A 52478-nucleotide genomic window follows, 5' to 3' on the forward strand; every position below is an offset into this window, starting at 1 on the left:
CCCGCCTTGGCGCATGTCTTGAGACAGGTGAGGCGACAGTAATGCCCACGCTGAAATTGCGTCGGACCAACAAGGCGGACCAGGTAAGAGCACAGGATTGACTGGCCCGAAACAGATGTGGGAGCGGCCTTGTGCCGCGATGCGCCGCGCGGGCGGCGCTCGATCTGACAGGCGCTGCAAGGGTTGTGGCGGACACCTGGTATCCGCCTAGTCGGCAACATGCACGCCCAATCCATCCCGGCCAGGCGCAAGCTCTGGCCGCAGGGGCAACGCCGGAATCACATAATCCCCACCGTTCTGCCGCCGGAACGGGATGGGCGCATCACGCCACAAATCATCGTCTCGCCCGATGGTGGAGGTTTCACGGGGCCCACCGACGACGCCCTGGCCGAGCAGGGCCTGGCACGCAATGTGGTGCTGTCGGTACCGCGCTTCTCGGGGCTTGCGGCGATGCTGGTCGACAGCGACCTGGTGGCCATGCTGCCGCCGCGCCTGGTGGCCGGGAACCCGGCCCTCAGGGTGGTGGAGGCGCCCTTGGTGGTGCCGGGCTTCGAGATGCTGATGCTGTGGCCGGAGCGGGTGCACCGCGATCCTGCGCATCAGTGGTTGCGTGAACAGTTGGCCCGGGCGGTACCGTTGCAGGCGCCTTGAGTTGTTATGCCGGCACCATGGCAAAGCCCACGCCGAAGCGGTTCCAGGCATTGATGGTGGCGATGGCCAGGGTCAGGTTGGCGACCTCCTTGGCACTGAAGTGTTCCAGCAGCGCCTGGTACTCGTCCTGCGGCGCGCCGCTCTCGGCCAGGCGGGTCAGGCTTTCGACCCAGGCCAGGGCCGCCCGCTCGCGCTCGCTGAAGTAGCGGGTCTCGCGCCAGACGCTCAGGGTCTGCAGGCGCGCTTCGGTTTCACCAGCCTTGCGCGCATCGTTGGCGTGCATGTTGACGCAGTAGGCGCAGCCATTGATCTGCGAGGCGCGCAGGCGGATCAGCTCGAGCAGTGAATGCTCAAGGCCCGAGGCGACCAGCGCCTGCTCGAGGCCGATCATGGCCTTGTAGGCTTCCGGCGAGTGTTTGGCCCATTCGATACGGTCATGCATGGTGAGGCTCCAGTTCGACAAGAGGAAAGTGGCACTACCTTAGGGTCTGTACGACATGTGTCTGCGCGAAGGCCAGACAAGGCGAAACGGGGGGAGGAAGCGGAGTGTACTGGAGTACATGAGCATTCCGAGCCCCGTTTTAACGCAGTATGGGCGAGTGCAGATACATGTCGTACAGAGCCTAGCGCCAGGGCGGGCCGCGCCGAATAGCCAATCCCGCGCTTTGCCAGGAGGCCAATCCGTCATTCGGATGGGCACTGACAGGCATCCAATCTCTTCATTTCTGCCAGGGCGGCCGAGGCGGGATAATGGGCAGGTCTTCACCTGAGAACCGTTTCATGTCCGCAGATCGATTCATGCGCGAGGCCCTTGAGCTTGCCCGCGCCAATATCCAGGCCGGTGGCCGCCCCTTCGGCGCCGTGCTGGTCCACCAGGGGCAGGTGGTCGCCCGTGCCGTCAACCAGATCCACAGCACCCAGGACCCCACCAGCCACGCCGAGATGCAGGCCATCCGCCAGGCCGCCCAGGTGCTTGGCCGGGCGCGCCTGGACGGTGCCGAGATCTACGCCAGCGGCCATCCGTGCCCGATGTGCCTGGCCGCCATGCACCTGTGCGGCATCGAGCGCGCCTGGTTCGCCTACGACAACGACGAGGGCGAGCCCTATGGGTTGTCCACCGCCGCAGTGTATGCGCAGATGGCCCGCCCGCCACAGCAGCAGAGCCTGCCCCTGCGCCCGCTGAAACCGGCGGGTGAAAGCGGCCTGTACCTTGAATGGCAGCAGGCCGGCGAAGCATGAGGGGCGCGTTGAACCTGTTGCTGGTGGTGCTGCTGGCGTTGAACCTGCGGCCGATTCTTACCAGCATTGGCCCACTGCTCGAACCGATGCGCCAGAGCACCGGCCTGGGCTACCAGCAGGCGGCGCTGCTGACCGCGTTGCCGGTGCTGTGCATGGGCCTGGTACCGCTTCTGCAACCCTGGCTGCGGCGCTGGCTGAGCGAGCATGGCGGCATGCTGGCGGGACTGGCGGCCATCGCCCTGGCGTGTCTGTGGCGCCTGCAACTGGACAGCGCCTGGGCGCTGATCGTAAGTGCGGTGGTCGCAGGCCTGGGTGTCGCCGTGGTGCAGGGCATGATGCCGGGGCTGGTCAACCGCTGGTTCCCCGGCCGCCTGGCGGCGACCATGGGGCTGTATTCGGCGGCGTTGATGAGCGGCGGTGGCCTGGCGGCGGTGCTTGGCCCATCGATCACCGCGCACTTCGGCCATTGGCAGTTCGGCCTTGGCCTGTGGGCGTTTCCGGCGCTGCTGGCGATCGTGGCGTGGACCGTCCTGCGCCCGCGCCAGGATGCACCCAGCCTGGCCGGTGGCGGGGGCGGCCATTGGTTCGGCAACCGCCGGGCCTGGCTGCTTGCGCTCTATTTCGGGCTGATCAACGGTGGCTATACGAGCATGGTGGCCTGGTTGCCGGCCTATCACCTCGAGCACGGCGGCACGGCCCAGGGCGGCGGCGAGCTGGTTGGCCTGATGACCATCTTCCAGGTCTGCGGTGCCCTGGGCCTGCCGTTGCTGCTGCGGCGTCTGGTTGATCGGCGGCCGGGCCTGTGGCTGGCCTTGCTGATCCAATTGGCGGGCTTCCTTGGCCTGCTGCTGGCGCCAGCCAGCGCCATGGGCCTGTGGGTGGCGCTGATCGGCCTGGGCCTGGGCGCGTGCTTCAGCCTCAGCCTGACGCTGACCCTGGAGCACCTGCGCACGCCCGGCGAAGCCGGCAGCCTGGCGGCTTTCGTCCAGGGCGTAGGTTTCATCGTCACCGGTATCGTGCCGTACGTCACCGGCTGGTTGCGTGATGTCAGCGGCGACTTCCAGGCCTCCTGGACCCTGCTGGCCTGCACCGTGCTGGCGATGCTGCTGGTGACCGTGCGTTTCGCTCCGAAAGGCTATGCCCGGGCCATCGCCCGTGAGGGACGAGTCGCTGAGGCAGCGCTCAACTGAGGCGCTGCAGGGTGTCACCGACCCGGTCCAGCGCCGGGTCGATGTCCAGCAGTTCGATGGCACCGAAACCGAACAGCAGTCCCGGCCTGACCGGCGCTTCGCTGAAGAACGGGGCCAGCGAGTAGAGGCCGACTTCCACCTTGCGCGCCAGGTTGATCAACAGCTCGATATCCACCCCGGGCTTGGCCAGCGCGCTCAGGTGAAAGCCGGCGCTGGCCGGCACCGTGTCGAACCAGGGCGCCAGGTCGCCGCCCAGGCGTGCCAGGATCCGCTCGCGGCGGGCGCTGTACACCTCATGGCAACGACGGATGTGCTTGTTCAGGTGACCTTCGCTGATGAAGCGGGCCAGGGCCCATTGCTGCAAGGTCGGGCTGTGCCAGTCGCTCAGGTGCTTGGCCACGCAGGCGGCCTGCAGCACGGCCGGTGGCAGCACCGCGTAGCCCAGGCGCAACTCCGGCAGCAGGGTCTTGGAGAAGGTTCCGACATAGGCCACCAGGCCATGTCGATCCAGGCGCTGCAAGGCTTCGGCGGCTGGCCCCTGGTAGCGGAACTCGCAGTCGTAGTCGTCCTCGATGATCAGCGCGCCGAGCTCGACAGCCCGCGCCAGCAGCGCCTGGCGCCGCGGCTCGGCCATGGGCATGCCAAGCGGAAACTGGTGCGAGGGTGTCACGTAGATCAGCCGGGTGCCGTCCTCGATCTGCTCGACGCACAGCCCCTGGTCGTCCACCGCCACCGACTGCAGGCGCGCGCCCAGGGCCAGGAACAGTTGGCGCGCCGGTGGGTAGCCCGGGTCCTCCATGGCCACCTTGCAGCCGGGTTCGACCAGTACCCGGGCGATCAGGTCCAGGGCCTGCTGGGCGCCGTTGCATACCAGCACGTCACTTGCGGTGCACTGGATGCCGCGGGTGAAGGCAATCTGGTGGGCGATGGCCTCGCGCAGCTCGGGCAGGCCCTGGGCGGAAAACTGTCGGTCGGGGTGGCGCTGGCTGCGGCGCAGGGCGTAGTTCATGCAACTGCGCCAGTGGTCGTAGGGGAACTGCGCCTTGCTCGAGGCACCGCCGATGAAGTCGTAGCGCGACGGCGCGTCCAGCGCCCGTTGGCCCAATACCGTGGCGCGCTGGCGCCAGCGTTCGAGGGTTTCGGCGGCGGCCAGGGGGATGTTGTCGCTGTCGCTCTGGCGCGGCGTGTGGCGCGGGGTGATGAAGGTGCCGCGACCGACCACGCCACTGAGCAGGTTGTCGTAGGTCAGGCGCGAGTAGGCTTCGGCCACGGTCTTGCGCGAAACCCCCAGCTGCTCGGCCAAAAGGCGCGTGGGTGGCAGTTGGGTGCCGGCCGCCAGGTGGCCGCTGTCGATGCCGGCGCGCAGTTGCTGGTAGAGCTGGTCGGCCAGGCCTTTGCGGCCTTCGAGGCGGATGTGCAGTTCCATCGGGGCAGGGGGTCCGAAGCGCAGGGGGTGTAAAAGCTTCGGGTTTTATCGACAAAGCTGCAAGGGGCCCTACTGACGATCGCGCAGGGAATAATACCCGAGAGCGAGTGGCATACCCTGTGGGAGCGGGTTTACCCGCGAAGCAAGCAACGCGGTGGATGGCACCGGCTTTGCCGGTGTTCGCGGCTAAAGCCGCTCCCACAGGTTCCTGCTAAATCAACAAGTCATGTGCAGTTCCATGAGAGGGACGGCGTGTTCACAGGCGAGCGGTACTGATGGTGATGTAGCCTTTTTCCGGCAATGCGATGCGGATCACCGTCTCGTCCTCGCAGGCCTTGCGTTTCTGTTGGATGCACACGCCATCCACCGCTGCTTCGCGCATGCGCGCGGGGATGGCGCGGCCCTTGGCATCGAAGAAGGCTTCGCTGGCGAGCAGCTCGACACGCTCGATCAGCTGGCGGGTGTGTTCATCGGTGGCGCAGAAGAACCGCACCCCGGACAGGTGCGGGTTGTCGTCGGGGTTGCTGACCTCGTGGGCCAACAGTTGACGCAGGGTGTGGCGCAGTTCGCGGGTAGGGCGATGAGCATTTGTGGGCATGGCATGGCCTCGTCTGGATGGGGTTGGCCGCGCCGGGGCGGCGGTCACGTCTCCAGTCCTGATGATGTTTTGCCGAGGGTGGGGCAACAATCTAGAAGCTTCCGTACTTTCGGTAGGAGGGTTCCGAAATTACAGGCACCAGGTTGAACATCGCCTTGATCCGCGTCAGGTGCGGGGCACAATTTCCGCGGCCTCGACAGCGCCGGGCTCAAGTGCCGCCTCGACGATTTCGATCCAGTGCCGCACCGGCGTGCGACCGGCGCCGCCGAGGTGCAGCTGGCAGCCGATGTTGGCAGTGGCGATGACCAGTGGGTTGTCGCTTTCCAGGGCATTGAGGCGGTTGTCGCGCAGCTGGCGCGCCAGCTGCGGCTGGGTCAGTGAATAGGTGCCGGCCGAGCCGCAGCACAAGTGGCTATCCGGCACCTGGGTGAGATGGAAGCCCAGCCGGGCCAGCAGACCTTCCACCGCGCCGCCAAGCTTGAGGGCGTGCTGCAGGGTGCAGGGGCAGTGGAATGCCAGGCGCTGCTCGGCGCATAGACCCAGATGCTCCAGTGGCTCGGCCTGCAGCACCTGTACCAGGTCACGAGACAGGGCGCTGACCCGAGCGGCCTTGGCGGCGTAGCGTGGGTCTTGTTGAAGCAGGTGGCCATAGTCGCGGACAAAGGCGCCGCAGCCGCTGGCGGTTTGCACGATGGCCTCGGCGCCGGCCTCGATGGCCGGCCACCAGGCGTCGATGTTGCGTCGGGCGCGGTCGAGGCCTCGTGCCTGGGCATCCAGGTGATAGTCCACGGCGCCGCAGCAACCGGCCTGGTGGATCGGCTCGACGCTGATGCCTAGCCGGTCGAGCAGGCGAGTGGCGGCGGCATTGGTGTTGGGTGAAAGGGCCTGCTGCACGCAGCCTTCGAGCAGCAGCACGCGACGGGTGTGGCGCGGCATCGGACGTTGGCCCGGGGTGACGACCTGCGCCGGCAGCTTGTCCTTGAGGCTGGCCGGGAGCAGGGGATACAGGGCCTGCCCGGCGCGCACAAGCGCCTTGAATGCGCCCGGCCTCGGCACCACGGCGCGAAGGCCCGCGCGCAGCAGGCGTTGCCCCGGCGGCCGGGGGACCTGCCGATCGACCACGGCGCGGCCGATGTCGAGCAGGTTGTGGTATTCCACCCCCGACGGGCAGGTGGTCTCACAGTTGCGGCAGCTCAGGCAGCGGTCCAGGTGCGCCTGGGTGCTGGTGCCCGCCGGTTCGCCTTCGAGCACCTGCTTGATCAGGTAGATGCGCCCGCGAGGCCCGTCCAGTTCATCGCCGAGCAGCTGGTAGGTGGGGCAGGTGGCGGTGCAGAACCCGCAGTGCACGCAGGAACGCAGGATGCGTTCGGCCTCGTCGGCGCGGGGCAACTGGCGGGCGGATTCGCTCAGGTGGGTTTGCATGCCGTGGCCTCACAAGTGCGCGTACAGGCGGCCAGGGTTGAACACACCCTGGGGATCGAGTTGGCGTTTCAGCGCCTGGTGATAGCGCAGCATCAGCGGACCGAGCGGGGCGCTGCTGTCGTCGCCGGGCGCGTAGGCGGTGGCGTGACCGCCGGCCTCGGCCGCCAATGCCCGGATGACGGACGTCGGGGCGTCGGACTTGAGCCAGCGCTGGGCGCCACCCCAGTCGATCAACTGCTGTCCCGGCAGTTCGAGTGCACCGCAGGCAATGGGCAGGGACAGCCGCCACAGCGTTGCGGGTGCGGTGAAGAACGCCAGGCGCTGCTCGCGCAGGTCTTGCCAGAAGCCTGTGTCGAACGCTTCACCACCCAGGCGCTCACGGGCCGAGCGCACCGAACCTTCGCCGCCCTCCAGGCGCAGATGCAGCGCCTCGCCGTCATGGCAGGCGGCGCTGACTGGCAGCGCTTGTCGGCCCCATTCGGTGAGTGCGGCGAGTGCCTGCTGCGTGCTCATCTCCAGGCGCAGGCCCAGACATTGGCGCGGTTGCGGCAGCACCTTGAGTGACACTTCGGTGAGCAGCCCCAGGCAGCCGAAGCTGCCCGCCATCAGCCGCGACACGTCGTAGCCGGCGACATTCTTCATCACCTCACCACCAAAGCGCAGGAGCTTGCCGTGGCCGGTGATCAGCCGGGTGCCGAGGACATAGTCACGCACCGACCCGGCCCAGGGCCGGCGTGGCCCCGACAGCCCGGCCGCGACCATGCCGCCCAGCGTCGCCTCGGGGCCCAGGTGCGGTGGCTCGCAGGCCAGCATCTGCCCGGCCTCGTGCAGCGTCGCCTCGACCTCCCGCAGGGGCGTGCCGGCGCGGGCGGTGAGCACCAGCTCGGTGGGGTCGTAGCCGACGATGCCGCGGTGGCCACGGGTGTCGATGACCTGCCCGGTCACCGGGCGACCGAGCATGGCCTTGCTGTTGCCGCCCTGGATGCGCAGCGGGGTGCGCCGGTTCAGCGCCTGGTTGACCTGCTCCAGCAGGTCCTGGCCGAGGTCCCTGTCCATCAGAAACGCTCCAGGTCGGGGAAGGGCAGTTGCCCGTGGTGTACATGCAGCGCGCCGAACTCGGCGCAGCGCTGCAGGGTGGGGATGTTCTTGCCCGGGTTGAGCAGGCCCCGTGGGTCGAAGGCGGCCTTGACCGCGTGGAACAGGGTGATCTCGTCGCTGTTGAACTGCGCGCACATCTGGTTGATCTTCTCCCGTCCTACGCCGTGTTCGCCAGTGATGCTGCCGCCGACGGCCACGCACAGTTCGAGGATCTGCCCGCCGATGGCCTCGGCGCGCTCCAGTTCACCGGGCAGGTTGGCATCGAACAGGATCAGCGGGTGCAGGTTGCCGTCGCCGGCATGGAACACATTGGCCACCCGCAGGCCGTACTGCCGGGAAAGCGCGCTGATGCCCTTGAGCACCCGCGGCAGCTCGCGGCGCGGGATGGTGCCATCCATGCAGTAGTAGTCCGGGGAAATGCGCCCCACCGCCGGGAAGGCATTCTTGCGCCCGGCCCAGAAGCGCACGCGCTCGGCTTCGTCGCAGGCCAGGCGCACCTCGCGGGCGCCGGCCTTGCGCAGCACGGCATCGACCCGGGCGCAGTCGTCCTGCACGTCGGCCTCGACGCCGTCGAGCTCGCACAGCAGGATCGCCGCCGCGTCCAGCGGGTAGCCGGCATGGATGAAGTCCTCGGCGGCGCGAATCGCCAGGTTGTCCATCATCTCGAGCCCAGCCGGGATGATCCCGGCGCCGATGATCTCGGCCACCGCGCCCCCGGCATCCTCGACGCTGTCGAAGCTGGCCAGCAGTACCCGCGCCACCTGCGGCCTGGGCAGCAGCTTGACGGTGACTTCGGTGACGATGCCGAGCATGCCCTCGGAGCCGGTAAACAACGCCAGCAGGTCGAAACCGGGGCTGTCCAGGGCGTCGCTGCCCAGTACCAGGCGTTCGCCTTCGACGGTGAGGATCTCCACCTTGAGCAGGTTGTGCACGGTCAGGCCGTATTTCAGGCAATGCACGCCACCGGCATTTTCGGCGACATTGCCGCCGATCGAGCAGGCGATCTGCGAGGAAGGATCGGGCGCGTAGTACAGCCCATGGGGCGCCGCCGCCTGGGAGATCGCCAGGTTGCGCACGCCAGGCTGGACCCGGGCGAAGCGGCCCTGCGGGTTGACTTCGAGGATGCGGTTGAAGCGCGCCATCACCAGCAGGATGCCCTGGCTCAACGGCAGGGCGCCGCCGGACAGGCCGGTGCCGGCGCCGCGCGCCACCACCGGCACGCCGCGCTGGTGGCAGAGCCGCATTAACGCCTGCACCTGCTCCAGGCGCTCGGGCAGCGCCACCAGCAGCGGCAACGAACGGTAGGCCGAGAGGCCGTCGCACTCGTAGGGCTTGAGGTCTTCGCTGCGGTGCAGGATCTGCAGATCGGGGAGGGCCTCGCGCAGGGCGGCCAGCAGTGCCGGCTTGTCCACGGCCGGTAACGGTCCATCGACACGTTCGTCGTAAAGGATGTTCATGCAGGCTTACTGCGCCAGGTGCCGGATCATCGCCACCGTCAGGTACAAGCGTGGCGCCACGCTGGCGATCTCCATGTACTCGTCGTCGCCATGCAGGCCGGCGCCGACCACACCCAGCGTTTCCAGCACCGCCGGCTTGTCGCTGTCGGGCACGTAGGCGTAGCCGGCGTCGGTGCCGAAGCGCATGGCGATCGGCTGCAACTGCCGGTCGATCTTGCTGTAGAGCTGCCGCGCCGTTTGCGCAAGCTCCGTGGAGGCGTCGTTCCTGGCCAGCGGCGGGCGGCCTTTTTCCACGACCAGCTCGACCTGGGTATCGGCTACAAGCTGTTTCTTGATGATCCGCAGGGCGTCTTCCTGCACCCGCTCGGTCTCGCTCAGGTCGGAGTAGCGCATGTCGGCCTCGGCGCTGGCCTGGGCGGGAATGATATTGGCCTTTTCCCCGGCCTTGGCCAGGGTCCAGTTGACGGTGGTGCCCTTGCCCTTGTCGCCGAGGTCGTTCAACTGCAGCAACTGGTGCGCCAGCTCCACCAGCGCGTTGCGCCCGGCTTCCGGGGCGGAGCCGGCGTGGGAGGCGCGGCCCTTGACCTCGAGCTTGAGGCGGTTGATGCCGTTGGTGGCGACGGTGACCGCGTCCTTGTCCGGCGGCTCGTAGGAGAAGACGAAATCGTGCTTGCGCGCCAGCTCGGCGATCAGTTGCCGCGAGCCGGCCGAGCCCATCTCCTCGTCCGGGTTGAACAGCACGGTGAGGGTGCGGTAGCCCTTGTACTGCTGGTCCTGCAGCAGTTTCAGCGCATGCAGGATCATCGCCACGCCGCCCTTGGCGTCGGCCACGCCGGGGCCGTAGGCGCGTTCCCCGTCGATCCGGAACGGGCGCTTGGCCACGGTGCCGGGGCCGAACACCGTGTCGTAGTGGACCATCAGCAGGAAGTCCTTGTCGCCGCTGCCCTTGAGGGTGCCGACGATATTGTCGCCCACCGAGGGCGTGGCCGGCTGCGTCGTGACCTTGGCGCCGAGGGCCTCCAGTCGTTTCGCCAGTTCGTTGCCGACCTGCTTCAATCCGGGCTCGGTTCCGGTGCCGGTGTCCACTGCCACCAGGGTCTTGAGGGTCTCCAGGTAATGAGGCTGTTCGGCCTGGGCCTGGCTGAACAGTTCCTGGGGCGTCGGGTCGGCGGCCTGGGCGGTGGCACAGGCCAGGGCAAGGGCCAATGAGCAGAATCGCAAGGGCATGGGCAGGGATCTCGTTGTCGTGAACCCTTCAGCGTAGACCCTGCCACCCGATTACCGAGTCATTCGCTCCCGGCGATAACGCTATCGCACAGCCCGGGAGTGCTGGCAATCACGATAAGTCATAGTGATATTCAGCATTCAATAATGTCAGTAATTTATTGATTTATATAAATTTATCTTTTTGCTACTGCATGCTGTACGCACTGCTCGTAATACGTCTGCTTGATCGCCGTCGGCTTCAGCCGAGACCGGCTGTTGTAGGTCTGCTCGGTGATGCCGAAGGCCGTCATGCGCATCCACGGCTTGCTGAACTTGCGCGCCTGCAGCTTCTTGCGCGTGGCGTACAGGGTGACGCCGGAAAGCTTGGCCTGCTGCGCCTCGGCGGCGATCTGCGCGCCCCAGCCGCACACCTGGCGATCGTTCTGGCTCAGTGCCCGGGCCTGGGCGCCGAAGGCGGCGGTGGCCAGCAGGCAGCCGGCCACGGTTGCTAGAATCACTCGCATGTTGCTGTCCTAAGCATCTGAAGGAAAACAAAGTTTGCCTTCGCTTGCGACGCCAGGGGGCCAGCAGTTTGCCGTCAGGCGATGGCCATTTGCAGGCCACCGTGCTGGCGCGTGCGCAGCGACTGCAGGGCCAGGGCCGCGATCCACAGCACGCCGACGCCGTAGTTCAGGCGCTGGTAGAGACCGAACAATTCACCGCTGTGCACGGCCTTGGCCATCAACACCACGGTGACCACCGCCAGCACCGTGCTCAGCAGCGACCACCAGGCCAGCCCCGGGGATCGGGTCAGGCGCATGCCCAGGCTGATCCACAACACGCTGGCGAGGGTCAGCGAAAGGAACATCAGCAGGCCGCCGAGGTTGTGCATCTGTTGCGAGAACGATGGCTCCAGCGGCGCGCAGCCCTGGTCACAGGCAAACCCGCCGGTCACCAGGCTGCCCAGGCCATGCAACAGCACCAGCAGGGCGCTCAGCCGCGCCAGCCTCGAGCGCCGCCAGCGCCGCGCCAGGCCCCAGGCGAACAGTGCGAACAACAGGGCCAGCGGGAAATTGTTGACCCAGGGCGACAGCCCGTGGGTGGGGGCGCCGACCGCGCCGAGCTGGCTCATGGCTTGTTGCAGGTGGTCGTAGCCGGGGTAGGCCAGCGCCGTCAGGGTGACGCCCAGCAGCAGCCAGAGGGGGATGAGCAGGCCGCTGGCGAGCAGCAGGCGGTCGAACGTCTTCATGCAGTGCCTTCCTTGGTGAGTGCAGGACGCAGCCTACCGCGTCGCCGTGGCCAATCGCCAGCCTTAGCGGCCGTTGACCAGCATCACCAGCAGCACGCAGGCCAGCAGCGCCAGGTAGGCCCGGGCATGCAGGCTGTCGGGGATGCGCCCGAGCAGGGGCGCGGCCAGGTGCATGCCGAGCCAGGCGCCGACGGTCATCACCAGGGCCGCGCGCAGGTCGATGAAGCCCAGCAGGCCCGGGCCAAGGTCGAGCTGGCCAGCCGGCAGCAGCGCATAGACCAGCGTGGCCGCCAGGGCCATGGGCAGCGACAGCGGGTTGGCCATGGCCGTGGCGGTGCGCATGCTGGCGCCGCGGCGGCGCATCAGTGGCACGGTCATCACGCTGCCGCCCACCCCGAGCAACGCTGCCAGGGCGCCGATGGGCACGCCGACCAGGCTGGCGCCGGTACTGCCCAGGGGCGCCAGGCGATGTTCGCCAGCGCGGACGAAGCCCGGGCGCAGCCAGGCGTCCATCAGGCTCAGCGCCAGGTAGGCGATGAACAGCCAGCGCAGCCAGGCGCTGGCCAGGTACAGCGCCGCCCAGGCCCCGAGCAGCGCGCCGAGGGCGATGGCCGGCGCCAGTGGTCGCACCAGGTCCCAGCGCAGGCTGCCCGCGCGGTGATGGCGCCAGGTGGCCAGCGCGCTGCTGAAGATCATCACCGTGGCCGAGGTGGCCACGGCGATCTGCATGGCGTGCTGGGCCATGGCGGTCCCCGCGCCATGGCTGGCCAGCAGCAGGGCATAGAACAGCGGCACGGCGAAGAACCCGCCGCCGAAGCCAAACAGCAAGGTGGTGACGCCGGCGCACAGGCCGAACAGGCCAAGCAGGGGATAGAGCATGGTGTGGGCCTCGGGCCAGGGTTGAGGCGGTCAGGGTAGGGGTATGCCTCTTGGCTGGCTTGCGCAACCTGGCCAATAATCGTCGTGTTTCGGCCAGAGCCTCCTTTCATGCGCAATGTTCCCCTGTCCGAGGTCGATGCCACCCCCCGTGCGGTGCTGGCCATCGCCACCGACTATTCGCCCGATACCTTGCTGCCCAGGCATGTCCATCGCCGGGCGCAGTTCCTGTATGGCATGAGCGGGCTGATGGAGGTGCTGACCGATGACGGCGCCTGGGTCATCCCGCCCGGCAGCGGAGTATGGATTCCGCCCGGCAAGCCGCACCAGGTGCGCATGCGTGGCGTGAGTACCCGCAGCCTGTACATCGAACCGACCGCGCTGCCCAGGCCGGGTGGCGTGTGCGAGGCACTACGGGTCGGGCCGCTGCTGCACCAGCTGTTGCTGGCCAGCGCCGAGGTGCCGGCCCTGCATGACGAGGCGGGGCGCGATGGCCTGCTGCTGCGGCTCGTGCTGCATGAGCTGGGCCAGGCCGAGCGTCTGCCGCTGTTCGCGCCGCTGCCGGCCGAGCCGCGTCTGGCGGCCCTGTGCCAGGCGTTCCTGGCGCAGCCGTCGGTCCACACCCGTGGCGACACCTGGGCAGGGCAGCTCAACTGGAGCCCGCGTACCTTCAGCCGGCGCTTTCGCGAGCAGACCGGGCTGTCGTTCGGCCAGTGGCGCCAGCAGGCATGCCTGATGGCCGCGGTGACACGGCTGGCGACCGGCGAGGCGGTGACCACCATCGCCCTGGACCTGGGCTATGAAAGCCCCAGCGCGTTCTCCAGCCTGTACCGGCGAGTCATGGGCCAGCCGCCGTCGGCGGCACGCCAGGGCAGATGAAAACCCCGCTGGACGTATGTGATCGTACAACTGCTTGCGCTATCATCACGCCTGTCTTTCACAACCAGACATACAGGGCATGACAGAGCAGCAGGTACAGGCACGGACCCGGCGCAAGCCGCGCAGTCTGGCCCAGGAACTGGTCACGGTGCTGACCGAACGCATCCGCAGCGGCCAGCTCAAGCGCGGCGACAAGCTGCCCACCGAGTCGCAGATCATGGTCGAGGAGGGGGTCAGCCGCACCGTGGTGCGCGAGGCCATCTCGCGGCTGCAGGCCGCCGGCCAGGTCGAGACCCGCCACGGCATCGGCACTTTCGTGCTGGACGCGCCGAGCACTGGTGGCTTTCGGATCGACCCGGCGACCATCGTCACCTTGCGCGAAGTGCTGGCGGTGCTGGAGTTGCGCATCGCCCTGGAGATCGAAGCCGCGGGCCTTGCCGCCCAGCGTCGCGGCGATGAGGAACTGGCCGGCATGCGCGCGGCGCTGGACGAGCTCAACGAGGGCGCGGCCCACGCCTCGGATGCGGTGTCGGCGGATTTCCAGTTCCACCTGCGCATTGCCCAGGCCAGCGGCAATCACTATTTCGCCGACATCATCAACCACCTGGGTACCAGCATCATCCCGCGCACCCGGCTCAATTCGGCGCGCCTGGCCCATGACGACCAGGCGCACTACATGAGCCGGCTGATGCATGAGCACGAGGCGATCTACGAGGCCATCGCCCGACGCGACAGCGAAGGCGCGAAGATGGCCATGCGCATGCACCTGAGCAACAGCCGCGAGCGCCTGCGCCAGGCCCATGAAGAGGCCGAGGCGCAAGGCATTTGATCTGTACTGGTCCCTTCGCGGGTAAACCCGCTCCCACAGGTTCTTCACAGCGCGCTGGCAAACGCTGATCCCTGTGGGAGCGGGTTTACCCGCGAAGAGGCCGACGCAGGCACGCTAAAAGAGCCCAGGGCTCTCAGACCGCCCCGTCACTCCACTGCCCATTCACCAATCGCCGCAGCCCCAGCGGGTTACCATCGCGCAATGCCTCCGGCAGCAGCGCCTGCGGGTAGTTCTGGTAGCACACCGGGCGCAGGAACCGATCGATGGCCAGGGTGCCGACCGAAGTGCCGCGGGCATCCGAGGTCGCCGGGTAAGGTCCGCCATGGACCATGGCGTCGCACACCTCGACCCCGGTCGGGTAGCCATTGACCAGGATCCGCCCGACCTTCTCCTCCAGCAGCGGCACCAGCCAGGCAAACGCCTCGAAGTCTTGCGGCTCGCCGATCAGCGTGGCGGTCAGCTGGCCGCGCAGACCGAGCAGGGCGGCGCGCAGTTGCTCGCGGTCGCTGACTTCGACGGCCACCGTGGCCGGGCCGAACACTTCTTCCTGCAGCAGCGGGTCGGACTCCAGCAGCAGACGGGCGTCGGCCTTGAACAGCTGGGCAGGGGCCTGGTCGCCCTGTTGCGCCTGACCGGCCAGGTGCTGGATGCCGGCATGGGCGTGCAAGTGTTCCAGGCCGGCGACATAGCTGCGTAGGCCGCCGGCGTTGAGCAGGGTCTGGCCAGCCTGTTGCTCCAGATGCCGGCCCAGGTCATTGAGCAACTGGCTGAAGCCAGGCGACTGCAGGCCGATCAGCATCCCCGGGTTGGTGCAGAACTGCCCGGCGCCCAGGCACACGGAGCCGGCCAGCTCACGGGCGATGGCTTCGCCGCGCTTGGCTAGCGCGCCCGGCAGGATGATCACCGGGTTGATGCTGGACATCTCGGCGAACACCGGGATCGGTTGCGCCCGCTCGGCAGCCATGCGGCACAAAGCGTCGCCGCCCTTGAGCGAGCCGGTGAAGCCGACCGCCTGGATGGCCGGGTGCTTGACCAGCCACTCACCGACACCGCCACCGAACACCATGTTGAACACGCCCTTGGGCATGCCGGTGCGTTCGGCGGCGCGCAGGATGGCGCAGGCCACCAGGTCGGCGGTGGCCATGTGGCCACTGTGAGCCTTGAACACCACCGGGCAACCGGCGGCCAGGGCTGCGGCGGTGTCGCCGCCGGCGGTGGAGAAGGCCAGCGGGAAATTGCTGGCGCCAAATACCGCTACCGGGCCGACGCCGATACGCATCTGGCGGATGTCCACCCGTGGCAGCGGCTGGCGCTCGGGCAGCGCCAGGTCGATGCGCGCACCGAGGAAGTCGCCACGGCGCAGTACCTGGGCGAACAGGCGCATCTGCCCGCTGGTGCGGCCGCGTTCGCCCTGGATACGCGCGGCGGGCAGGGCTGTTTCACGGCAGACGATGGCCACGAAGCTGTCATCGAGTTCGTCCAGTTCGGCGGCGATGGCGTCGAGGAATTCGGCGCGGCGTGCCGGGGGGAGCTGGCGGAATTCGCCGAAGGCGACGGCGGCGGCTTGGGCGGCGCGGTCGACTTCGCCCTCGGTGGCCTGGGCAAAGCTGTAGGGCAGTGCCTCGCCGGTGGTGGCGTCCAGGCTTTGCAGGCGTTGCGGGCCGACGGCACTGCGTTGGCCGGCGATGAAGTTGTGGCCGAGGATATTGGGCATGGGGTGCTCCTGTCGGGGGACGTTGGGGGGCGCTTTGCGCCCCTTTCGCGGCACAAGGCCGCTCCTACAAGGGGGATGCGATCTACTGTAGGAACGGCCTTGTGCCGCGAAAGGGCTGCGCAGCAGCCCCAATATTCATCAGGTAATAGGTGCCGGATTGAACAGGGTGATGTCGTTGTGCAAGCCATGCTGCTCGGCCCAGGTGCGCTTGCGACCGCTGGCCACGTCGAGGTAGTAGTGGAACAGCTCCCAACCAAGCTCCTCGATGCTCGCCCGGCCACTGGCGATGCGCCCGGCGTCGATGTCGATCAGGTCCGGCCAGCGCTGGGCCAGTTCGCTGCGGGTGCATACCTTGACCACCGGTGCCATGGCCAGGCCGTAAGGCGTGCCGCGACCGGTGGTGAACACATGCAGGTTCATCCCGGCGGCCAGCTGCAGGGTGCCGCAGACGAAGTCGCTGGCCGGGGTGGCGCAGAAGATAAGGCCCTTGTGCGTGACCCGTTCGCCCGGGCCGAGCACGCCCTGGATGGCGCCGCTGCCGGACTTGACGATCGAGCCCAGGGATTTCTCGACGATGTTGGACAAGCCACCTTTCTTGTTGCCTGGCGTGGTGTTGGCGCTGCGATCCGCCGCGCCCTGTTGCAGGTAGCGGTCGTACCAGTCCATCTCGCGCACCAGCGCCTCGGCGACTTCCGGCGTTTCGGCGCGGGAGGTGAGCATGTAGATGGCGTCGCGCACCTCGGTGACTTCCGAGAACAGCACGGTGGCTCCGGCGCGCACCAGCAGGTCGGCGGCATGGCCCAGGGCGGGGTTGGCGGTGATGCCGGAAAAGGCGTCGCTGCCGCCGCATTGCATGCCCAGGATCAGCTCGCTGGCCGGCACGGTTTCGCGGCGGCGCTGGTCAAGCTTGCGCAGGCGGGTTTCGGCCAGGGCCATGATCTGCTCGATCATCTCGACGAAGCCCAGCGAGGCGTCCTGCAGGCGGTATAGCCAGGGCTCGCTGAGATCCACGGAAGGGTCGTCCTCGTGCATCACCTGGCCGGCCTGGAGTTTTTCGCAGCCCAGGCTGATGACCAGCGCCTCGCCGCCCAGGTTGGGGTTGCGCGCCAGGTTGCGCACGGTGCGAATCGGGATGTAGGCATCGCGGGCGTTGATCGCCACGCCGCAGCCGTAGCTGTGGGTGAGGGCGACCACATCATCCACGTTGGGGTATTTTGGCAGCAGTTCGCTGCGGATGCGCTTGACCGCGTGGTCGAGCACGCCGGTCACGCACTGCACGGTGGTGGTGATGCCGAGGATGTTGCGGGTGCCGACGGTGCCGTCGGCATTGCGATAGCCTTCGAAGGTGAAGCCTTCGAGGGGCGCCTGGGCGGCGGGCACGGCGTCGCAGCGCGGCAGGCTGTCGAGCTCGGGGGCGGCCGGCATCGCCAGTTGATCTTCCTTGACCCAACTGCCCTGGCGCAGGTCTTCCAGGGCGTGGCCGATGACCTGGCCGTAGCGGCGCACCGCCTCGCCCCGGCGGATATCCACGGTGGCGACCTTGTGGCTCTGCGGCACGCCCTCGACCAGGGTCAGGCCGTCGGCGAAGCGCGCGCCTTCGCCCAGGCCGCCGTCGTTGACCACCACCACGACATTGTCGTCGGGGTGCAGGCGCACGTAGCGGGGCGACTCGGAATGTTCGATCAACTGCATGGTCAGGCCCTTCTTGTCGTTTCTTTCAGGCTTCTTGTACGCCAGCCTGCGCCCGGGCAGGGCGCAGGCGTGTTTCACTCAATGGCGCGAAGTGGCAAGTTCAGCGGTGGGTGCCGCTTCCTGCTTCGGGTCGTCCTTGAGCTCGATGCGCTTGATCGGACCGACGATCACCAGGTAGCTGAACACTGCCACCAGGGCGTTGGTGCCCACGTACACCAGGGCCCACTTGAACGAGCCGGTGGCGCTGATGATGTAGCCGATGACGATCGGCGTGGTGATCGAGGCGATGTTGCCGAAGGTGTTGAACAGCCCACCCGACAGCCCGGCGATCTGCTTGGGCGAGGTGTCGGCGACCACCGCCCAGCCCAGCGCGCCGATGCCCTTGCCGAAGAACGCCAGGGTCATGAAACCGACCACCATCCATTCGGCCTCGACGTAGTTGCAGAAGACCATGGTGGTCGACAGCAGCAGGCCGCAGACGATCGGCAGCTTGCGCGAGAAGGTCAGCGAGTTGCCGCGGCGCAGCAACCAGTCCGACAGCACGCCGCCGAGCACGCCGCCGATGAAGCCGCACACTGCCGGCAGCGAGGCGATGAAGCCGGCCTTGAGGATGGTCATGCCGCGTTCCTGCACCAGGTACACCGGGAACCAGGTGAGGAAGAAGTAGGTGATGGCGTTGATGCAGTACTGGCCCAGGTAGACGCCCAGCAGCATGCGGCTGGTCAGCAGTTGCTTGATGTAGCCCCATTTCGGGCCGTCGTTGCCGCGTTTCTGGTCCATGTCCACCAGGCCGCCGTTCTGTTCGATGTGCTCGAGCTCGGCGGCACCGATGCGCGGGTGCTGGCGCGGGTTGTAGATGGTCTTGAGCCACACCGCCGAGAACACGATGCCCAGCGCGCCCATCACCACGAACACATGTTCCCAGCCGAAGGTGAAGACGATCCAGCCCATGATCGGCGCGAACAGCGCGGTGGCGAAGTACTGCGCCGAGTTGAAGATCGCCGAGGCGGTGCCGCGCTCTTGCGTCGGGAACCAGGCCGCGACGATCCGGGCATTGCCGGGGAACGACGGCGCTTCGGCGAAGCCGACCAGAAAGCGCAGGGTGAACAGCGTGACCACCGCCCAGGCCACCGGCAGGCCGCCGACAAAGCCCTGCAGCAGGGTGAACAGCGACCAGGTGAAGATGCTGAAGGCGTAGACGTTCTTCGAGCCGAAGCGGTCAAGCAGCCAGCCGCCGGGGATCTGCCCGGCCACGTAGGCCCAGCCGAAGGCGGAGAAGATGTAGCCGAGGGTGACCGCGTCGATGCCCAGGTCCTTCTGCAGGCTGGAGCCGGCGATGGCGATGGTGGCGCGGTCGGCGTAGTTGATGGTGGTCACCAGGAACAGCATCAACAGGATCAGGTAGCGCACATGCGTCTTTTTCGTCGCTTGCATGCTGGTTACTCCCACTCGTTATTTTTATACGGGGATCGGTTGTGGGCCGGAGCAGGGTGGCCCTGCTCCGGCGGCGGCATCGGCAGGCCGCAGGGCGTTCGCTTATTGCGGGCCCATCTTGTCCATCAGCGCGGCGAGCATCTCGTACTCCTGCGCGGTCAGGTCGGTCAGCGGCGTGCGCACGGGCCCGGCGTCGTAGCCGGCGATCTTCGCCCCGGCCTTGACGATGCTCACGGCGTAACCGGCCTTGCGGTTGCGGATGTCCAGGTACGGCAGGAAGAAGTCGTCGATCAGCCTGGCCACGGTGGCGTGATCGTCGCGGGCGATGGCGTGGTAGAAGTCCATCGCCGTCTTCGGCACGAAGTTGAACACCGCCGAGGAGTACACCGGCACGCCCAGGGCCTTGTACGCCGCAGCATACACCTCGGCGGTGGGCAGACCACCCAGGTAGCTGAAGCGATCGCCCAGGCGGCGACGAATCGACACCATCAGCTCGATGTCGCCCAGGCCGTCCTTGTAGCCGATCAGGTTCGGGCAGCGCTCGGCCAGGCGTTCCAGCAGGTCGGCGTTCAGCCGGCAGACGTTGCGGTTGTATACCACCACGCCGATATTCACCGCCTTGCACACCGCCTCGACATGGGCGGCGACGCCGTCCTGGCTGGCTTCGGTGAGGTAGTGGGGCAGCAGCAGCAGGCCTTTGGCGCCGAGGCGCTCGGCCTCTTTGGCGTATTCGATGGCCTGGCGGGTCGAGCCGCCGACGCCGGCGAGGATCGGCACCGACGTGGCGCAGGTGTCGACGGCGGTCTTGATCACCTGGCTGTACTCGCTGGCGGCCAGGGAGAAGAACTCGCCGGTGCCGCCGGCGGCGAACAGGGCGCTGGCGCCGTAGGGGGCGAGCCATTCCAGGCGCTTGACGTAGCCGGCCGGGTTGAAGTCGCCGTGGGCGTCGAAGTCGGTGACGGGGAACGACAGCAGGCCGTGGGAGAGGATGGATTGCAGTTCTTGTGGGGTCATTGTTGTAGGCATCCTGTGGCGCTTGGAGGAGGGGGAACCAAGGTGAGAGGTAAGTTATCGTACAACTACAATCATGACTAGTCCCTCGCGGTAGAAATTTTGAATCCATCCCGCCATGACAGCGCCAACCCCTGTAGGAGCGGCCTTGTGCCGCGAAAGGGCCGCACAGCGGCCCCGGAATTTCGGCGTTGAGCCACGATCGCCGGGGCCGCGTTGCGACCCTTTCGCGGCACAAGGCCGCTCCTACAGGGGAACGCGTAAACCTGAGAATTTGGCAGAGGAGTGTTGTCGTATGACTTGTGGAGGAGGAGAAAAAAAGATCGCGGAGACAGGCACAAGCCCGCCGCCCGCTTCCACGGGAAGTGTTCTGGGACCAGCAGAGGGTGACCGGGGAAACGGGGGCGGTATTGCACCGCCCCGCGATCAAAGCTAACGAAGCTTCAGTGGATCAGGCAGCCTGGTGGTGCTTGACCTGGGACTTGCGGACCTGGGCGCGGCAGGCGTCGCCGAAGGCCTGGAACATCTTGATCGAGTCGGGGTTCTTCGCCGCCTGCCACTCCGGGTGCCACTGCACCGCGAACAGGAAGGGCGACAGGCTCGGGGCGTGGATCGCCTCGACCAGGCCGTCTTCGGCATGGGCGATCGGCTCGATGCCGGCACCCAGGTTGCGCAGGCCCTGGCCGTGCAGCGAATTGACGCGGATCTCGTCGGTGCCCAGGGTATCGCGCAGCCAGCTGCCTGGCTTGATCTTCACGCTGTGCACCGCGGCGTACTGGACCTCGACCGGATCTTCCGGGTTTTCCCGGTGGTCGTTGAAGCCGGGCTCGGCGTAGACCTTCTGGTAGATGTCACCGCCCAAAGCCACGTTGATTTCCTGCATGCCGCGGCAGATGCCGAAGATCGGCAGGCCGCGCTTGATCGCGGCCTTGACCAGCGGCATGTCGAACAGGTCGCGGTCTTTGTCCTGGCCCTTGCCGGGGGTCTGGTTTTCCTGGCCGTAGAGGCTCGGGTCGATGTTGCTGCCGGCACCGGTCAGGTAGACGCCGTCGGCCATGTCCAGGTAGGTCTCGAGGTCTTCGACGCCACAGCAGGTGGGCACCAGGACCGGGACGCAACCGGCGAAATCGACCAGCGGGGTGATGTATTTGTGGGTCATGACCTGATAGTCATGGCCTTTGCGCTCTTGGCTGCCCATGGTCATCAGGACGACGGGTTTGCGCAGGGAGGGTTGCTTGTTGCCAATGTTGCTGTTGGACATATGTCACCTTGAGACAGGTCATGCCTGTCGTTGTTGTGCAGGCGCACGGCCGGGGCCTTGAGTGCTGCCTGGAGCCCCGAGCACTGCCGGCTCGCCTTGCAGGCGATGTCGGTCGGGGCCTGACTCCTAGCTTGCCAGAGCCGTTCGATATGTCAAACGAGTGGCGAGGCGCCCAGGCGCCGGTTTCCGGGGGATTGAGATGTTCAAGGCCTTGGCTGGCAAGGGTTTGGCGGGGGTTTAGGTCAATAATATTTAACGATGCAGTTGGCTCATTGCGCCGGTGCAATGATCGCTCGTGCACGTTGGTTTTTCGCCGACAAGCAGGCGTACGGCACAGTCCGGGCCGTGTCTGTCTGCAGGCATGCCTGCAAGGGAAGTTGGACTTGTCGGCGAAAGGGCCGCAGAGCGGCCCCATTACAGCAGGAGGCGTTTCAACCGATCTGCTTGCGCAGTAGCGCCATGGCCCGATCGATCTGTTGCTCGTCGTTGAGCAGGCTGGGCGCAAAGCGGATCACCGGCCCGACGTCGCGGTCCACGGCATCGACCATGACCTTGTTGGCGTTCAGGTAGGCCGCCACGGCATCGGGATCGCGGTCCTTGATGCGCAGGAAGGTGAAGCCGGCGGAGAACTCACGGCTGACCGGGGTCACCAGCTCGATGGCGCGGTGCTCGGCCAGGCGTGCCTTGAGGTAGTCGTTGAGCTGATGGATGCGCGCCTGGACGTCGGCCTTGCCCAGGGCCAGGTGCAGCTTGAAGGCCTCGCCCAGCGCCCAGCGGTGCTCGAAGGCGTGGTAACCGCCCGGGGTCATGATGGTGCCGAAGTCCTCGTTGCGCGAGAAGGTGGCGAAGGTCGGTGTCAGGTGCTGCATCTGCTCCGACGCCGCGCATATGATCCCCGTGCCCCGGGGGCCGAACATCCATTTGTGGGTGCCGGCGATGAACCAGTCGCAGTTGAAGTCGGCGAAGCGCACGTTTTCCACGCCGAAGCCGTGTACGCCATCGACCACGTAGAGAATGCGCTCGGCCTCGTCGCGGTTGCGGTTGTGCTGGCGTACCAGTTCGCCGATGGCGCCCACCGGCAGCTTGACGCCGCTGCCCGAGTGCACCCAGGTCATGCCCAGCACCCGGGTCTCGGGGCGGATGCTGCGGTCGATCAGGCTCAGGACCCGATCAGTGGAGACCTCGCCGGGTTTGTCGAACAGGCGCAGCTTGCGCACCTGGGTGCCGTGCTGGCGCTGGCGGAATGCCAGGCAATTGTGGGTCGAGTAGTGCTCGTGTTCGGTGGTGAGGATTTCCTGGTGCGGCGCCACATGCAGGCCGCCGTAGATCATGCCCAGGCCCTCGGTGGTGCTGCCGGTCAGGGCAACCTGGCGCGGACGCACATCCAGGTAGCGGCCCGCCCATTCGCGGACCTCGTCCTCGCGTTGCCATTCGTACTGGCTTTCCCAGTCCATGCACAGGGCCGGGTTGCGGTCGAGGGTGGCGCGGTGGCGGTCGATCGCTTCCTGCACCGGGCGCGGGTGGGCGGTAATCAGGAAATTGGCGAAGTGCGCGACATCGGGGGCCAGGGGGAACAGTTGGCGCAGTTGGCGCCATTTGTCCGGGCCTTGCAGTGTCGGGGCTGCCGGCTCGGCGGCCAGGGCACCGGGCAGCAAGGGCAGGCTGGCGGCCAGGGCGGCGGCCTGCTTGAGGAAGGCGCGCCGGTCAGTCATGGCGAGCTTCCCGGTTGTTGTCGAGCAGGGCCACCGGGTTGGCGGCTTTCTGCACTTGCCCCCACACACGCAGGAAGTTGCCCGCCCAGAGTTTGGCGATATCGGTTTCGGAATAGCCGCGGGTCAGCAGCTCGGCGGTGACGTTACGGATCTCGCCGACGTTCATGAAGCCGGTGACGCCGCCGCCATCGTTGAAGTCGGAGCTGATGCCGACATGGTCGATACCCATCTTCTTCACGGCGTAGTCGATGGCATCGACGTATTCCTTGAGGCCGGCACGGGGCTCTTCGTCGACGATGGCGTAAAGGCTGCTGGCGTATTCGCCGAAGCGCGCCTCGGGCCAGATGGCGATGATCGGGTCGCCTGGCATCAGCGCGTTGGTCAGGCCTTGCAGCGGTTGCAGGTCGAAGCGCGCGCGCAGGGCCTCGAGTTTTTCCAGGGTCGGCTTGCTCAGCGGCTTGAGGTAGGTGGTGAAGGCCACGACCTGGAGCACGCCGCCGCTGTCCTTGATCAGTTGCATCTCCTTGTCGGAGAGGTTGCGCGGGATGTCCACCAGCGCCCGCGGCGCCGAGTGCGAGGCGACGAACGGGGCGCGACTCAGGCGGGCCACGTCTTCCAGGGCCAGGGTGGACATCTGTGAGACGTCGATGATCACGCCCAGGTCGTTGAGCCGCTTGACCGCCTGCTCGCCCAGTGGCGACAGGCCGCCGAAGGCGTCGGGGGTGTCGTTGAAGAACGGCAGCGGGCGCGAGGAGTCGGCCCAGGCGTTGTTGCCGGTGTAGCTGAAGCCGAACATGCGCATGCCGCGCTTGCTCCACAGGTCGAGCTGCGACAGGTCGTTGCCCAGCGGGTAGGCGTTGAGCATGCTGATGAAGATGGCGAACTTGCCTTCGCCGTTCAGGCCGCGGAAGTCCTCGGGGGTGTAGGCGATGCCGACCTGGTTGGGGAAGTCGCGCACGATCCCGCTGATGATCTTGTAGCGCACTTCCTGCTGGTTGCGGGCCTCGTCGACGAAGCCCGGGGTCGGACGGTGCGGTGCGTTCGGGCCGTTCCACAGCTCGGGCCAGCCGAAGACGGTCAGCGCCGCGCCCGACAACCGGCCCTTGGCCGCCTTGGCCAGGTCGAACTGACCACGGCCGTCCTTGTCAGCCTCGTAGCCGTCGCTGCCGTAGCCCAGCGGCACGGTGACATGGCTGTCGAAGGAGAGCATGTGTTCGTGCAGTTCATTGGCCTGCTGCACGATGGCGCGGGGATAGCCGCTGTCCTGCTTCCAGAAGTAATAGCCGGCGGCGCCACCCAGGGCGGCCACCAGGGCCAGGGGCAGGCCGATGTACAAGGCTTTGCGGGAACGGGTCTTGGTCATTGCCATCTCGTTGCGGGGCTGATCGGGTCGGCCTGTCGGGTCGCCAGGGGCGCCAGGGCATGGCTCGGGTATGTGGTGGACGAATGACGAGGGGGTAAATTTATCGGCGTAAAGCCATCAAGTCTGCCGTGGCGCGGCCGATAGCGCTGGTATTGAAAGGACCCACCACGGAGGATTAGGGAATGGTAGGTATCAACAGTGCGACGATGGGCGTGATCACCAGTGTGGCCAACGCCCAGCCCGCAGAAAAGAAAGAAAAGCCGTTGACGAGCGTCGCGGTGGACCTGTCGGGTGAAACCACCCCGGGCAAGGCCGAGGAGGCCAAGCAGGCCGAGGGCGGTGAGGGCAGCGGCGAGCCGGGGCACATTACCCAGCTGCGCGACATGATCAAGCAATTGCAGAAGCAGCTTGCCGAAGAGCAGAAGCAACTGGCGATGATTGCCGAGCAAGAGATGGACGAAACCTCCAAGCTGGCCATGATCACCGCCAAACAGGCGAGCATCGCCACCCTGAGCGGGCAGATCCTGGCCGCCACGCAACAGTTGCTCGAAGCGTTGACCAAGACTGGCGGCAGCAGCGCCGGTGGCATGATCGCCACCCAGGCCTGAGACCCATACCGGTAAAGCAAGACGCCCCGCATCATGCGGGGCGTCGTCGTTTCAGCGGTGTGTCAGTCCTGCGCCAGGCGCGCGCGGCTCTGGCGCTCGCTCTTGTACTGCATGGCCACCGCCGGCGCCGGCTTGGCGCTGCCGGTCTCCAGCCACTGGCGCATGCGGCTGGCATCGGCGAAGTGGGTGTACTTGCCGTAGGCGTCGAGAATCACCATGGCCACCGGACGGTTGTCCATCTTCGTCAGCAGCACCAGGCAATGCCCCGCTTCGTTGGTGAAGCCGGTCTTGGTCAGGGCGATGTCCCAGTTGCTCTTGTTCACCAGGTGGTCGGTGTTGCGAAAGCCCAGGGTGTAGTTGGGCTTGCGGAACGCCACGGTCTTCTCGCGGGTGGTCGACAGCTCGCTGAGCAGCGGATACTTGCGCGAGGCCATCAACAACTTGGCGAGGTCGTGGGCGGTGGACACGTTCAGGGTCGACAGGCCGGTCGGCTCGACGTAGCGGGTGCGGCTCATGCCAAGGCTGCGGGCCTTGGCGTTCATCGCCTTGATGAAGGCGCCATAGCCACCGGGGTAGTGGTTGGCCAGGGTGTTGGCCGCGCGGTTTTCCGACGACATCAGGGTGATCAGCAACGTCTCGCGACGGTTCAGCTCACTGCCCAGGCGTACCCGCGAGTACACGCCCTTCATCTCCGGGTTGTTGGCGATGGTCATGCCGAGCATTTCGTCCATGGGCAGCTTGGCGTCGAGCACGACCATCGCGGTCATCAGCTTGGTGACCGAGGCGATGGGGCGCACGCGATCGGCGTGGCTGGCATACAGCTCCTTGTTGGTGTTGAGGTCGATCAACAGGGCGCTGCCAGAGGCCAGGTGCAGCTTGCTTGGGTCACGCTGGACCTGGGCCGGGGGTTGTGCAGCAGCGGTCGACGGTAGGGTCGCGGTACCTGTGAGCAACAGCAGCAGGCTGAGGATGGACAGGGAAGTTTTCACGTTGAGGCTCACTAAATGTTGGTATGTCGTTGGCTGTGCAAGGGTTTCCCCCCAAAAAACCGTTGCATTCTGGAGTATGGTCGAACCGCTGTCGAATGCCTTATATCTAAAGGGCGCAACGTGAAGTAAATTTAATCCGGCGTGCTTTGCGCCGCCTCCCTACGTGGTCAACCGGACGACCTGCCATGACGCTCACGATCGATTTCACCGACCAGGCCACCGGCCTGCATCACGATGCGATTCTCAAGCCCCTGCGCGCCTTCAACGACAGCGTGATCGGTTCGCCCGGCGCGGCCACCGTCGCCTGGACGCTGCGCGATCCCGACGATGATGAGGTCGTTGGCGGGCTCTACGCCAGGCTCGGAGGGGGTTGGTTGTTCGTCGAGCTGCTGGTGGTGCCCGAGCGCATGCGCGGGCAGGGCAGCGGACGCGAGCTGATGGCCCAGGCCGAGGCGCTGGCGAGGGAGAAGGGGTGTTGCGGAATCTGGCTGGATACCTTCAGTTTTCAGGCGCCGGACTTCTACCGCAAGCTGGGGTTCGAGGTGTTCGGCGAGCTTGCCGACTTTCCGCCTGGGCATACCCGTTATTTCCTGCATAAACGGTTGGCGTAGCATCTCGCTCCTCACAGTCGGGGCTGCTTTGCAGCCCTTTCGCGGCACAAGGCCGCTCCTACAAGGGTCAACCCACCCGCAACCAGATCGCCGAGGCGTCGTCGCTCATCTTGAACCGCGGGTAGCGCAGGCATGCGGCATCGTCGTGCTCGATGCCGCGCAGTGTCCGTGCCAGGTCATCCAGGCCGTGGCTTTGCAGGCGCTCGATGAAACCTGCCGGGTCATAGGCCCGGTAGGTATCGAACAGCGCCGCGAAGCCATCGCTCATCAGCAGCACATCGTCACCCACGGCGACTGGCGCTCGGCTGTAGAAGGTGCCCTCACGGGACAGCTCGGCATCGACGCCGAGCACGGCCCGGGGCCGTTCGCGGGCGCTGCGGCGGTCGGCCAGCACCGCCGGGGTGCGCACGCCGTGGGCGCCGGTGCCGGGGCCGAGTGCGGCGGCTTCGGCTTGCTCGACCTCGCGATCGGGCTCGGGGGTGAGGAAGCGGATGCCTTGCGCGCTGCGATGCAGCACCACGCAGTCGGCCAGGTGCGCGCAGACCAGTTCTTCACCCTCGATGGCCACTGCGGCAAAGGCGGCGCGCGGCAGTTCCCAGGTGGCCAGGGGCTCGCGCCGGCGATCCTGCCGGTAGGCCTGGGCAATAGTATCGAAAACTGTCTCGCAGACCTGTCGCAGTGGCCCCGAGGCCGTGGCGAAGGCGCGCTGGGCCGTGGCCGAGAGCCACGCCGCGCCGCCGCGCTCGCCGAGCAGGCCGGGGGCGCCGAGGTCGGTGGCGCCGTCGATGACCCAGGCGTGGCAGTCGGCGTTGCCGATACGGTCGTCATTGGGCACATCGGGCTTGCCAGCCAGGCACAAGCTCTGGATCAGGTCGAAATGCATGTCGGGCTCCAGGTCGGTGGGATCACCGACCTTGAGCCCTGCGCCGTCGCGAGTCAAATTTCACGGTCTGGGCGTGCGGTCCCAGCAATGACTGTCCAGGTCGCAGACGCCGAATTGCCGGTCCATCAGCGCCATGCGTCGCAGGTGGGCGTCGAGGATGTCGCGGCCTACTTCGCTGTCGATGATATAGCGGCTGTAGCGCTCGATCAGGCGTTGCTTCCAGGCATCGCGGGTAGCCGCGTCCAGGGTGTCGGGCGCAATGGCCAGGCGTTGCAGGGTGGTGTCGTCGACGCGCTTGAGCTGGTCGCTGAAGGTGGCGATGTAACGGGCGCGCTGTGCTTCCTTGTGACGGGAGGCTTCGGCATCGAAAGTATCGAGATTGCGTTGCCATTGCGCCCAGTAGGCATCCGGCAACTTCAGGTCGCGTTTCTGGCGCAATGCGTCGACGATCTGCGCGTTGCTCTGGCGCGGTGGTGGCTGTCGGTCCTGGCTGGCCAGTGGGTCCTGGGCCAGGATCTGTGTGATCCAGGCCGTGCGGGCTTCGCTATCCGGTTGAATCGGACCGAGCGGCGCTGAGTCGGTGGCGTTCGAGCGTGGCAGGCCATTGCAGCCGGTGAGTGACAGCAACAGCAACAGCGACAGAGCCAGCAGGGCTGGCAGGTTGTGGCGCAACATGAATCTTCCTTGAGTAACTGCACAATCGTGCATCCGATCGGATGCACGAGGGGTATCGGCTCTTGCCTGGCCGACTTGAGCGTTCAGCCGCGATGCTTGGCCAGGCGCATCAGTTTCGAGACCAGGCACTGTTCGCCGCAAATCTTTCAGCGTCTGTAAGATCGAGCGCCGCCCGCGCGGCGCATCGCGGGACAAGCCCGCTCCCACAGTTTGTTTCGGGCCAATTATGCCTGTGAAAGTACCGGCGCCTGCCTTGGTGCATGCCTTGAGTCATGTGGAGCAGCGTTAGCGACCACGCCAAAACCGCGTCGTACCAACAAGGCGGACCAGGTGATGGCACAGGAAAGACAGGCCCGAAACAAATGTGGGAGCGGGCTTGTCCCGCGATGCGCCGCGCGGGCGGCGCTCGATCTCACAGCCGCTGCAAGATTTGCGTAGGACACCTGGTAGCCCCGACGCAGTCAATGACCCACGAGCCAAAGACCTTGAAGGGGCTGAGGTTTGCGGCGATGATCCGCCGCAACCCGTTCACCGACGAGGAGGGTCCGCATGCCTGTTGCCCCGCTTTTGCGCTGCACCGACCTTGACGCCACCCGCCGTCATTACCGCGATGTGCTGCAATTTACCGTCGCCGACACCGCGCAATCGACCCTTACCGTCCAGTTGCACGACTGCCGCCTGCTGTTCACCGAGGACGACCTGTGGCGGCTGCCGCCGGGGTGTGCCGGGACCTTCTATCTGGTGGTCGAGGATGTCGACGGCTATTACGCACAAGTTCGCGAGCTGGCGGATATCGCCTGGCCGTTGCACGACACGGAGTATGGTTCGCGGGAGTTCGGCGTGCGTGATTGCAATGGCTATTACCTGGCCTTCAGCCAGCGGCACGCCGACGTCGCGCAAGCCGCACGGGTTGCCTCGTGATCCTGCGCGGCCGAGCATTGCTGGCGATGTTGCTGCTTGCCGGCCCGGCCTTGGCCATGGACGGCAAGGGCAACTCGAGCGACCACTTCACCGTCGGCTCGAGCCTCGCCACCGCAGCGGTGAGCGGCTCCACCAGCCATCCGACGCGTACCTACCAGGCCGCCCGCGACGATGCGTTGCTGTTCATCGCCAGCGACGGGCGCCTGCGCGGCGCACGGCTGGAGCAGGCCTTGGACGAGTACCGCCAGCTGCATCCGGTGAGCGCGCTGAGCGATCGTGAGCTGGCCCAGGCGTTCGCCTGCCAGGGCTGATGGCTTGAGCCGCTGATCGGTCCGCCCTGGCATGCCAGGACAGGCGGCTAGACTCGTGGGCAACGAGTCCCGCCAGGAGTCCGATCATGACCGCCAAGAACAGCATTTGCCTGTGGTACGACAGCGACGCCGAGGTGGCGGCGAACTTCTACGCCAGCACCTTCCCCGACAGCCGGGTGACCGCCGTGCACAAGGCGCCCGCCGACTACCCCTCGGGCAAGGCGGGCGATGTGATCACGGTGGAGTTCACCGTGATGGGCATCCCGTGCATCGGTCTCAATGGGGGCAAGGCGTTCAGCCACAGCGAGGCCTTTTCGTTCCAGGTGGCGACCGACAGCCAGGAGGAAACGGATCGCTACTGGGACGCCATCGTCGGTAACGGTGGCAGCGAGAGCGTATGCGGCTGGTGCAAGGACAAGTGGGGGCTGTCCTGGCAGATCAGCCCGCGGGTATTGACCCAGGCGGTGGCCAGCCCCGATCGCGCCCTGGCGAAGCGGGCGTTCGAGGCGATGCTGCAGATGGGCAAGATCAACATCGCCGCCATCGAGAAGGCCATCAGGGGCTGAAGGCGAGGCGCCTCAATGCACGGTCTTGCGTTCCCTGATGCACGCCCGTGCCTGTTCCGTCAGGACGTCCAGCCGCTCGTCGCGCAGGCGCTCGGCATCCATCATTGCCGCCTCGCCCTGTTGCTTGAGCAGGTAGGCGTGGATCTGCCGGACTTCGACGGTCTGGTAGATCGGCGCGATGTCCAGCCGCCCGATCAGCGCGCCGCTGGCCTGCCCGGTACTGCTCATCAACACCTGTGGGCCGGTACAGGCGACCACCTGCAGGCCCATGTTCTCGAACCATGGCACCTGCTGGGCGAAAGTGCTCAGCTCGACGCAGGCATAGCATTCACGCACTGCGTCCAGCAGGCCACGGGCGATGCCCTGGCGGCGGTGGTTGGGGGCGACGGCGAGGTAGGCCAGGGCGCAGGCCTGCGGGTTGTCCTGGGCCGGCAGTACCAGGGCGAAGCCGAGCAGTTGGTCCGGTGCCTCGGCATCCAGGGCCAGGGTCAGCTCGACGGCAAGGCCACGGGTGCCGTCCAGCGCCATCAGGTACTGGTGCACTTCCAGGCCGACTCCGTATTGGTAGAGCGGATAGAGCGGATTGTCCGGGCTGATGGCGACGCTGCTGAGCTGGCCGACATGGTCGATCACCAGCTGGCGGATCTGGTTCTGGAAGGATTCGGGCGGCACGCCATCGAGGCGGCGGAGGATGAACATCGCGGGTCGGGCTCCGGCAGGATTGAAACACCCGCCCCGGAACGAGGCGGGTGATCATTCTAGCGCAGCCCGGCCAGCATGAGGTCGAGGTTCTGCACCGCGGCGCCCGAGGCGCCCTTGCCCAGGTTGTCGAACACCGCAGTCAGCAATACCTGGCCATGCTCGGGGTTGGCATACACGGCCAGGCGCAAGTCGTTGCTGTCGTTCAGCGCCTGCGGGTCCAGCGCCTGAGCTGGGCCGTGCTGGTGCAGAGGCATCACCTGCACATGGCGGGCACCCTGGTAATGCCGCTCCAGGCAGGCTTGCAGCTGCTCGGCGCTGATTCCGGGCAGCAGGCGCAGTTGCAGCGGGATGCTCAGCACGATGCCCTGGCGGTAGTCGCCGTAACCCGGCACGAACACCGGCCGCGCGCTCAGCCCCGCATGCTGCTGGATCTCTGGCACATGCTTGTGGGCGAGCTCCAGGCCGTATAGCTGGAGTGTCGGCAGGTAGGCGTCGCTGCGCTGCTCATGCCGCTCGACGGCGGCCCGGCCGCCACCGGAGTAGCCTGAGATGGCATGGATGCTCAGCGGATAGTCCGCCGGCAGCAAGCCTGCCTTGACCAGCGGATGCAGCAGGGCGATGGCGCCGGTGGGGTAGCAGCCGGGGTTGCTTACCCGGGTGGCCCGGGCAATGCGTTCGGCCTGTTGTTCGTTCAGTTCCGGCAGGCCATAGATCCAGCCGGGCGTGGTGCGGTGCGCGGAGCTTGCGTCGATCACCCGCACCGCCGGGTTGTGCAGGGTGGCCACGGCCTCGCGGGCGGCGTCGTCGGGCAGGCAGAGCACGGCGATATCGGCGCTGTTGATCGCCTCGCTGCGCCGCGCCGGGTCCTTGCGCTCGGCTTCGGGCAGGGTGAGCAGGCGCAGGTCCTGGCGGCCGTGCAGGCGGGCATGGATCTGCAGGCCGGTGGTGCCTTGGTCGCCGTCGATGAAGACGAAGGGCTGGTGCATGTCGGTGTTCCAGTGAAGAGAAGGAATGGCGTTATCCTCGTCGTTCGCTGGACGAAAGAAAATTTGAATATCATGATTGCCATGTTCAGTAATCCTGAATCTAAATCGCATGCCCCTGTAGGAGCGGCCTCGTGCCGCGAAAGGGCTGCGAAGCAGCCCCAGGGTTGCCCGTTTGGCGCGAAAGTGCCGGGGCTGCTGTGCAGCCCTTTCGCGGCACAAGGCCGCTCCTACCTGAGATGTGCCAGCCGCTATTACTTCATCCGTGCCGAGACCCCATGCGAGAAATCAGCCTCGACCGCCTGCGCACCCTGGTGGTGATTGCCGACCGTGCCTCCTTTGCCGACGCCGCCCGTCAGCTCAACCTGGCGCCTCCGACCATCAGCCTGCACGTGGCCGAGCTGGAGGCACGCATTGGTGCGCCCTTGCTCACCCGCACCCGCGGCCAGGTGCGCCCCACGGCCATTGGCGAGACCTTGCTGACCCGCGCCCGGCGCCTGCTGGCCGACGCCGACCAGGCCCTGGACGAAGTGCGCCGCCAGGTGCAGGGCCTGACCGGGCGGGTGCGCCTGGGCGCTTCGACTGGCGCCATCGCCCACCTGTTGCCCCAGGCCCTGGAAACACTGCGGGTGGACCATCCGGGAGTCGACGTGCAGGTTCAGGTGCTCACTTCACAGGCCTCCCTGGCGCGACTGCGCGAGGGCACCCTGGACATCGGCCTGGTGGCGCTGCCGCAGGTGGCGGGCAAAGGGGTGAGGATCACACCGTGGCGGCGTGACCCGATCATGGCCTATGTTCCCGCCGACTGGCAGCCGCCTGCCCGGGTCACGCCGGCCTGGCTCGCGGCCCGGGCGCTGATCCTCAACGACAGCTCCACGCAGTTGTCGCGGGTGACCTCGGAGTGGTTTGCCGCGGCGGGGCTGTACCCCGAGCCGCGGATCGAGCTGAACTACAACGATGCGATCAAGAGCCTGGTGGCGGCGGGCTACGGCGCCACCTTGCTGCCGCAGGAAGGGGAGGTGCAGCAGTCGCCGCCGCGCATCGCCCGGCGGCCGTTGCGACCGGGGATGTGGCGCCAACTGGGGATCGCCTGTCGCGAGGGGCAGGTGGAGCGGGCGACGGAACATGTACTGGAGGCGTTGGGGCGGCTGCGTCAATGAAAAATGGCAGTACAGGCTGTCACTTGCCATTCACTGGAGAATGCTAGTGCAGGATCTGCTTGAGAAACGCCTGTGCCCGCGCCGTGCGCGGCTGGCCGAAGAACACCTCGGGTGGGCTGTCCTCGATAATCTTTCCGCCCTCGAGGAACAGCACCCGCTCGGCCACCTGCCGGGCGAAGCCCATCTCGTGGGTGACGCACAGCATGGTCATGCCGGTGCCGGCCAACTGCACCAGCACATCCAGCACCTCGGCCACCATCTCCGGGTCGAGCGCCGAGGTCGGCTCGTCGAACAGCATGATCCTCGGTTTCATGCATAGCGCCCGGGCGATCGCCACCCGCTGCTGCTGGCCACCGGACAGCTGGCTGGGGTACTTGTGCGCCTGGCTCTCGATGCCGACCTTGCTCAAGTAGAAGCGCGCCCGTTCCTCGGCCTCCCGGCGCGACAGGCCGCGCACGCTCATCGGCGCCAGCAGGCAGTTGTCGAGCACGCTCATGTGCGGGAACAGGTTGAAGTGCTGGAACACCATGCCGATCTCGCTGCGCACCTGGTCGGCCTGGCGGCCTTTGCTGGCGAGGTCGGTGCCGGCCACGCGGATGCTGCCCTGCTGGGCGATTTCCAGGCGGTTGATGCAGCGGATCAGCGTCGACTTGCCCGAACCTGACGGGCCGCAGAGCACGATGCGCTCGCCCTCGCGCACCGACAGGTCGATATCGTGCAGCACATGGAAGGCGCCGTAGTGCTTGTTCAGGCCCTCGATGCGGATCAGCTCCGGGCGCGGATCGGGGGCAGGGTGCAGGCTGGCAAGGCTCAGGGGGGCGGTCATCTTGTTGTTCTCCCGCTCAAGGTTCAGTCGAAACGTGCGGCGCTGTAGGGCGCAGGGTCGGTGAAGGGGTGCTCGCCGGTCATCAATTCGGCCAGCAGGCGGCCGCTGACCGGGCCCAGGGTCAGGCCGTGGTGGGCATGGCCGAAGTTGAACCACAGGTGCTTGTGCAGGGGCGCCGGGCCGATCACCGGGCGCATGTCCGGCAGGCAGGGGCGGCGGCCCAGCCACGGCTTGTCGTCCAGGCGCTCGCCCAGGGCCGGGAACAGCCGGCGCGCCAGGGTTTCGCAGCGGCGCAGCTGGATCTCGTTGGCGGCGTCGTCGCTCGCCGCGAACTCGATGCCGGTGGTCAGGCGCACGCCACGGGCCATCGGCGCCAGGACGTAACCGCCCTGGGTGTCGCAGATCGAATGACCCAGCTCGGCGCCATCGCGGGTGGCGTAGTGCATGTGGTAGCCGCGTTTGATGCCCAGCGGAAAGCGGTAGCCCAGCCGCTCGTAGAGGTCGGCCGACTGCGGACCGAGGCAGGCCACCACTTCGTCGGCGGTCACGCTGCCGCGACGTGTGTCCAGCTGCCAGCCGTCCTCGACCTGGCGCAGGCTGCGGGCATCGCCGTGGAGGAACTGCCCGCCGCGCTGGACGAACAGCGCCGCATAGCCACGGGTCAGGCCGCCGGGGTTGCTCACCGTCTTCGGGTCGAGCCAGTGGATGCCGCCGATCACGCCACCGTCCAGTTGCTGTTCGCGGGCCTGCAGTTGTTCGCGTTCGAGGATCTCGTACTGCAGGCCGTAGCGGGCCAGCCCCTTCAGGTCGCGCTTGGCCTGTTCGAACAGCGCGGCATCACGGTACACCTCGATCCAGCCCTTGGCCTGCACCAGCCCTTGCAGGCCGGCGGCCTCGATCAGCGCATCGTGTTCCTCGACGCTGCGCTGCACCAGCGGCAGCATGTCGGCGGCAGCCTTGGCCAGGCGGCCGGGGGCGGACTGGCGCCAGTAGCTGAGCAGCCAGGGCGCGACCTTGGGCAGGTGGGTCAGGCTGTAGCGCACGTCGGGCTGGCGGTTCAGGCCGTAGCGCAGCAGGGCGCTCCATTGGCGCGGGAAGGCGTAGGGGATCACGCTGGAGCGCTCGATCAGCCCGGCGTTGCCATGGCTGGTGCCGCTGCCCGGTTCGTCGCGGTCGACGAGGATCACCTGGCGTCCGCGGGCCTGCAGGTGCAGAGCGGTGCTTACGCCGACGATGCCGGCGCCCAGGACGATGGTCTGGCAATGCATGAAAAGGTTCCTTCAATCAGTTCAGGTGGCGGCCCAGGCGGGCCTCCAGGTGTTTCAGGGTGCGCCGGACCACCTCGACGATCAGCAGGTAGAGCACCGCCGCCCACAGGTAGATCTGGAAGTCGAAGCTGCGCGAGAAGGCCAGCTTGGTCACCCCCATCAGGTCGTAGATGGTCACCAGCGAGGCGATGGCGCTGGCCTTGATCATCATGATCAGCTCGTTGCCCAACGGGCCGATGGCCACCAGCAGCGACTGCGGCAGCACCACCTTGAAGAAGGTGGTCGAGCGCTTGAGGTTGAGGGCCTTGGCCGCCTCGTACTGGCCCGGCGCGACGGCCATCAGGCTGGCGCGGAAGATCTCGGCCTGGTACGCGGCGGTGTTGAGGGTGAAGGCGAGCAGGGCGCAGTACCAGGCCTCGCGGAAGAACCACCACAGCCCCAGGTCCTGCCAGAAGCCCTTGAGCGAACCGAGCCCGTAGTACAGCAAAAACAGCTGGGCCAGCAGCGGCGAGCCGCGAAAGAAATACACGTAGCCCGCAGCCAGGCGTCGCAGAACGAGGTGCTGCGACATCCGCGCCAGGGCCAGGAGCATGCCCAGCAGCGCGCCGAGGGTGAAGGAGATCGCCACCAGCTTGGCGGTGACCAGCAGGCCATCGACGAAGCGCGCGCCGTAGCGCTCCAGCAGGTCGGGATCGAGCACGTAGGCCAGCAGTTGCTCCGGGCTCATGGGCGGGCTCCTTGCAAATGGCGGTTGCTGCGCCGCTCCAGCAGGGTGAAGACCCTGCCCGACAGCGCCGAGAACAGCAGGTAGACCAGGCAGGCGACGCCGTAGAACAGCATCGGCTCCTTGGTCACGCTGACCGCCAGGTTGGTCTGGCGCATCAGGTCGATCAGCGAGATGGTCGAGACCAGCGAGGTGTCCTTGAGCAGGCTCAGCCAGTTGTTCGACAGGCCCGGCAGGGCGATGCGCGTCAGTTGCGGCAACACCACCTTGAAGAATCCGGTGCGCTTGCTAAGGCCCAGGGCCGCGCAGGCTTCCAGTTGGCCCTTGGGCAGGGTCTTGAAGGCCATCAGCCAGATCTCGCTGGAAAACGCGGCGAACACCAGGCTGAAGGCGGCCATCGCGGCGAGGAAGGTGTTGATCAGCACCTCGCCCTGGTAGCCCAGCGCGGCGAGGATCTTCTGCGCGGCGATCTGGCAGCCGTAGTAGATGATCAGCAGGGTCAGCAATTCGGGCAGGCCGCGGAACACCGTGGAGAACGTGGTGGCCCAGGCCCGCGGCAGGCGTTTGCGCGAGCGCGCGGCCAGCGCCACCAGCAGGCCCAGCGGCAGGCCGATGGGCAGGCAGGCCAGGGCCAGCGACACGGTCACCAGAGCGCCGGCCAAGAGCGCCTGGCCCCAGCCGCCGCTGGCGAAGGAGAGCAGGGAGAGTTGATCGAGCATGGGTAACCCCCGGGATACAGACGACCCCGTGGGAGCGGGCTTGCCCCGCGATAGCACCTGGTTGACGCAGGACGCCATCGCGGGGCAAGCCCGCTCCCACGAGATTACTGGTAGATATCGAAGGCGAAGTATTTGCTCGCGATCTTCTGGTACGTGCCATTGGCCACGATCGCCGCCAGGGCCTCGTTCAGCCGCACGCGCAGGGCATCGTCATCCTTGCGCACGGCAATCGCCGCGTCGGCCTTGGTGCCGTCGACGTCGCCGAGGATCTTGCAGCAGTCCTTGCCATTCTTGTTCAGCCATTCGTGCAACGGGAACTTGTCGGCGATCACCCCGTCCAGGCGACCGGCGGCCAGGTCGGCGTTGGCTTCGTCCAGGGTCGGGTACAACTTCACGTCCGCGCCGGCCTTGCCGTACACGTCCTCGGCGTAGATCGCCTGGGTCGAGGCGGACTGGGCACCGACGGTGTAGCCCTTGAAGTCGGTCTGCGCGTCGCTGATCTTGCTGTCCTTGGCGACCGCCACGGTCAGCGGGGTGCGGTAGTAGCGGTCGGTGAAGGCGATCTTGCGGCGGCGCTCCTCGGTGTCGATCATCGAGGCCACCACGGCGTCGTACTTGCGCGCCATCAGCGCCGGGATGATGCCTTCCCAGTCCTGGGCCACCAGGGTGCACTCGACTTTCATCTGCTCGCACAAGGCATGGGTGATGTCGATGTCGAAGCCGTGCAATTTGTTGTCGGCATCGACGTAGTTGAACGGCGGGTAAGCGCCTTCAGTGGCAAAACGCAGGGTCTCGGCACTGGCGCCGGCCGCCAGCAGCAGGGCGCACGCACCCACCACAGCCATGGTTCCTTTCATCTCGCACCTCGGTAGTTGCACTCTTGCTATTGTTGTTTGCCCGCCGGCCACGAGGTGTAGCCGACGAACTCGTTATGTAGAGCGGCAGTTGCTTCCAAGCGTCTTTCAACATCCGGTCCGAGCTTCTTGCAGACCTCGTTGACCATCAGGTGCACCCACGACAGCATGGTCGCGGTGGATTCCCAGAACAGGTTGAATTCGGTGGGGATGCGGAACACCTCGTCGGCGTTGGCATCGGCCCAGTCACAGAAGGTGTCGGTTACCAGGGTCACCGGGATGCCCAGCTCGCGGGCCTTGTGGCACAGCTGCAGGGCGTGGCGGGAATAGCGGCGCGCCTCGAATACCACCAGTGCACAGTCCTGCGGGCGCCCCAGCAGCACCTCGGCGAAATGTCCGGCGCTGCCGTCGACCAGTTGCACGCCGTCGCGCAGGTATTGCAGCAGGTGGCTCATGCACATGGCCACGCCGCGTTCGGTCTGAAAGCCTGCGACGAACACCCGCGGTTTTTCCGCCAGGCGCCGGGCGACCTGCTGCCAGGCTTCGCAGCGGCTGTATTCGTGCACGCGCACCAGCGCGGCCATTTCCAGCTCCAGGCTGCCCGAGCGCTGGTCGTCCTCGGGTTGCTGGCGGAACTCCTGCAGGCGGTCGCCCACCAGCCAGGGGCCGTCGCCGAGGTCGTTCTGCAGGTCCTGCTTGAGCGCCTTGAGGTGCGCGTAGCCCAGCGAGCGGCAGAAGCGGCCGACGCTCGACTCGCTCACACCCAGCTTGGTGGCGATGCTGGCCGAGGTCTGGAACGGCAGTTCGTGGAGGTTGGCGAGCATGTAGCTGGCGATCTGGCGGCCCGAGGCGGCAGCGGTGTGCAGGCTGCTTTCCAGGCGTTGCTTGATCGATTGGCTCATGGTCGGTTCCGGTTGATTTCTGGCGTGGAGGCCAAAATGGCTGTTTTCTGTCATCAAGTCAATATTTGACAGATAGCTGTCATTGGCGGGAAAGTCTGTGCAGTTGCGCTGTAGCGAATCCAATTCCAAGAAAGGAGCTCCAGATGTCTTCACCTTCCACCGGCCCTGTCGTGCGCGTGCCTTTTACCGAGCTGCAGGCGTTGCTGCAGTCGATTTTCGAGCGTCATGGCTGCAGCGCGGCGGTGGCCGCCGTGCTCGCCCACAATTGCGCCAGTGCCCAGCGCGACGGTGCCCACAGCCATGGGGTGTTCCGTATTCCCGGTTATGTCTCGACCCTGGCCAGCGGCTGGGTTGATGGCCGCGCCGAGCCGTTGGTGACCGACCTGGCATCCGGCTATGTACGGGTCGATGCCAAGGGTGGTTTCGCCCAGCCGGCGCTGGCGGCGGCCCGGCCGCTGCTGGTGGAGAAGGCCCGGGCGGCCGGCATCGCGGTGCTGGCGATCCACAACTCGCACCATTTCGCCGCGCTGTGGCCGGATGTCGAGCCGTTCGCCGACGAAGGCCTGGTGGCCTTGAGCGTGGTCAACAGCATGACCTGCGTGGTGCCACACGGTGCGCGCAAGCCGCTGTTCGGCACCAACCCCATTGCTTTTGCCGCGCCTTGCGCCGGGCATGATCCGATCGTCTTCGACATGGCCACCAGCGCCATGGCCCATGGCGATGTGCAGATCGCCGCGCGGGCGGGCGAGCAGTTGCCGCCGGGCATGGGCGTGGATGCCGATGGCCAGCCGACCAGCGACCCCAAGGCGATTCTCGAGGGCGGCGCCTTGCTGCCGTTCGGCGGGCACAAGGGCTCGGCGCTGTCGATGATGGTCGAGCTGCTGGCGGCGGCGCTGACGGGAGGCAATTTCTCCTGGGAGTTCGACTGGTCGGGCCACCCAGGAGCAAAGACCCCCTGGACCGGGCAGTTGATCATCGTGATCGACCCGAGCAAGGCCGAGGGCGAGCGCTTCGCGCTGCGCAGCCGCGAACTGGTGGAGCAGATGCAGGCAGCCGGGTTGACGCGGATGCCGGGCGAACGGCGTTATCGCGAGCGTGAAGTGGCCGGGCGGGAAGGGGTGGCGTTGAGTGAGCGGGAGTGGGGGGAGTTGCGGGGGTTGGCGGGCTGAGTTGACCCTTTGCTGGCTAAGGGGGAGGCGCCAAGTGTTCGACAGGAAAGATCCAGCGCCTGTGAGATCCAGCGCCGCCCGCGCGGCGCATCGCGACGCAAGGCCGCTCCTACATCTGTTTCGGGCCAGTCAATCCTGTGCCATTACCGAGTCCGCCTTGTTGGTATGACGCGGTTTCGGGGTGGGCACCACTGGCGCCTCACCTGTCTCAAGGCATGCACCAAGGCGGGCAACCATGGCCTGACAGGTTCGGTACGTTGCAACAAATGTAGGAGCGGCCTTGCGTCGCGATGCGCCGCGCGGGCGGCGCTCGATCTCACAGGCGCTACATATTCTTCGTCGAATATCTTGAAGCCCACCCCCGGCCTTGCACCCCCGCATCGACTCCTTGCACATCGGTGATGTTCCTGACGCCCCACTGCGGGTATCCTCGCTGGAGCCTTCCCTGAACTGTCCTGATTTCCAAGGAGCTGCACGCTGTGTTCAAACATGTCGATGCCTATGCCGGCGACCCGATCCTCTCGCTGATGGAAACCTTCAAGGCCGACCCGCGCGCCGACAAGGTCAACCTGAGTATCGGCCTGTACTACGACGAAGCCGGCGTGGTGCCGCAGCTGGCGGCGGTGGGCGAGGTGGAGAAGCGCCTGGCCGGCCAGCCCCACGAAGCCTCGCTGTACCTGCCAATGGAAGGCCTGGCCGCTTACCGCCAGGCGATCCAGGCGCTGCTGTTCGGCGCAGATCACCCGGCTGTGGCCGATGGCCGCGTGGCCACCGTGCAGACCGTCGGCGGTTCCGGCGCGCTGAAAGTCGGCGCCGACTTCCTCAAGCGCTACTTCCCGGGCTCCGAGGTATGGGTGAGCAACCCGACCTGGGACAACCACCGGGCGATCTTCGAAGGCGCGGGCTTCAAGGTGCACAGCTACCCGTACTTCGACACCGCCAGCCGTGGCGTCGATTTCGCCGGCATGCTGGCGACCCTGCAGACCCTGCCGGCCAACAGCATCGTCCTGCTGCACCCGTGCTGCCACAACCCCACCGGCGTCGACCTGAACCAGCAGCAGTGGCAGCAGGTGGTCGAGGTGGTCAAGGCGCGCCAGCTGATTCCGTTCCTCGACATCGCCTACCAGGGCTTCGGTGAAGGCCTGGTGGAAGACGCCTACGCCATCCGCGAGATGGCCCGTGCCGGCGTGCCGTGCCTGGTCAGCAACTCGTTCTCGAAGATCTTCTCGCTGTACGGCGAGCGGGTAGGGGGCCTGTCGGTGGTCTGCGACGATGCCGCCACCGCCTCCAGCGTGCTCGGCCAGCTCAAGGCCACCGTGCGCCGCAACTACTCCAGCCCGCCCGCGTTCGGCGCCCAGCTGGTGGCCGGCGTGCTCGGCGACGCTGCGCTCAATGCCCAGTGGGCGGCGGAAGTGGAGGTGATGCGCAAGCGTATCCTCGATATGCGCCAGGGCCTGGTCGACCTGCTCGGCGAGCTGCTGCCGGGCCAGGACTTCCAGTTCTTCCTGCGCCAGCGCGGCATGTTCAGCTACACCGGTTTCAGCGTGGAGCAGGTGCGTCGCCTGCGTGACGAGTTCGGCGTGTACCTGATCGACAGTGGCCGGGTGTGCATGTCCGGGCTGCGTCCGGCCAACCTGCGCCAGGTGGCCGAGGCGTTTGCCGCCGTTCAGCGGTAACCGGCCTGGGGCCGCTCTGCGGCCCTTTCGCGGCACAAGGCCGCTCCTACAGGGAGGTTGCGTTTCTCTGTAGGAGCGGCCTTGTGCCGCGAAAGGGCTGCGAAGCAGCCCCTCCAGCACAACCTGCTTGTAAAGACAAGTGCAACCGTCCCTCGGACGGGGCTTCCCCAAGTGCAACCTTTGCATGCACAATCGCGCCCCTCTTCCCCGGTTGAGTTGGGCGAATCGTCTATTTCGCCATTCTCAGCCTGTTGCAGTCTTGCGAGTGGAGCGTCACCCGGAATGAATGAGCAGGCCCCAAGCGTTGAACAACGCTTTGTAGAATCGACCCCCGCCACCCTCGGCAGCTGGTCGCGTCAAGACACCACCTGGATGCTGGGCCTGTTCGGCACGGCCATCGGCGCCGGAACCCTGTTCCTGCCCATCAACGCCGGCCTTGGCGGTTTCTGGCCGCTGCTGGTCCTGGCCTTGCTGGCCTTCCCCATGACCTACTTCGCCCACCGCGGGCTGACCCGCTTCGTGCTCTCCGGCAGCAAGGGCGGCGACATCACTGAAGTGGTCGAGGAGCATTTCGGCATCACCGCCGGCGCGCTGATCACCGTCCTGTACTTCTTCGCCATCTTCCCGATCCTGCTGATCTACAGCGTGGCGCTGACCAACACCGTCAGCAGCTTCATGGAGCACCAGCTGCACATCGCGCCGCCACCGCGGGCGATCCTGTCGTTCGTGCTGATCCTCGGCCTGCTGGCCATCGTGCGCTGCGGCGAACAGGCCACGGTCAAGGTCATGAGCCTGCTGGTCTACCCGTTCATCGTTGCCCTGGCGCTGCTGGCCCTGTACCTGGTGCCGCACTGGACCGGCGGTATCCTCGACACCGCCACCCAGGTGCCGTCGGGCTCGGCCTTCCTGCACACCGTGTGGCTGGCGATTCCGGTGATGGTGTTCTCGTTCAACCATTCGCCGATCATCTCGGCTTTCGCCGTCGACCAGAAACGCCGCTACAGCGAGCACGCCGATGAGCGCAGCGGCCAGATCCTGCGTCGCGCGCACCTGCTGATGGTGCTGATGGTGCTGTTCTTCGTGTTCAGCTGCGTGCTGACCCTGAGCAGTGCCCAGCTGGCCGAGGCCAAGGCGCAGAACCTGTCGATCCTGTCGTACCTGGCCAACCACTTCGAGCAGCCGGCCATCGCCTTCGCCGCGCCCCTGATCGCCTTCATCGCCATCGCCAAGTCGTTCCTGGGCCACTACATCGGTGCCAGCGAGGGCCTGAAGGGCATGATCGTCAAGTCCGGCATGCGCCCGGGTGCCAAGGCCCTGGACCGCATCGTCGCCGCGCTGATGCTGGTGGTGTGCTGGATCGTCGCCACCCTCAACCCGAGCATCCTCGGCATGATCGAATCCCTCGGCGGCCCGATCATCGCCGTGCTGCTGTTCCTGATGCCGATGTACGCCATCCGTCGCGTGCCATCGATGCGCAAGTACAGCGGCGCGCTGTCCAACCTGTTCGTGGTGGTCGTCGGCCTGGTGGCCCTGACCTCGGTGGTGTACGGCCTGCTGGCCTGAGTCCCGTCACGTAAGAAAAGCGCCCGGGTCGACGCCAGTCACCCGGGCGTTTGTCTACAGGAATTGCCCGAACGTAGGACAATTTCATCTTTGCCCATAGGCACTTGCGTTCCTTCATGGTTAACTCTGAGTCCTTTTCCAACCCCGCATAAGGATTTCCGCCATGGCTCAAGTGACTCTCAAAGGCAACCCGGTTCAGGTCAGCGGTGAACTGCCGAAGCAAGGCGCCGCGGCACCTGCCTTCTCCCTGGTCGCTGGCGACCTGTCGAACAAGTCGCTGGCCGACTTCGCCGGCAAGCGCAAGGTGCTGAACATCTTCCCGAGCGTCGACACCCCGACCTGCGCTACCTCGGTGCGTACCTTCAACAAGAAGGCAGGTGATCTGGCCAACACCGTGGTGCTGTGCATCTCCGCCGACCTGCCGTTCGCCCAGGCGCGCTTCTGCGGCGCCGAAGGCCTGGAGAACGTGAAGAACCTGTCGACCCTGCGTGGCCGCGAGTTCCTGGAAAACTACGGTGTGGCCATTGCCGACGGCCCGCTGGCCGGGCTGGCCGCCCGCGCCGTGGTGGTGCTGGACGAAAACGACAAGGTGCTGCACAGCGAGCTGGTGGGCGAAATCGCCGACGAGCCGAACTACGAGGCGGCGCTGGCTGTCCTGAAGTAAGTGACGCTGGGGCCGCCTTGCGGCCCTTTCGCGGCACAAGGCCGCTCCTACAGAAAACGCTGATTCCTGTAGGAGCGGCCTTGTGCCGCGAAAGGGGCGAAGCCCCCCCAGGGGTTACACCCTGTAACGGCCTGGACCCTGTTCCAGGCCGTTTTCATTTAAAGTTCACCCCTTTGCCAACGTCAGCCGAAGGTAAAGCACTGGTAAAGCCCCTTTGCTAAAGCGATGCCAGTGCTTATCGTTCACGCTCTCCACGCCGTCTTTCTCTGAACAAGGTTCGTTCGACCCATGCAAGCCTCCAATTCCCGTTCCCCTCGTCGCTGGCTGTTCGGCCTGCTGATCCTGCTGCTGGTGGCCCTGCTGGCCTGGTGGCTGTGGCCCGCAGCGACCGTCCACAAGGAGGACGCCGGGCACCGACCGGGCAAGGGCGGGCGACCGGGCTTCGGTGCCTCCACCGAGGCGGTGCCGGTACGGGTCGAACCCGTGCGTGTCGGGGACTTCCCGCTGTACTACAAGGCCCTCGGCACCGTCACCGCGACCAACACGGTCAACGTGCGCAGCCGGGTCGCCGGCGAGCTGGTCAAGGTCCACTTCAAGGAAGGTCAGCAGGTCAAGGCAGGCGACCTGCTCGCCGAGATCGACCCACGTTCCTATCGCATCGCCCTGCAGCAGGCCGAAGGCACCCTGGCGCAGAACCAGGCGCAGCTGAAGAACGCCCAGGTCGACCTGGCTCGCTATAAAGGCCTGTACGCCGAGGACAGCATCGCCAAGCAGACCCTCGACACCGCCGAAGCCCAGGTCGGTCAGTTCCAGGGACTGGTCAAGACCAATCAGGCCCAGGTCAACGACGCTCGCCTTAACCTCGAATTCACCCAGATCCGCGCACCGATCAACGGCCGCGTGGGCCTGCGCCAGCTGGACCTGGGCAACCTGGTGGCGGCCAACGACACCACGGCGCTGGTGGTCATCACCCAGACCCAGCCGATCAGCGTCGCCTTCACCCTGCCGGAAACCCAGCTCGACACCGTCCTGGCCCGCTACCGCAGCGGCGCCAGCCTGCCGGTCGAGGCCTGGGACCGGGGCGATCAGAAGCTGCAGTCCACCGGCGTGCTGGGCAGCCTCGACAACCAGATCGACGTCGCCACCGGCACCCTGAAGTTCAAGGGCACCTTCCAGAACACCGACCATGCGCTGTTCCCCAACCAGTTCGTCAACGTGCGCCTGCTGGCCGACACCCTCAAGCAGGTGGTGATGGCACCGGCCGCGGCGATCCAGTTCGGCAACGACGGCACCTTCGCCTACGTGGTCAACGCCGAGAACACCATCAATGTGCGCAAGCTCAAGGTCGGTGCCAGCGATGGCGAGAACACGGTGATCGTCGAGGGCCTGGCCGCCGGCGAGCGCCTGGTGCTGGAAGGCACCGACCGCCTGCGCGAAGGCACCAAGGTCGATGTGGTCGAGGATAGCTCGCAAGTGCCGACCACCCCTGGCCAGCACCTGCAGGGGCAGGGCGCCAAGGGCTCGGCCCAGGCCGCTGAACCAGGCACCAAGGCGGGCGCATGAACCTTTCGCGCCTGTTCATCCTGCGGCCGGTCGCCACCACGCTGAGCATGCTGGCCATCGTCCTGGCCGGCCTGATCGCCTACAGGCTGCTGCCGGTGGCGGCCTTGCCCCAGGTCGACTACCCGACCATCCGCGTCATGACCCTGTACCCCGGCGCCAGCCCGCAGGTGATGACCAGTGCCGTCACCGCGCCGCTGGAACGCCAGTTCGGGCAGATGCCGGGCCTGGAGCAGATGGCCTCGACCAGCTCCGGCGGCGCCTCGGTACTGACCCTGCGCTTCAACCTCGACATGAACATGGATGTCGCCGAGCAGCAGGTGCAGGCCGCGATCAACGCCGCCAGCAACCTGCTGCCCAGCGACCTGCCGGCGCCGCCGGTGTACAACAAGGTCAACCCGGCCGACACCCCGGTGCTGACCCTGGCCATTTCCTCGAAGACCATGCCGCTGCCCAAGCTCAACGACCTGGTCGACACCCGCGTGGCGCAGAAGATCGCCCAGATCAGCGGCGTCGGCATGGTCAGCATCGCCGGCGGCCAGCGCCAGGCCGTGCGGATCAAGGTCAACGTCGACGCCCTGGCCGCCAACGGCCTGAACCTGGACGACGTGCGTACCTTGATCGGCGCCTCCAACGTCAACCAGCCCAAGGGCAACTTCGACGGCCCGACCCGGGTGTCGATGCTCGACGCCAACGACCAGCTGCGCTCGCCCGAGGAATACGCCAACCTCATCCTCAAGTACAGCAATGGCGCGCCGCTGCGCCTGAAGGACGTCGCCGAGATCGTCGACGGCGCCGAGAACGAACGGCTGGCCGCCTGGGCCAACCAGAACGAGGCGGTGCTGCTGAACATCCAGCGCCAGCCCGGCGCCAACGTCATCGAGGTGGTCGACCGGATCAAGGAACTGCTGCCGTCGATCACCGACAACCTGCCGGCGGGCCTGGATGTCAGCGTGCTTACCGACCGCACCCAGACCATCCGCGCCGCCGTGCGCGATGTGCAGCACGAGTTGCTGTTCGCCATCGCCCTGGTGGTGATGGTCACCTTCGTCTTCCTGCGCCGCTTCAGCGCCACCATCATCCCCTCCATCGCCGTGCCGCTGTCACTGATCGGCACCTTCGGGGTGATGTACCTGGCGGGTTTTTCGGTCAACAACCTCACCTTGATGGCCCTGACCATCGCCACCGGTTTCGTGGTGGACGATGCCATCGTCATGCTGGAGAACATCTCCCGGCACATCGAGGAGGGCGAAACACCCATGCAGGCCGCGCTCAAGGGCGCCAAGCAGATTGGTTTCACCTTGATCTCGCTGACTTTCTCGCTGATCGCCGTGCTGATTCCGCTGCTGTTCATGGCCGATGTGGTCGGGCGGCTGTTCCGCGAGTTCGCCATCACCCTGGCGGTGGCCATCCTGATTTCCCTGGTGGTGTCGCTGACCTTGACGCCGATGATGTGCGCGCGCCTGCTCAAGCGTGAACCCAAGGAAGAGGAGCAAGGCCGCTTCTACCGCGCCAGCGGTGCCTGGATCGACTGGCTGATCAAGCACTACGGCACCACCCTGACCTGGGTGCTCGAGCGCCAGCCGCTGACCCTGCTGGTGGCCGTGGCCACCCTGGCATTGACCGTGGTGCTGTACCTGATGGTGCCCAAGGGCTTCTTCCCGGCCCAGGACACCGGGGTCATCCAGGGCATCTCCGAGGCGCCGCAATCGACCTCGTTCGCCGCCATGAGCGAGCGCCAGCAATCCCTGGCCAAGGTGATCCTGCAGGACCCGGCGGTACAGAGCCTGTCCTCGTATATAGGCGTGGACGGCGATAACGCCACCCTCAACAGCGGCCGCCTGCTGATCAACCTCAAGCCTCACGGCGAGCGCGACGTCACCGCCGCCGAGGTGATCAACCGCCTGCAGCCGCAGCTCGACAGGCTGGTCGGCATCCGCCTGTTCATGCAGCCGGTGCAGGACCTGAGCATCGAGGACCGGGTCAGCCGCACCCAGTACCAGTTCAGCCTGAGCTCGCCGGATGCCGACATGCTCGCCGAATGGAGCGGCAAGCTGGTGCAGGCGCTCAAGGACCGTCCCGAACTGCAGGACGTGGCCAGCGACCTGCAGGATCAGGGCCTGCAGGTATTCCTGGTGATCGACCGCGATATGGCCAGTCGCCTGGGGATTACCGTGGCGCAGATCACCAACGCGCTGTATGACGCCTTCGGCCAGCGGCAGATCTCGACCATCTACACCCAGGCCAGCCAGTACCGCGTGGTGCTGCAGTCGCAGACCGCGGCCAGCCTCGGCCCGCAGGCCCTGGAATCGATCCACGTCAAGGCCACCGACGGCGGTCAGGTGCGGCTGTCGGCCCTGGCGCGCATCGAGCAGCGCCAGGCCCAGCTGGCGATCTCGCACATCGGCCAGTTCCCGGCGGTGATGATGTCGTTCAACCTGGCTCATGGCGCGTCCCTGGGCGAGGCGGTCAAGGTGATCGAGCAGGTGCAGCAGGACATCGGCATGCCGATCGGTGTACAGACCCGCTTCCAGGGCGCCGCCGAGGCGTTCCAGGCCTCGCTGTCGAGCACCTTGCTGCTGATCCTGGCCGCGGTGGTGACCATGTACATCGTGCTGGGCGTGCTCTACGAGAGCTACATCCACCCGGTGACCATCCTCTCCACATTGCCGTCTGCGGCGGTGGGGGCCTTGCTGGCGTTGCTGCTGAGCGGCAACGACCTGGGCATGATTGCCATCATCGGCATCATCCTGCTGATCGGCATCGTCAAGAAGAACGCGATCATGATGATCGACTTCGCCCTGGAGGCCGAGCGCCACCAGGGCATGAGCCCACGTGACGCGATCTACCAGGCGGCGCTGCTGCGCTTCCGGCCGATCCTGATGACCACCCTGGCCGCGCTGTTCGGCGCCATGCCGCTGATGCTCGCCACCGGCTCCGGCGCCGAGCTGCGCCAGCCGCTGGGCCTGGTGATGGTCGGCGGCTTGTTGGTCAGCCAGGTGCTGACGCTGTTCACCACGCCGGTCATCTACCTGTACTTCGACCGCCTGGCGCGCCGCTGGCGCCCGGCTGACGATGCGCGGCAGGCCGAAGCATGAACCTGTCCGGACCCTTTATCCGCCGGCCGGTAGCCACCATGCTGCTGAGCCTGGCGATCATGCTGCTGGGCGGGGTGAGCTTCGGCCTGCTGCCGGTGTCGCCGCTGCCGCAGATGGACTTCCCGGTGATCGTGGTGCAGGCCAGCCTGCCCGGCGCCAGCCCGGAGGTCATGGCCTCCACCGTGGCCACGCCGCTGGAGCGCAAGCTCGGTGCCATCGCCGGCGTCACCACCCTGACCAGCAGTTCCAACCAGGGCTCGACCCGGGTGATCATCGGCTTCGAGCTGGGCCGCGATATCGACGGCGCGGCGCGCGAGGTGCAGGCGGCGATCAACGCCACCCGCAACCTGCTGCCCAGCGGCATGCGCAGCATGCCCACCTACAAGAAGATCAACCCGTCCCAGGCGCCGATCATGGTGCTGTCGCTGACCTCGGACGTGCTGTCCAAGGGCAAGCTCTACGACCTGGCCGACACCATCCTGTCCCAGAGCCTGGCGCAGGTCAGCGGGGTAGGGGAGGTGCAGATCGGCGGCAGCTCGCTGCCGGCGGTGCGCATCGAGCTGGAACCGCAGTTGCTCAACCAGTACGGCCTGTCCCTGGACGACGTGCGCAATGCGGTGGCCAACGCCAACCAGCGCCGGCCCATGGGCTTCGTCGAAGACCATGAGCGCAACTGGCAGGTGCGCGCCAACGACCAGCTGGAGACCGCCGAGGACTACAAGCCGCTGGTGATCCGCCAGCAGAACGGCGCGATCCTGCGCCTGTCCGACGTGGCCAAGGTCAGCGATGGCGTGGAGAACCGCTACAACAGCGGTTTCTTCAACGACGAGAGCGCGGTGCTGCTGGTGGTCAACCGCCAGACCAACGCCAACATCATCCAGACCGTCGAGCAGATCAAGGCCGAGCTGCCGGCCTTGCAGTCGCTGCTGCCGGCCAGCGTCAAGCTCAACGTGGCCATGGACCGCTCGCCGGTGATCAAGGCCACCCTGAAGGAGGCCGAGCACACCCTGCTGATCGCCGTGGTGCTGGTGATCCTGGTGGTCTATCTGTTTCTCGGCAACCTGCGCGCCTCGCTGATCCCGAGCCTGGCGGTGCCGGTGTCGCTGGTGGGCACCTTCGCGGTCATGTACCTGTGCGGGTTCTCGCTGAACAACCTGTCGCTGATGGCGCTGATTCTCGCCACCGGCCTGGTGGTGGACGACGCCATCGTGGTGCTGGAGAACATCTCGCGGCATATCGAGAACGGCGAGAACCCCATGCGCGCCGCCTACAAGGGCGCGCAGGAGGTGGGCTTCACCCTGCTGTCGATGAACGTCTCGCTGGTGGCGGTGTTCGTCTCGATCCTGTTCATGGGCGGTATCGTGCGCGGGCTGTTCAAGGAGTTCTCGATCACCCTGGCCGCGGCGATCATCGTCTCGCTGGTGGTGTCGCTGACGCTGACGCCGATGCTCTGCTCGCGCTGGCTCAAGGTCCACGGCCCGCAGCAGCAGACCCGCCTGCAACGCTGGAGCGACCGCATCCACCAGCGCATGGTCGCCGGCTACGACAAGAGCCTGGGCTGGGCGCTGCGCCACAAGCGCCTGACCCTGTTCAGCCTGCTGGCCACCATCGGGCTGAACATCGCCCTGTACGTGGTGGTGCCCAAGACCCTGATGCCGCAGCAGGACACCGGCCAGCTGCAAGGTTTCATCCGTGGCGACGACGGCCTGTCGTTCACCGTGATGCAGCCGAAGATGGAAATCTACCGCCGCGCCCTGCTCAAGGACCCGGCGGTGGAAAGCGTCGCTGGTTTCATCGGCGGCAACAGCGGCACCAACAACGCCTTCGTGCTGGTGCGCCTCAAACCGATCGCCGAGCGCAAGGAGAACGCGCAGAAGGTGATCGACCGCCTGCGCAAGGACCTGCCGAAGATCCCCGGCGGGCGTCTGTACCTGATGGCCGACCAGGACCTGCAACTGGGCGGTGGCGGTCGCGACCAGAGCACCTCACAGTACCTCTACACCCTGCAGAGCGGCGACCTGGCAGCCCTGCGCGAGTGGTTCCCGAAGGTGGCCGCCGAGCTGCGCAAGCTGCCCGAGCTGACCGCCATCGACGCCCACGACGGCGCCGGCACCCAGCAGGTGACCCTGGTGGTCGACCGTGACCAGGCCAAGCGCCTGGGCATCGACATGGACATGGTCACCGCGGTGCTGAACAACGCCTACAGCCAGCGGCAGATCTCGACCATCTATGACAGCCTCAACCAGTACCAGGTGGTGCTGGAGATCAACCCGAAATACGCCTGGGACCCGAGCACCCTGGAGCAGGTGCAGGTGATCACTGCCGACGGCGCCCGGGTGCCGCTGTCCACCTTCGCCCGCTACCAGAACAGCCTGGCCAACGACCGCGTCAGCCACGAAGGGCAGTTCGCCTCCGAGGACATCTCGTTCGACGTCGCCGAAGGCTACAGCCCCGACCAGGCCATGGCCGCGCTGGAACGCGCGGTGGCCAAGCTCGGCCTGCCCGAGTCGGTGATCGCCAAGCTCGGCGGCGACGCCGACGCCTTCACCAAGACCACCGAAGGCCAGCCGCTGATGATCCTCGGCGCCCTGGTGCTGGTGTACCTGGTGCTGGGCATCCTCTACGAGAGCTACATCCACCCGCTGACGATCCTCTCCACGCTGCCCTCGGCCGGTGTCGGCGCCTTGCTGGCGCTGTACCTGACCGGTGGCGAGTTCAGCCTGATCTCGTTGCTCGGGCTGTTCCTGCTGATCGGCGTGGTGAAGAAGAACGCCATCTTGATGATCGACCTGGCGCTGCAGTTGGAGCGCCACGACGGCCTGTCGCCGGAGGAGTCGATCCGCCGCGCCTGCCTGCTGCGCCTGCGGCCGATCCTGATGACCACCCTGGCCGCGATCCTCGGCGCGCTGCCGCTGCTGCTCAGCCGCGCCGAGGGCGCCGAGATGCGCCAGCCGCTGGGCCTGACCATCATCGGCGGCCTGGTGTTCAGCCAGATTCTCACCCTCTACACCACGCCCGTGGTCTACCTGTACCTCGATCGCCTGCGCCACCGGTTCAACCGTTGGCGCGGCGTGCGCACCGACGCTGCCCTGGATACCCCGCTATGAACTTTGCCCACACCCGAATCCATCGTGCCCTCAAGCGGCTGACCCACGGGCGCGGTTCGCGCCTGGTCAGCGCCGGGTTGTGCGTGGCCATGCTCAGCGCCTGTACCCTGAGCCCGGACTACCACCGCCCCGAGGTCAGCACCCCGGCGCAGTTCAAGCAGGCCGACGGCTGGACCCAGGCCAACCCGTCCGACGCCATCGCCCGCGGGGCGTGGTGGGAGATCTATGGCGACAAGCAGCTCGACGCCCTGGTGGAGGAGCTCAACCGCAGTAACCAGACGGTGGCGCAGTACGAGGCGCAGTACCGCCAGGCCCAGGCGCTGGTGCGCAGCAGTCGTGCCTCGCTGTTCCCTTCGCTGAACCTGACCACCAGCAAGAATCGTTCAGCCCAGGGCACCGGCAGTTCCAGCTCCAGCCTGTCGAACAACAGCAGCGGCATCCGCGACACCTACAACGCCCAGCTCGGGGTGAGCTGGGAGATCGACCTGTGGGGCAAGTTGCGTGAAACCATGAACGCCAACGAGTCCAGCGCCGAGGCCAGCCTGGCCGACATGGCGGCCATCCGCCTGAGCCAGCAGTCGGAGCTGGTGCAGAACTACCTGCAGCTGCGGGTGATCGACGCGCAGAAGCGCCTGCTTGAAGCCACGGTCGCAACTTATGAGCGGTCGTTGAAGATGAACGAGAACCAGTACCGCGCCGGGGTTGCCGGGCCGGATGCCGTGGCCCAGGCGCGTACCCAGCTCAAGAGCACCCAGGCCGACCTGATCGACCTGGCCTGGCAGCGGGCGCAGTACGAGAACGCCATCGCCGTGTTGATGGGCAAGGCGCCGGCTGATTTTGCCCTGGCGGCGAGCAACGATATTCCGGCGTTGCCGCAGGTGCCGCTGTCGCTGCCGTCGCAGCTGCTCGAGCGGCGTCCCGACATTGCCTCGGCCGAGCGCAAGGTGATGGCGGCCAACTCGAACATCGGCGTATCGCGGGCGGCGTATTTCCCGGATCTGTCGCTGAGCATGAACGGGGGGTACTCCAGCAGCAGCTTCAACAACTGGATCGAGTTGCCCAACCGTTACTGGTCGGTCGGGCCGCAACTGGCGCTGACGCTGTTTGACGCCGGCAAGCGCAGTGCCGAGGTCGACCGGACGGTGGCGGTGTACGACCAGACCGTGGCGCAGTATCGGCAGACGGTGCTCGACGGGTTCAAGGAGGTCGAGAACTACCTGGTGCAGCTCAAGGTGTACGGGGACGAGGCGGTGGTGCGGCAGGAAGCGCTGGACGCGGCGCGGGAGTCGTTGCGGTTGACCGAGAATCAGTACAAGGCGGGGTTGATCGGGTATCTGGATGTGGTCAATGTGCAGACGACGGCGCTCAGCAACGAGCGGAGTGTGTTGACGTTGTTGCAGGGGCGGTTGGTGGCGAGTGTGCAGTTGATTGCGGCGCTTGGGGGAGGGTGGGATGTTGGGCGGGATTTGGTAGTGGAGTAGAGTTGGGTTTTTGGTTGTTTGGTTATTTGGTTGTTTTGGAAGTTGTATGCGCATTCATTTGTGATGTCGACGCTTATTCACCTTTCCGCCCTTACGGCGGGTTACTTTGGTCTTAACTCGCCGTCCGCGGCCAAAGTAACCAAAGCCGCCT

The 52478-nt window shown here is 66.5% G+C and carries 46 protein-coding genes and 2 pseudogenes; 19 read left to right on the plus strand and 29 right to left on the minus strand.

Going from position 1 to position 52478, the window contains the following annotated elements:
* Positions 1-207 precede the first annotated feature (207 nt).
* Positions 208-345, minus strand: a pseudogene (locus NMG10_RS21700) (flavodoxin family protein); the annotation flags it as partial.
* On the opposite strand from NMG10_RS21700, the pseudogene NMG10_RS21705 reads away from it, so the two are divergent.
* A pseudogene (locus NMG10_RS21705) lies at positions 331-651 on the plus strand (LysR substrate-binding domain-containing protein); the annotation flags it as partial. The pseudogenes NMG10_RS21700 and NMG10_RS21705 sit on opposite strands and share 15 nt — an antisense overlap.
* 4 nt (positions 652-655) lie before the next feature.
* On the opposite strand, the gene NMG10_RS21710 reads toward NMG10_RS21705, so the two are convergent.
* Entirely contained in the window at positions 656-1093 is a 438-nt protein-coding gene (locus NMG10_RS21710; protein WP_254465106.1) for a carboxymuconolactone decarboxylase family protein, read from the minus strand.
* Between the two features lie 338 nt (positions 1094-1431).
* Between NMG10_RS21710 and NMG10_RS21715 the strand changes: the two genes are divergently transcribed.
* Together NMG10_RS21715 and NMG10_RS21720 are read left to right on the plus strand one after the other, a co-directional pair.
* Positions 1432-1890, plus strand: a complete 459-nt coding sequence (locus NMG10_RS21715) for a nucleoside deaminase (protein ID WP_254465107.1) — start codon at positions 1432-1434, stop codon at positions 1888-1890.
* On the plus strand, positions 1887-3080 hold the full coding sequence (locus NMG10_RS21720; RefSeq protein ID WP_254465108.1) for a cyanate transporter: 1194 nt from the start codon (positions 1887-1889) through the stop codon (positions 3078-3080). The genes NMG10_RS21715 and NMG10_RS21720 overlap by 4 nt, the downstream gene beginning before the upstream one ends.
* On the opposite strand, the gene NMG10_RS21725 is transcribed toward NMG10_RS21720, so the two are convergent.
* The 9 genes from NMG10_RS21725 to NMG10_RS21765 all read right to left on the minus strand — a co-directional run bounded on the left by NMG10_RS21725 (position 3073) and on the right by NMG10_RS21765 (position 12415).
* Positions 3073-4506 carry a PLP-dependent aminotransferase family protein gene (locus NMG10_RS21725; protein ID WP_232855355.1) on the minus strand — a complete coding sequence of 478 codons (1434 nt, stop codon included), beginning with the start codon at positions 4504-4506 and terminating at the stop codon, positions 3073-3075. The two genes, NMG10_RS21720 and NMG10_RS21725, sit on opposite strands and share 8 nt — an antisense overlap.
* A 256-nt stretch (positions 4507-4762) precedes the next feature.
* Positions 4763-5104 carry a hypothetical protein gene (locus NMG10_RS21730; RefSeq protein WP_110738654.1) on the minus strand — a complete coding sequence of 114 codons (342 nt, stop codon included), beginning with the start codon at positions 5102-5104 and terminating at the stop codon, positions 4763-4765.
* Positions 5105-5269: 165 nt separating this feature from the next.
* Complete coding sequence (glcF, locus tag NMG10_RS21735; protein ID WP_234561030.1) at positions 5270-6526, minus strand: glycolate oxidase subunit GlcF; 1257 nt, start codon at positions 6524-6526, stop codon at positions 5270-5272.
* A gap of 9 nt (positions 6527-6535) precedes the next feature.
* The gene (gene glcE, locus NMG10_RS21740; RefSeq protein WP_254465109.1) at positions 6536-7582 is read right to left on the minus strand and encodes a glycolate oxidase subunit GlcE; all 1047 of its coding nucleotides are present in this window, start codon (positions 7580-7582) and stop codon (positions 6536-6538) included.
* On the minus strand, positions 7582-9081 hold the full coding sequence (glcD, locus tag NMG10_RS21745) for a glycolate oxidase subunit GlcD (RefSeq protein ID WP_254465110.1): 1500 nt from the start codon (positions 9079-9081) through the stop codon (positions 7582-7584). The genes glcE and glcD overlap by 1 nt, the downstream gene beginning before the upstream one ends.
* 6 nt (positions 9082-9087) lie before the next feature.
* Complete coding sequence (locus NMG10_RS21750) at positions 9088-10308, minus strand: M20/M25/M40 family metallo-hydrolase (protein ID WP_254465111.1); 1221 nt, start codon at positions 10306-10308, stop codon at positions 9088-9090.
* A 173-nt stretch (positions 10309-10481) separates the two neighbouring features.
* A complete protein-coding gene (locus tag NMG10_RS21755) occupies positions 10482-10811 on the minus strand; it encodes a hypothetical protein (RefSeq protein ID WP_254465112.1) in 330 nt (109 codons plus the stop codon).
* Positions 10812-10885: 74 nt separating this feature from the next.
* Positions 10886-11536, minus strand: a complete 651-nt coding sequence (locus tag NMG10_RS21760; protein ID WP_254465113.1) for a DUF998 domain-containing protein — start codon at positions 11534-11536, stop codon at positions 10886-10888.
* Positions 11537-11599: 63 nt separating this feature from the next.
* A complete protein-coding gene (locus tag NMG10_RS21765) occupies positions 11600-12415 on the minus strand; it encodes a sulfite exporter TauE/SafE family protein (protein ID WP_254465114.1) in 816 nt (271 codons plus the stop codon).
* Between the two features lie 108 nt (positions 12416-12523).
* Between NMG10_RS21765 and NMG10_RS21770 the strand changes: the two genes are divergently transcribed.
* Together NMG10_RS21770 and NMG10_RS21775 are read left to right on the plus strand one after the other, a co-directional pair.
* Positions 12524-13291, plus strand: coding sequence for a helix-turn-helix domain-containing protein (locus NMG10_RS21770; RefSeq protein ID WP_232855346.1), 768 nt, complete (start codon positions 12524-12526; stop codon positions 13289-13291).
* 79 nt (positions 13292-13370) lie between these two features.
* Positions 13371-14120 (plus strand): FadR/GntR family transcriptional regulator, encoded by a 750-nt coding sequence (locus NMG10_RS21775; protein WP_186734669.1) that lies wholly within the window; start codon positions 13371-13373, stop codon positions 14118-14120.
* A gap of 133 nt (positions 14121-14253) precedes the next feature.
* Here the strand turns inward: NMG10_RS21775 and NMG10_RS21780 are convergent, their stop codons facing one another.
* The 7 genes from NMG10_RS21780 to pvdM form a co-directional block, all read right to left on the minus strand.
* Positions 14254-15834 (minus strand): aldehyde dehydrogenase (NADP(+)), encoded by a 1581-nt coding sequence (locus NMG10_RS21780; protein WP_254465115.1) that lies wholly within the window; start codon positions 15832-15834, stop codon positions 14254-14256.
* Between the two features lie 138 nt (positions 15835-15972).
* Positions 15973-17526, minus strand: coding sequence for a galactarate dehydratase (gene garD, locus NMG10_RS21785; RefSeq protein WP_254465116.1), 1554 nt, complete (start codon positions 17524-17526; stop codon positions 15973-15975).
* A gap of 78 nt (positions 17527-17604) precedes the next feature.
* Positions 17605-18960 carry an MFS transporter gene (locus tag NMG10_RS21790; protein ID WP_254465117.1) on the minus strand — a complete coding sequence of 452 codons (1356 nt, stop codon included), beginning with the start codon at positions 18958-18960 and terminating at the stop codon, positions 17605-17607.
* 102 nt (positions 18961-19062) lie between these two features.
* Positions 19063-19974, minus strand: coding sequence for a 5-dehydro-4-deoxyglucarate dehydratase (gene kdgD, locus NMG10_RS21795; protein WP_203646947.1), 912 nt, complete (start codon positions 19972-19974; stop codon positions 19063-19065).
* Positions 19975-20422: 448 nt separating this feature from the next.
* A complete protein-coding gene (locus NMG10_RS21800; RefSeq protein ID WP_203646946.1) occupies positions 20423-21232 on the minus strand; it encodes a gamma-glutamyl-gamma-aminobutyrate hydrolase family protein in 810 nt (269 codons plus the stop codon).
* Between the two features lie 431 nt (positions 21233-21663).
* Positions 21664-22944, minus strand: a complete 1281-nt coding sequence (locus NMG10_RS21805) for an aminotransferase class V-fold PLP-dependent enzyme (RefSeq protein WP_254465118.1) — start codon at positions 22942-22944, stop codon at positions 21664-21666.
* Positions 22937-24307, minus strand: coding sequence for a pyoverdine-tailoring dipeptidase-like protein PvdM (pvdM, locus tag NMG10_RS21810; RefSeq protein WP_254465119.1), 1371 nt, complete (start codon positions 24305-24307; stop codon positions 22937-22939). The genes NMG10_RS21805 and pvdM overlap by 8 nt, the downstream gene beginning before the upstream one ends.
* Before the next feature lie 182 nt (positions 24308-24489).
* Between pvdM and NMG10_RS21815 the strand changes: the two genes are divergently transcribed.
* On the plus strand, positions 24490-24915 hold the full coding sequence (locus NMG10_RS21815; RefSeq protein WP_232855340.1) for a hypothetical protein: 426 nt from the start codon (positions 24490-24492) through the stop codon (positions 24913-24915).
* A gap of 62 nt (positions 24916-24977) precedes the next feature.
* Here NMG10_RS21815 and pbpG read toward each other — a convergent pair whose 3' ends face one another.
* Positions 24978-25904: a D-alanyl-D-alanine endopeptidase gene (gene pbpG / locus NMG10_RS21820; protein WP_203646942.1), complete on the minus strand. Its 927-nt coding sequence runs from the start codon at positions 25902-25904 to the stop codon at positions 24978-24980.
* 185 nt (positions 25905-26089) lie between these two features.
* On the opposite strand from pbpG, the gene NMG10_RS21825 reads away from it, so the two are divergent.
* Positions 26090-26515: a GNAT family N-acetyltransferase gene (locus tag NMG10_RS21825; protein ID WP_203646940.1), complete on the plus strand. Its 426-nt coding sequence runs from the start codon at positions 26090-26092 to the stop codon at positions 26513-26515.
* 67 nt (positions 26516-26582) lie between these two features.
* Here the strand turns inward: NMG10_RS21825 and NMG10_RS21830 are convergent, their stop codons facing one another.
* Both NMG10_RS21830 and NMG10_RS21835 read right to left on the minus strand, forming a co-directional pair.
* The gene (locus NMG10_RS21830) at positions 26583-27398 is read right to left on the minus strand and encodes a protein phosphatase 2C domain-containing protein (RefSeq protein WP_232855339.1); all 816 of its coding nucleotides are present in this window, start codon (positions 27396-27398) and stop codon (positions 26583-26585) included.
* 60 nt (positions 27399-27458) lie between these two features.
* Entirely contained in the window at positions 27459-28073 is a 615-nt protein-coding gene (locus tag NMG10_RS21835; protein ID WP_232855338.1) for a hypothetical protein, read from the minus strand.
* Between the two features lie 549 nt (positions 28074-28622).
* On the opposite strand from NMG10_RS21835, the gene NMG10_RS21840 reads away from it, so the two are divergent.
* The 3 genes from NMG10_RS21840 to NMG10_RS21850 all read left to right on the plus strand — a co-directional run bounded on the left by NMG10_RS21840 (position 28623) and on the right by NMG10_RS21850 (position 29871).
* The gene (locus NMG10_RS21840) at positions 28623-28994 is read left to right on the plus strand and encodes a VOC family protein (protein WP_203646931.1); all 372 of its coding nucleotides are present in this window, start codon (positions 28623-28625) and stop codon (positions 28992-28994) included.
* Positions 28991-29305 carry a DUF2388 domain-containing protein gene (locus tag NMG10_RS21845; RefSeq protein WP_274235421.1) on the plus strand — a complete coding sequence of 105 codons (315 nt, stop codon included), beginning with the start codon at positions 28991-28993 and terminating at the stop codon, positions 29303-29305. The genes NMG10_RS21840 and NMG10_RS21845 overlap by 4 nt, the downstream gene beginning before the upstream one ends.
* A gap of 86 nt (positions 29306-29391) precedes the next feature.
* On the plus strand, positions 29392-29871 hold the full coding sequence (locus tag NMG10_RS21850; protein WP_254465120.1) for a VOC family protein: 480 nt from the start codon (positions 29392-29394) through the stop codon (positions 29869-29871).
* Between the two features lie 12 nt (positions 29872-29883).
* On the opposite strand, the gene NMG10_RS21855 is transcribed toward NMG10_RS21850, so the two are convergent.
* Both NMG10_RS21855 and argC read right to left on the minus strand, forming a co-directional pair.
* Positions 29884-30570 (minus strand): GNAT family N-acetyltransferase, encoded by a 687-nt coding sequence (locus tag NMG10_RS21855; protein ID WP_254465121.1) that lies wholly within the window; start codon positions 30568-30570, stop codon positions 29884-29886.
* A gap of 59 nt (positions 30571-30629) precedes the next feature.
* Positions 30630-31559, minus strand: a complete 930-nt coding sequence (gene argC, locus NMG10_RS21860) for an N-acetyl-gamma-glutamyl-phosphate reductase (RefSeq protein WP_254465122.1) — start codon at positions 31557-31559, stop codon at positions 30630-30632.
* A 275-nt stretch (positions 31560-31834) separates the two neighbouring features.
* Here argC and NMG10_RS21865 point away from each other — a divergent pair, with 275 nt between their 5' ends.
* Complete coding sequence (locus NMG10_RS21865; RefSeq protein WP_203646926.1) at positions 31835-32716, plus strand: LysR family transcriptional regulator; 882 nt, start codon at positions 31835-31837, stop codon at positions 32714-32716.
* A gap of 43 nt (positions 32717-32759) precedes the next feature.
* On the opposite strand, the gene NMG10_RS21870 is transcribed toward NMG10_RS21865, so the two are convergent.
* The 6 genes from NMG10_RS21870 to NMG10_RS21895 all read right to left on the minus strand — a co-directional run bounded on the left by NMG10_RS21870 (position 32760) and on the right by NMG10_RS21895 (position 38009).
* Positions 32760-33542 carry an amino acid ABC transporter ATP-binding protein gene (locus NMG10_RS21870; protein ID WP_096047910.1) on the minus strand — a complete coding sequence of 261 codons (783 nt, stop codon included), beginning with the start codon at positions 33540-33542 and terminating at the stop codon, positions 32760-32762.
* Between the two features lie 23 nt (positions 33543-33565).
* Positions 33566-34810: an FAD-binding oxidoreductase gene (locus NMG10_RS21875; RefSeq protein ID WP_234561128.1), complete on the minus strand. Its 1245-nt coding sequence runs from the start codon at positions 34808-34810 to the stop codon at positions 33566-33568.
* Positions 34811-34826: 16 nt separating this feature from the next.
* Positions 34827-35537 (minus strand): ABC transporter permease, encoded by a 711-nt coding sequence (locus NMG10_RS21880; protein ID WP_203646925.1) that lies wholly within the window; start codon positions 35535-35537, stop codon positions 34827-34829.
* Positions 35534-36253: an ABC transporter permease gene (locus NMG10_RS21885; protein WP_232855319.1), complete on the minus strand. Its 720-nt coding sequence runs from the start codon at positions 36251-36253 to the stop codon at positions 35534-35536. Before NMG10_RS21885 ends, NMG10_RS21880 begins: the two co-directional genes overlap by 4 nt.
* A gap of 104 nt (positions 36254-36357) precedes the next feature.
* Positions 36358-37110 carry a transporter substrate-binding domain-containing protein gene (locus NMG10_RS21890; protein WP_232855317.1) on the minus strand — a complete coding sequence of 251 codons (753 nt, stop codon included), beginning with the start codon at positions 37108-37110 and terminating at the stop codon, positions 36358-36360.
* A 26-nt stretch (positions 37111-37136) separates the two neighbouring features.
* Complete coding sequence (locus NMG10_RS21895) at positions 37137-38009, minus strand: MurR/RpiR family transcriptional regulator (protein WP_254465123.1); 873 nt, start codon at positions 38007-38009, stop codon at positions 37137-37139.
* Between the two features lie 143 nt (positions 38010-38152).
* On the opposite strand from NMG10_RS21895, the gene NMG10_RS21900 reads away from it, so the two are divergent.
* The 8 genes from NMG10_RS21900 to NMG10_RS21935 all read left to right on the plus strand — a co-directional run bounded on the left by NMG10_RS21900 (position 38153) and on the right by NMG10_RS21935 (position 52327).
* Positions 38153-39178 (plus strand): Ldh family oxidoreductase, encoded by a 1026-nt coding sequence (locus NMG10_RS21900; protein WP_254465124.1) that lies wholly within the window; start codon positions 38153-38155, stop codon positions 39176-39178.
* A 479-nt stretch (positions 39179-39657) separates the two neighbouring features.
* Entirely contained in the window at positions 39658-40854 is a 1197-nt protein-coding gene (locus tag NMG10_RS21905) for an amino acid aminotransferase (protein ID WP_203646918.1), read from the plus strand.
* A 282-nt stretch (positions 40855-41136) separates the two neighbouring features.
* Positions 41137-42417: a serine/threonine transporter gene (locus NMG10_RS21910; protein ID WP_254465125.1), complete on the plus strand. Its 1281-nt coding sequence runs from the start codon at positions 41137-41139 to the stop codon at positions 42415-42417.
* Positions 42418-42580: 163 nt separating this feature from the next.
* Positions 42581-43081, plus strand: coding sequence for a thiol peroxidase (gene tpx, locus NMG10_RS21915; protein WP_203646916.1), 501 nt, complete (start codon positions 42581-42583; stop codon positions 43079-43081).
* A 288-nt stretch (positions 43082-43369) separates the two neighbouring features.
* Positions 43370-44644, plus strand: coding sequence for an MdtA/MuxA family multidrug efflux RND transporter periplasmic adaptor subunit (locus tag NMG10_RS21920; protein ID WP_254465126.1), 1275 nt, complete (start codon positions 43370-43372; stop codon positions 44642-44644).
* Positions 44641-47739 (plus strand): MdtB/MuxB family multidrug efflux RND transporter permease subunit, encoded by a 3099-nt coding sequence (locus tag NMG10_RS21925; protein ID WP_203646914.1) that lies wholly within the window; start codon positions 44641-44643, stop codon positions 47737-47739. Before NMG10_RS21920 ends, NMG10_RS21925 begins: the two co-directional genes overlap by 4 nt.
* Positions 47736-50846 carry a multidrug efflux RND transporter permease subunit gene (locus NMG10_RS21930; protein WP_254465127.1) on the plus strand — a complete coding sequence of 1037 codons (3111 nt, stop codon included), beginning with the start codon at positions 47736-47738 and terminating at the stop codon, positions 50844-50846. Before NMG10_RS21925 ends, NMG10_RS21930 begins: the two co-directional genes overlap by 4 nt.
* The gene (locus NMG10_RS21935; protein ID WP_254465128.1) at positions 50843-52327 is read left to right on the plus strand and encodes an efflux transporter outer membrane subunit; all 1485 of its coding nucleotides are present in this window, start codon (positions 50843-50845) and stop codon (positions 52325-52327) included. The genes NMG10_RS21930 and NMG10_RS21935 overlap by 4 nt, the downstream gene beginning before the upstream one ends.
* The last annotated feature ends 151 nt before the right edge of the window (positions 52328-52478 follow it).

The organism is Pseudomonas sp. DVZ6, from assembly GCF_024259445.1.
Lineage (GTDB): Bacteria > Pseudomonadota > Gammaproteobacteria > Pseudomonadales > Pseudomonadaceae > Aquipseudomonas > Aquipseudomonas peradeniyensis.

Excerpts from the sequence above, each read along its gene's own strand:
- NMG10_RS21710 (WP_254465106.1), bottom strand. The coding sequence starts at position 1,093 with ATGCATGACCGTATCGAATGGGCCAAACACTCGCCGGAAGCCTACAAG.
- NMG10_RS21715 (WP_254465107.1), top strand. The coding sequence starts at position 1,432 with ATGTCCGCAGATCGATTCATGCGCGAGGCCCTTGAGCTTGCCCGCGCC.
- NMG10_RS21720 (WP_254465108.1), top strand. The coding sequence starts at position 1,887 with ATGAGGGGCGCGTTGAACCTGTTGCTGGTGGTGCTGCTGGCGTTGAAC.
- NMG10_RS21725 (WP_232855355.1), bottom strand. The coding sequence starts at position 4,506 with ATGGAACTGCACATCCGCCTCGAAGGCCGCAAAGGCCTGGCCGACCAG.
- NMG10_RS21730 (WP_110738654.1), bottom strand. The coding sequence starts at position 5,104 with ATGCCCACAAATGCTCATCGCCCTACCCGCGAACTGCGCCACACCCTG.
- glcF (WP_234561030.1), bottom strand. The coding sequence starts at position 6,526 with ATGCAAACCCACCTGAGCGAATCCGCCCGCCAGTTGCCCCGCGCCGAC.
- glcE (WP_254465109.1), bottom strand. The coding sequence starts at position 7,582 with ATGGACAGGGACCTCGGCCAGGACCTGCTGGAGCAGGTCAACCAGGCG.
- glcD (WP_254465110.1), bottom strand. The coding sequence starts at position 9,081 with ATGAACATCCTTTACGACGAACGTGTCGATGGACCGTTACCGGCCGTG.
- NMG10_RS21750 (WP_254465111.1), bottom strand. The coding sequence starts at position 10,308 with ATGCCCTTGCGATTCTGCTCATTGGCCCTTGCCCTGGCCTGTGCCACC.
- NMG10_RS21755 (WP_254465112.1), bottom strand. The coding sequence starts at position 10,811 with ATGCGAGTGATTCTAGCAACCGTGGCCGGCTGCCTGCTGGCCACCGCC.
- NMG10_RS21760 (WP_254465113.1), bottom strand. The coding sequence starts at position 11,536 with ATGAAGACGTTCGACCGCCTGCTGCTCGCCAGCGGCCTGCTCATCCCC.
- NMG10_RS21765 (WP_254465114.1), bottom strand. The coding sequence starts at position 12,415 with ATGCTCTATCCCCTGCTTGGCCTGTTCGGCCTGTGCGCCGGCGTCACC.
- NMG10_RS21770 (WP_232855346.1), top strand. The coding sequence starts at position 12,524 with ATGCGCAATGTTCCCCTGTCCGAGGTCGATGCCACCCCCCGTGCGGTG.
- NMG10_RS21775 (WP_186734669.1), top strand. The coding sequence starts at position 13,371 with ATGACAGAGCAGCAGGTACAGGCACGGACCCGGCGCAAGCCGCGCAGT.
- NMG10_RS21780 (WP_254465115.1), bottom strand. The coding sequence starts at position 15,834 with ATGCCCAATATCCTCGGCCACAACTTCATCGCCGGCCAACGCAGTGCC.
- garD (WP_254465116.1), bottom strand. The coding sequence starts at position 17,526 with ATGCAGTTGATCGAACATTCCGAGTCGCCCCGCTACGTGCGCCTGCAC.
- NMG10_RS21790 (WP_254465117.1), bottom strand. The coding sequence starts at position 18,960 with ATGCAAGCGACGAAAAAGACGCATGTGCGCTACCTGATCCTGTTGATG.
- kdgD (WP_203646947.1), bottom strand. The coding sequence starts at position 19,974 with ATGACCCCACAAGAACTGCAATCCATCCTCTCCCACGGCCTGCTGTCG.
- NMG10_RS21800 (WP_203646946.1), bottom strand. The coding sequence starts at position 21,232 with ATGTCCAACAGCAACATTGGCAACAAGCAACCCTCCCTGCGCAAACCC.
- NMG10_RS21805 (WP_254465118.1), bottom strand. The coding sequence starts at position 22,944 with ATGACTGACCGGCGCGCCTTCCTCAAGCAGGCCGCCGCCCTGGCCGCC.
- pvdM (WP_254465119.1), bottom strand. The coding sequence starts at position 24,307 with ATGACCAAGACCCGTTCCCGCAAAGCCTTGTACATCGGCCTGCCCCTG.
- NMG10_RS21815 (WP_232855340.1), top strand. The coding sequence starts at position 24,490 with ATGGTAGGTATCAACAGTGCGACGATGGGCGTGATCACCAGTGTGGCC.
- NMG10_RS21825 (WP_203646940.1), top strand. The coding sequence starts at position 26,090 with ATGACGCTCACGATCGATTTCACCGACCAGGCCACCGGCCTGCATCAC.
- NMG10_RS21830 (WP_232855339.1), bottom strand. The coding sequence starts at position 27,398 with ATGCATTTCGACCTGATCCAGAGCTTGTGCCTGGCTGGCAAGCCCGAT.
- NMG10_RS21835 (WP_232855338.1), bottom strand. The coding sequence starts at position 28,073 with ATGTTGCGCCACAACCTGCCAGCCCTGCTGGCTCTGTCGCTGTTGCTG.
- NMG10_RS21840 (WP_203646931.1), top strand. The coding sequence starts at position 28,623 with ATGCCTGTTGCCCCGCTTTTGCGCTGCACCGACCTTGACGCCACCCGC.
- NMG10_RS21850 (WP_254465120.1), top strand. The coding sequence starts at position 29,392 with ATGACCGCCAAGAACAGCATTTGCCTGTGGTACGACAGCGACGCCGAG.
- NMG10_RS21855 (WP_254465121.1), bottom strand. The coding sequence starts at position 30,570 with ATGTTCATCCTCCGCCGCCTCGATGGCGTGCCGCCCGAATCCTTCCAG.
- argC (WP_254465122.1), bottom strand. The coding sequence starts at position 31,559 with ATGCACCAGCCCTTCGTCTTCATCGACGGCGACCAAGGCACCACCGGC.
- NMG10_RS21865 (WP_203646926.1), top strand. The coding sequence starts at position 31,835 with ATGCGAGAAATCAGCCTCGACCGCCTGCGCACCCTGGTGGTGATTGCC.
- NMG10_RS21870 (WP_096047910.1), bottom strand. The coding sequence starts at position 33,542 with ATGACCGCCCCCCTGAGCCTTGCCAGCCTGCACCCTGCCCCCGATCCG.
- NMG10_RS21875 (WP_234561128.1), bottom strand. The coding sequence starts at position 34,810 with ATGCATTGCCAGACCATCGTCCTGGGCGCCGGCATCGTCGGCGTAAGC.
- NMG10_RS21880 (WP_203646925.1), bottom strand. The coding sequence starts at position 35,537 with ATGAGCCCGGAGCAACTGCTGGCCTACGTGCTCGATCCCGACCTGCTG.
- NMG10_RS21885 (WP_232855319.1), bottom strand. The coding sequence starts at position 36,253 with ATGCTCGATCAACTCTCCCTGCTCTCCTTCGCCAGCGGCGGCTGGGGC.
- NMG10_RS21890 (WP_232855317.1), bottom strand. The coding sequence starts at position 37,110 with ATGAAAGGAACCATGGCTGTGGTGGGTGCGTGCGCCCTGCTGCTGGCG.
- NMG10_RS21895 (WP_254465123.1), bottom strand. The coding sequence starts at position 38,009 with ATGAGCCAATCGATCAAGCAACGCCTGGAAAGCAGCCTGCACACCGCT.
- NMG10_RS21900 (WP_254465124.1), top strand. The coding sequence starts at position 38,153 with ATGTCTTCACCTTCCACCGGCCCTGTCGTGCGCGTGCCTTTTACCGAG.
- NMG10_RS21910 (WP_254465125.1), top strand. The coding sequence starts at position 41,137 with ATGAATGAGCAGGCCCCAAGCGTTGAACAACGCTTTGTAGAATCGACC.
- tpx (WP_203646916.1), top strand. The coding sequence starts at position 42,581 with ATGGCTCAAGTGACTCTCAAAGGCAACCCGGTTCAGGTCAGCGGTGAA.
- NMG10_RS21920 (WP_254465126.1), top strand. The coding sequence starts at position 43,370 with ATGCAAGCCTCCAATTCCCGTTCCCCTCGTCGCTGGCTGTTCGGCCTG.
- NMG10_RS21925 (WP_203646914.1), top strand. The coding sequence starts at position 44,641 with ATGAACCTTTCGCGCCTGTTCATCCTGCGGCCGGTCGCCACCACGCTG.
- NMG10_RS21930 (WP_254465127.1), top strand. The coding sequence starts at position 47,736 with ATGAACCTGTCCGGACCCTTTATCCGCCGGCCGGTAGCCACCATGCTG.
- NMG10_RS21935 (WP_254465128.1), top strand. The coding sequence starts at position 50,843 with ATGAACTTTGCCCACACCCGAATCCATCGTGCCCTCAAGCGGCTGACC.